Here is a 55,536-nt window from a genome sequence, read left to right on the forward strand (position 1 = left end):
GCATCAAATGCCGCTCGGTGATGTCGCGGGCGATGGTCAGCATGCATTCTTCATCGCCAATGGGCAGTGGCCGGCTGGACATTTCGCAGAGGCGGATACGGCCGTCGTTGCGGCGGATATGGCAGCTGAAGTCGCGGACAAAGCCGTCACGCTTGAGCAGGTCAAGCATCTGCCGGCGCTCGTTGAGATTGACCCAGATCCCCAGGTCCAGGGTCGAGCGATCGAGCGACATGGCGCTATTGAAGCCGGTGATGCGGCTGAAACCCTCGTTGACCTCGATCAGCAGGCCATCACTGACCCGTGATAGCAGCAGGCCGTCTGGCGAAGCGTGGAACGCTTTGGCGAACTTCTCTTCCGAGGTTTGCAGCTGTTTCTGGGTTTCCTTGAGTTGGGTGATGTCGCGGACCACCACGACCAGTGCCGGGGTGGTGTCGAGCTCGAAAGGTTCGGCGGAGATCAGTCCGGTGAACACCTGGCCATTGCTGCGCCGAAAGGGCATCTCGAGGTTGCGGATGGGGCCGGCCTGTAACCGTTGCAGCAGCCCGGGACCGACGCCGGGGATGCCCCAGATGTTCAGGTCGGTGGCAGTCTGGCCGATCACCTGCGCGGCGCTCAGGCCGATTTGCTCCTCGAATGCCTCGTTGACCTCCAGCAGGCAGCCATCGGACAGGCGCGCAATCACCAGAATGTCCGGGCACTGTTGAAAGACCGAGGCGAATTTCTGTTCGGAAAGGCGCAAGGCCTCCTCGGTGTGCTTGGCTTCGCTGATGTCGATCATCAGTCCGCGCATCACCGGCTCGTGACCGTGCTCGATCAGGCTGACAATGTCGCGCACCCAGAGGCAGCGGCCATCGGCTGTGATGACCCGGTAATCGAGGCTATGGTCGCGTCCGGCAAGGACTTCAAGTTCGCAGTATGTCTGGGCGCGGGTGAGGTCGGCAGGGTGAATGATGTTGCGCCAGAATCCCGGAATCAGCCAGTGCGATAGGGGATAGCCGAGCAGGTCTTCAGCATGAGGCGAGACGTAGCTGTAGGTGAAGTCATTGATGTTGGCTTCCCAGGCAATCGCCGACAAGCTTTCGACCAGACCGCGGTAGTGGTATTCGCTGCTGCGCAGTTCCTGCTCGAGCGCGACCCGGCGCGAAATTTCCGAGCTCAGGCGCCGGTTGATGCGGATGACCACGGCGAGCACACCAACCAGCAATAGTATTCCGGGCAGGCCGTAGACCAACAAATCTGACCAGAACGTGCGGTGATCCAGCACGTTGCCGACCCAATGCTCCTGGATGGCGCTGATTTCGCCCGGGCTCATGTCGGCCAGCACCTTGTCGAGGATGCTCACCAGCAGCTTGTTGTCCTTGGGCACGGCCATTGCCAGTTGGTAGCGATAGGGCGTTTCGCCACTGACGTAGAGGCCTTCAAGCTTGAGTTGGCGCAGGCTCCAGACGCTGGACGCCAGGTCGCCCACTACCGCATCGACCTCATCGGTGGCCAGTGACTGCAAGGCAGAACTGACGTTGGGCATCGGTACCAGGTTGAGGTCGGGGTGCTGGGTGCGTAGCAGTTCGTGGGGGGCGTAGTTCTCCACCACGGCAATCTTCAGGCCGTAAAGATCCTCGATGGTGCGCGGCTGGGCGCCTCCGACGTGGGCCAGGATCACGATCGGGAAATCCAGGTAGGGCCGTGTGAACGACAGGTAGTTCTGGCGCTCAGGAGTCGACATGATGCCGGGCAACAGGTCGAGTTTGCCGTGTTTGACCTGGTCCAGTACTTCGGTCCAGCTGACCGGTTCGACCGGTGTGACCCTGACAGCCAGACGGTCGCGCACGATGTTGATGTAGTCGGCTGCCAACCCCTGGTAGCGGCCCTGTTCGTCGCGAAACTCAAAGGGTGGCCACGACGCATCGACACCCAGGCGCAGTTCGGGGTGAGCCGCAAGCCAGCCACGTTCCTCATCAGTCAGAGTCAGCGCGTCAGCCGTTGCGGTCCAGGTCATCAGCGACAGTAATAGCGCGGCCGGGAGTCTGGGCATAACGGTCTCGTTATGGCTCGGGGAGAATGTTTCGAGTGTAGACGGGCTGCGGGGCGGGAGCGATAGCGGGGGGATTTAATCTGCATAAAGCAAAACCCCCGGCAGGGCCGGGGGTTTTGTGATCACTCGTCGAGGAAGGAGCGCAGGTGCTCGCTTCTCGTCGGGTGGCGCAGCTTGCGCAACGCCTTGGCTTCGATCTGACGAATCCGCTCACGGGTAACGTCGAACTGCTTACCAACCTCTTCAAGGGTGTGGTCGGTATTCATGTCGATGCCGAAGCGCATGCGCAGGACCTTGGCTTCACGAGCAGTGAGGCCGGACAGTACTTCGCGAGTCGCTTCTTTCAGGCTCTCAACGGTGGCTACATCGATTGGCGACTGCATGGTCGAGTCTTCGATGAAGTCGCCCAGATGGGAGTCTTCGTCATCACCGATTGGGGTTTCCATGGAGATCGGCTCTTTGGCGATCTTCAATACCTTGCGGATCTTGTCCTCAGGCATTTCCATGCGTTCGCCCAGCTCTTCCGGAGTCGGTTCGCGACCCATTTCCTGCAGCATCTGGCGGGAAATACGGTTGAGCTTGTTGATCGTCTCGATCATGTGCACCGGAATACGGATGGTGCGGGCCTGGTCGGCGATCGAGCGAGTGATCGCCTGACGGATCCACCAGGTGGCATAAGTCGAGAATTTGTAGCCGCGACGGTATTCGAACTTGTCTACCGCTTTCATCAAACCGATGTTGCCTTCCTGGATCAAATCGAGGAATTGCAGACCGCGGTTGGTGTACTTCTTGGCGATGGAGATCACCAGACGCAAGTTCGCTTCAACCATCTCTTTCTTCGCGCGGCGGGCCTTGGCCTCACCGATCGACATGCGACGGTTGATATCCTTGATCTCGGCAATCGTCAGGCCGGTTTCGGCTTCGAGAGCGGTCAGCTTCTGCTGGCAGCGAACGATATCGGGCTGCAGGCGAGCAATGGCTTCGGCGTATTTGCTTTTGCCTTTGGCCAGGGCGTCGGTCCAGCTTTCGTCAATTTCGTTGCCCGGGAACTGGCGCAGGAAATCCGCACGCGGCATGCGCGCATCACGAACGCAGAGCTGCATGATTGCGCGCTCTTGCTGGCGCAAGCGATCCAGGGCGCTGCGAACGCGCTCGACCAGGCCTTCGAATTGCTTCGGAACCAGCTTGATCGGCATGAACAGCTCAGCCAGCACCAACAATTCAGCCAGGGCTGCCTTGTTATGACGGCCGTGCTTCTTCAGGGCCTTGCGAGTGATTTCCATCTGCTCGGCCACGGCGCCAAAACGCTGCGCGGCGATGACCGGATCGGGACCGCTTTCGGCCTCTTCTTCGTCGTCACTGGCTTCAGCGTCATCGTCCTCGGAGTCGTCGTCAGCCTTGGCAGCTTTCGAGTCGACAGGCGGTGGCACTTCGGCGGCAGGTGGCGCGATGCCGTCGTCCGGGTCGATATAACCGCTCAGGACGTCGGACAGGCGACCGCCTTCGCTGGTGACGCGAGTGTATTCGGCGAGAATGTGGTCAACCGTGCCAGGGAAGTGCGCAATTGCGCTCATCACTTCACGGATGCCTTCTTCGATACGCTTGGCGATTTCGATTTCGCCTTCACGTGTCAGAAGCTCTACGGTGCCCATTTCACGCATGTACATGCGCACGGGGTCGGTAGTGCGACCAATGTCGGTCTCGACGGCTGCCAACGCTGCAGCCGCTTCTTCAGCGGCCGCCTCGTCGGTGTCGGCGTCGGCCAGCATAAGGGCATCCTTATCTGGCGCAACCTCGAATACGTTGATCCCCATGTCGTTGATCATGCGGATGATGTCTTCCACCTGCTCTGGATCTGAAATATCCTCAGGCAGGTGGTCGTTGACCTCTGCGTAAGTCAGGTAGCCCTGCTCACGACCCAGAAGGATCAACTCTTTGATACGAGACTGCTGTTGCGCTTTTCCGGACATAACACCCTATCCACTGAAGGTCTTGGCGGGCAAAAAACAAGCCGAGGATTATACCTGAGCTATGACCTCACGCGCCAGTTGAGGTCGGGTTTGATGCGGAAACATTGCGACTTAGAAGGTCGCGCAGTTGATTTTTCTCTTCACTGCTCAGCTCGCTTTGACGGGCTTTCCTGAGCAACTGTTCCAGATTTCGCTCGCGTTGGCGGGCTGACAAGCTAGTAATGGTGTCGAAAAACTGTCGTTCAAGGTTATCCCCCTCGATCAGCCATTCCTTTTCAGCCAGTGCCTTGAGCAAGCGACCTTGTTCGGTCCCGTGCCAGCGAGCAATCAGCTGAAATGAGTTTAGCTTGGGATTCTTCTGTACGGCCTCAAGCAGTGCGACCAGCAACTGAGTATTGGAGTGGTCCTCGGCAGCGAAGTGCCCGGCGTCCTCGACTTTTTCCGCCAGTTGCGGGTGATGCAGTAGCGTGCGCAAAGCTGCCAGTGTTGGAGGTTCGACGGCGGCCGGGACGCGCGGGGCACGTGGTTGATCGCGATCGCCGCCACGCTTGCCTTTTTTGTCCCAGGGTTTGTTGTCCCATTTCTTGCCACCAGCCCCCGATTTTTTCGGCGTCCATTCCTGTTGGGGGGCGTAGCTTTCCTGCGGTTGATGGTAGTCCGAATAGTCCGGCATGGCGTCGTAATCGATGCCTGGGTCATAGGCCGGTGGTGCTTCTTGCGGGGCGCTTTGCACCAGCTGGCTGACGGTTTCGCTGTTGAGGCCGGTGATTTCCATCAGGCGTTGGCGCATCAGTGTGCGCAGATTGGCGCCCGGTACCTTGTCGATCAGCGGCGCAGCGAGGGTCGCCATGTGGGCCTTGCCTTCGAGGGAGCGCGGGTCGGACTCTTCGATCAGTTGCTGGAAGAAATAGTCGGCCAGCGGCTGAGCGTGCTGGTTGATTCTTGCTTTGAACGCATCGGTGCCTTCTGAGCGAACCAGGGTGTCCGGGTCTTCGCCTTCAGGCAGGAACAGAAAACGTGCGCGTCGACCGTCCTGCAGGCTTGAGAGGGTCGACTCCAGGGCGCGCCATGCCGCGTTGCGGCCGGCCTGGTCGCCGTCAAAGCAGAACAGTACGTTGGGTACCACTCGAAACAGGCGCTTGAGGTGCTCTTCGCTGGTCGCGGTGCCCAGCGTTGCCACGGCATTGCGCAGGCCTTGCTGGGCCAGGGCGATGACGTCCATGTAGCCTTCGACCACGATGATTTCGTCGAGGTTGCGGTTGTTCTTGCGCGCCTCATACAAGCCATAGAGTTCCTGGCCTTTATGAAATACCGGGGTTTCCGGTGAGTTCAGGTACTTCGGCTTGTCGTCGCCAAGCACTCGGCCGCCGAAGGCGATGATGCGGCCCCGGCTGTCGCGGATCGGGAACATCACGCGGTCGCGGAAGCGGTCGTAGCGCTTGCCGGTTTCGGCGTTCTCGATCAACAGGCCTGCGTCGATCATGGCTTTCTGCTGGAGCGTGTCGCTGCTCAGGTGTTTGAACAGGTTGTCCCAGCCGGGTGGGGCGAAGCCGAGTCCGAAGTCCCGGGCAATTTCGCCGGTCAGGCCGCGGCCTTTCAAATATTCGACGGCGGCTTTGCGTGCCGGGTGGCTTTTCAGTGCCTGGCGGTAAAAGTCGGCAGCGGCGGCCAGCAGCGGATACAGCGGCGAGTCAGTGGGTTGCCGGGGCTTGTGCGGGCGGCCGCTTTCCTCGCGGGGAATTTCCATGCCTGCGGCCTTGGCGAGTTCCTCGACGGCCTGGGGGAAATCCAGGTTGTCGTGGTCCATGATGAAGCCGAGGGCATTGCCGCCTGCGCCGCAGCCAAAGCAGTAATAGAACTGTTTGTCCGGGCTGACGCTGAAAGACGGGGTTTTTTCCTTATGGAAAGGGCAGCAGGCGGTGTAGTTCTTGCCGGCTTTTTTCATTTGCAGGCGCGAGCTGACCACGTCGACGATGTCGGTGCGGTTCAGAAGGTCGTCAATGAAGCTCTGGGGAATCAGCCCGGCCATGGCGTTCTCGTCATCACTGCTGGTAAGTGTAGGGCCCAGGCGAAGGGCGCGTTGATGCGGCCATGATTACGAGGCGCGACAAGGAGGCGACTCGACCGGTATCGACTGCGTATTCGCTGTTGGGGAGTGTATCTGCCGAAAATTCACTGACGTTAGCAGCAATCAGTATCCGACTGTTCGAAAGTGTTGCCCTGAGTCCGGTTGCGCCAAAAGTCAGGCTCGGATAGCTCAAAAGCGGGCACGCAAGCAGGTGCCTTGGGCTGATCGTCTGTTAGAGGAATCAGTAAGGTGTGCTCGTCAGTAGCCTTGGAAGGCTCGTCAGAAGAGACGTGCACGGCTGGCAAAAGAGCCAGGTCTGACGTGTGAAGCAGGTTTGTCTCGGTCGCGTGTGCGGCTTCGACAGTGAAGCATCAAGCGATATCCGCAAATGCCATAAGCCCGGCTGAGGGCCGGGCTTGGCAGAAGCTTGCTACGATCGTCTGTGGATTAGTACAGACGAACGGCGCGGCGCTGTTCGCGCTGAACTTTCTTGGCGTGACGCTTAACAGCAGCTGCTGCTTTGCGCTTACGCTCAGAAGTTGGCTTCTCGTAAAATTCGCGGCTACGAACTTCAGCCAGTACACCGGCTTTTTCGCAGGAGCGCTTGAAACGACGCAGAGCTACGTCGAAGGGTTCGTTCTCTTTTACTTTGACGGCTGGCATCCAGAGCTACCTTCATTCATTACCGGGGTCAACATCCTCGCGGCAAAAGAGCACTTGAAGACGTCGGTTTTTAAGGGTTGCGGATGTTAACCCCTCAACGCTCGGAATGCAAAGCCTCTGATCGAAAACCGCTGGTCGGGGCATCCCTTGAAGACTATTATGCGCGCCTTCGAATTTAGCCTAAACAAGGCGCAAACCCATGCTAGTACTGGGATTAGAAACCTCTTGCGACGAAACCGGCGTCGCATTGTACGACAGTGAAAAAGGCCTGCTGGCTGACGCACTGTTCAGTCAGATCGACTTGCATCGCGCCTATGGTGGCGTGGTGCCGGAGCTGGCCTCGCGAGATCACGTCAAGCGCATGCTGCCCTTGATTCGTCAGGTGTTGGCCGAAGCGGACTGTGTGCCGACCGAGATCGACGCCATCGCCTATACCGCGGGTCCTGGCCTGGTCGGGGCATTGCTGGTAGGCGCTTCCTGCGCCCAGGCGCTGGCATTCGCCTGGGGCATTCCGGCCTTGGGCGTGCACCACATGGAAGGTCATTTGCTGGCGCCGATGCTGGAGTCGCAGCCACCGGAATTTCCGTTCGTCGCTTTGTTGGTCTCGGGCGGTCATACGCAGCTTGTTCAGGTCGATGGTATCGGCCAATACGCGTTGTTGGGGGAAACCCTCGACGATGCGGCGGGTGAGGCATTCGACAAAACAGCGAAGATGATGGGGCTCAATTACCCTGGCGGTCCGGAAATCGCCCGTCTGGCTGCGCAAGGTGTGGCAGGACGTTTTGTCTTCCCGCGTCCGATGTGTGATCGACCTGGTCTGGCATTCAGTTTCAGTGGCTTGAAAACCTTTGCCCTGAATACCTGGCAGCAATGCGTCAGCGCTGGGGACGACAGCGAGCAAACCCGTAGCGACATCGCGCTGGCCTTCCAGGATGCGGTGGTGGAGACTTTGACCGTCAAGTGCAAGCGTGCGCTGAAACAAGCCGGTATGAAGCGGCTGGTGATCGCCGGTGGCGTGAGTGCCAACAAGGCGTTGCGGGTTTCCCTGGAGAAAATGCTGAGTAGCATGAAGGGCGACGTTTACTACGCTAGGCCGGAGTTCTGCACCGATAACGGCGCGATGATCGCTTTTGCCGGTTGCCAACGCTTGCAAGCCGGGCAGCACGAGAGCCTGGCGATCAGCGTTCAGGCGCGCTGGCCGATGGAGCAGTTGTCACCCCTGTGACGTTTACTTGCGGTGGTTAGAAATGCCGTTCGCGCCCGGCAAACAGGTCACGTAGATTGCCGCGGTGGCGCCAGACGATCAGTGCGGTCAGTACGCTCATTGGTAACAGCGCAGCCGGCTCCTGCCAAGCCAGCAGTGGCAGAGTCAGGGGGGTGGCAATCAGTGCTGCCAGGGAGCTGGTGCGGGTGAGGTAGAAGGTCAGCAGCCAGCCGCCGATGGCCAGAAGTGCTGCCGGTGGGTACAGGCCCAGCAGCATGCCGGCCGCGGTCGCGACGCCTTTTCCGCCGCGAAAGCGGAAGTACAGCGGGAAGAGGTGGCCAATTACGGCACAGACGCCGATCCAGCCTTGTTGCTGGATCGGGAGACCCGCCAATGCGGCAAGCAGCACGGGCAGTAAACCTTTGAACAGATCACCGAGCAATGTCAGGACGGCGAGTTTTTTTCCGGCCAGGCGTAACATGTTGGTGGCACCGGCATTGCCTGAACCACTCATTCGCGGATCGGGATTACCGGTCAGGCGGCTGAGCAAGATGGCGAAGGACAGCGAGCCGAGCAGGTAGGCGAAAATCGCCAGTGACCAAAACATGCTAACTATTCCGGGCGAGGACGCCCTGATTCTAACGGCGCATTGCGCCCTTGTCGTGCTGCGGAGAAAAGTGCTTGGACAGAGTGTTTATCGAGGGCCTGGAAGTCGACACGGTAATCGGTGCCTACGACTGGGAGCGTGGCATCCGTCAGTGTCTGCGTCTGGATCTGAGCTTCGCCTGGGACAATCGTCCTGCGGCAGCGGGGGATGATCTAACCCTGGCGCTCGATTACGCCAGTGTGTCGACGCGCATTCAGGATTTTGCCGAGCAAGCGCAGTTCCAGTTGGTGGAAACCTTTGCCGAGCGTCTCGCCCAGGTATTGATGAGTGAGTTCAAGATCACTTGGCTGCGTCTCAAATTGACCAAGCCAGGGGCCGTCCCGGCTGCCACCGGTGTAGGCGTGGAGATCGAGCGCGGATGTCGCTAACTCAGGTATTTCTCGGGCTCGGCAGTAATGTCGAGCGCGAAACTCATTTGCAGGCTGGACTGGAAGCACTCAGTGGCTTTTTGCGGGAGATGCGTTGTTCGCCAGTCTTCGAAAGCCAGCCAGTGGGAATCAAGAGCGGGCCGTTCTACAATTTTGTGGTCTCGGCGGTTACCGATCTGCCGCTGATAGAACTGGACCGCCGTCTGAAGTTCATCGAGGCGGACAACGGGCGTTATGCGCCAGACCGTAAAGGCTTGCCGCTGGACATCGACGTGCTGTTGTACGGCGATCTGGTGGGTAACTTCGATGGTCTGGTGCTGCCACGCGCAGAGATCCTGAAAAATGCCTTTGTACTGTGGCCTTTGTCGCTGGTTGCCCCGGACAGAGTGCATCCGGGTGTCGAGAAGCCTTTTTCGACCCTGTGGGAAGAGGCGCAGATCGACCAGGTGCTGGCGCCGGTTGCCTTCGCTTGGCGCGGTGAGCCGCTGACGCCTTCAAGCATGCTTTGATTATCGCGGGCGGCTCCAGCCTGCCCGCGATAGGCTTCAACCCAGGCTTGCCTGCTTGTAAGCCTTCAGCGCCTTGAGGCGTTCGCGCTTGATTGCCTCGCCCAGGTCCGGTCCCTTGAATCCTTGCGCCAGCAATGGCTGAACCGCGACGCTGCGAGCGGCCGCTGCCGCGCCCCGCAGGTAGTCCGCCTGTGGGTAACTCCTCTGCTCCAGGCCTTTGCGGCCTCGCGCATCCATTTCACAGGCAACGATGAACTCTTCAAAGCGTTGCGGCCGGCGATAGACGTCAAAGCTTTGCAACAGCTCCAGCAAAGTCGAGGGTTTCAGCTCCAGGGCGCGGTGCCCATGGGTGTGGTATTCGCCAACCAATAGTGCCAATTCCTGACAGTCACGAGGGGTCTTGAAGCGCTCGCTGACGGCTTTGATCAGTTTCAGGCCTTTGTGCTCGTGGGCAATGTGCCGTGGCCATTCGCTTTGCGGAGTGAGGCCTTTGCCCAGGTCATGGAGCAGGCAGGCCCAGCGAACCGTCAGCGGTTGTTGGTGCAAGGCGGCTTGCTGCAGCACGCTGAGGGTATGCACACCCGTGTCGATTTCCGGGTGATGGGCGTGAGGTTGCGGCACGCCGAACAGGGCATCGACTTCCGGCATCAGCACGTTCAGCGCGCCGCAATCATGCAGCACCTGAATAAATACCTGAGGTTGATCTTCCATCAGCGCGCGGGAAATTTCCTTCCAGCTGCGTTCGGCCGTCAGGGCTTGCAGCTCGCCGGATTCGCTCAGTTGGCGCATCAGCGCAAGAGTGTCCGGAGCGACGCTGAAGCCGAGTTCGGCATAACGAGCCGCGAAGCGGGCAACGCGCAAGACTCGCAGTGGATCTTCGGCAAATGCCGGAGAAACATGGCGTAGCAGGCGAGCTTCGAGATCGCGCTGACCATGGTAAGGGTCGGTCAGTTGTCCATGATCGTCCTCGGCCATGGCATTGATCGTCAGGTCGCGGCGGATGAGGTCTTCTTCGAGGGTGACTTCCGGGCTGGCGTGAAAGGTAAAGCCGCCATAGCCACGACCTGTTTTACGTTCGGTGCGAGCCAGGGCGTACTCTTCTCCGGTTTTCGGGTGCAGGAACACCGGGAAGTCGGACCCCACGGGGCGATAACCCTTGGCGAGCATTTCGTCAGTACTGGCACCGACCACGACCCAGTCGATGTCGGTGACTGGCCGGCCGAGCAGGCGGTCACGGACCGCGCCGCCGACTTTATAAATCCGCATAAAAAACCTCCGTTAGCTCGACAGAATAACCCTTGCGTCGAGCTAACGGAGGTTTCGACAATTTCAAAGATGGATGACGGCCAGGTCGAGCCGGCCATAATCATTCTCGCCGTGCTCGGTCCTCGGTGGAACGTGATGGGTTTTCATGATCTGGTCACCCTGCAGAGTTTCCAGGTGTATGTCAAAACCCCATAGACGGTGCAGGTGCTTGAGGACTTCCTCGGTGGATTCTCCCAGCGGTTTGCGGTCGTGTTGTTGATGGCGCAGGGTCAGCGACCGATCGCCCCGGCGGTCGATGCTGTAGATCTGCACGTTGGGTTCGCGGTTGCCCAGGTTGTATTGCGCCGCCAGGGTTTCGCGAATGGTCCGGTAGCCTTCCTCGTCGTGGATTGCCGGCACCAGCAGGTCGTCCTTCTGATCGTCATCAAGGATGCTGAACAGCTTCAGGTCGCGTATCACCTTGGGTGACAGGTACTGCAGGATGAAGCTTTCATCCTTGAAGCTGCTCATGGCGAACTTGATGGCTGACAGCCAATCGGTCCCGGCTATTTCCGGGAACCAGCGGTAATCCTCTTCGGTGGGTTCTTCACACATGCGCCGAATGTCGCGGTACATGGCAAATCCGAGGGTGTAGGGGTTGATGCCGCTGTAGTACGGACTGTCGAACCCTGGCTGGAAGACCACGCTGGTGTGGGAGGTGAGGAATTCCATCATGAAACCGTCGGTCACCAGGCCCTCGTCGTACAGGTCGTTCATCAGGGTGTAGTGCCAGAACGTGGCCCAGCCTTCGTTCATGACCTGGGTTTGGCGTTGTGGATAGAAGTACTGGGCAATCTTGCGCACGATGCGCACGATTTCGCGCTGCCAGGGCTCCAGCAGGGGGGCGTGTTTTTCGATGAAGTAGAGGATGTTTTCCTGCGGTTCGGCGGGAAAGCGTGCGTTGTCTTTTTCGTTGTACTTGTCCGCTCCCTTGGGAATGGTGCGCCACAGATCGTTGATCTGCTTTTGCAGGTGCTCTTCGCGATCCTTCTGCCGACGCCGCTCTTCTTCGGCGGAAATCGGATAAGGGCGCTTGTAGCGGTCGACGCCGTAGTTCATCAGGGCATGGCAGGAGTCCAGCAGGTCCTCCACGGCGTCAATGCCGTGGCGCTCCTCACACTGCATGATGTACTGCTTGGCAAACACCAGGTAGTCGATGATCGAACTGGCGTCGGTCCAAGTGCGGAACAGGTAATTGCCCTTGAAGAAGCTGTTATGGCCGTAGCAGGCATGGGCAACGACCAGTGCCTGCATGCAAATGGTGTTCTCCTCCATCAGGTAGGCGATGCAGGGGTCGGAGTTAATGACGATTTCGTAGGCCAGGCCCATTTGGCCGCGGCTGTAGGATTTCTCGGTGCTGAGGAAGTGTTTGCCGTAGGACCAGTGGTGGTAGCCCAATGGCATGCCGACGGACGCGTAGGCATCCATCATTTGTTCGGCGGTGATCACCTCGATCTGGTTGGGATAGGTGTCCAGCGCATAGCGGGCCGCGATACGGCTGATTTCGCGGTCGTAGGCCTGGATGAGCTCGAATGTCCATTCGGAGCCCGTGGAAATGGGTTGGCGCTTCTGCTCTTTGGCGGTCATGTCACTAACCTGCGCTGGAAGAGTTCACGGAAGACCGGATAGATATCCCCGGCCGAAACCAGCTGCTGCTGGGCAAACGTGTCGGAAAAGGCTTCGGCGATTCGCTCGTATTCGTACCACAACGCCTGATGTTCGCGCGGGGTAATCTCCACGTAAGTGTAGTACTGGACGAACGGCATGATTTGGTTGATCAGGATGTCGCGGCAAATCGGTGAGTCATCGTTCCAGTTGTCACCGTCCGAGGCCTGAGCCGCGTAGATGTTCCAGTCGTTGCTCGGGTAGCGTTCGGCCATGATCTCCTGCATCAGCTTCAGGGCGCTGGAGACGATGGTGCCGCCGGTTTCCCGTGAGTAGAAAAACTCCTCCTCGTCCACTTCGCGGGCGCTGGTGTGGTGGCGAATGAAGACCACGTCGATCTTGTCGTAATTCCGTTTCAGGAACAGGTACAGCAGGATGAAGAAGCGTTTGGCGATGTCCTTGGTCGCCTGGGTCATGGAGCCGGAAACGTCCATCAGGCAGAACATTACTGCCTTGGAGCTGGGGTTGGGCTGCTTGACCAGCAGGTTGTACTTGAGGTCAAAGGTGTCGAGAAACGGGACGCGGTGAATGCGCGCGCTCAGGCGTTCTATTTCTGCTTCGATTTCCTGGATATCGCCGAAGTTGTCCGGTTCTTCCTGCTTGAGTCGCGCCAGTTCCTCTTTGGCATCGCGCAGTTTTGCGCGGCTACTGCCCGACAGGGCGATACGCCGTGCATGGGCCGAACGCAGGGTGCGGATGATGTTGATCCGCGACGGGTTGCCCTCGTTACTGATCCCGGCGCGTACGGTTTTGAAGGTGTCGGTACCGGTCAGGTTGCGTTTGACCAGGTTCGGCAGTTCGAGGTCCTCGAACATGAATTCGAGAAATTCCTCCTGGGTAATCTGGAAGACGAATTCATCCATGCCTTCGCCGGAGTTGCCGGCCTTGCCAGGACCCTTGCCGCCCCCTCCACCCTGTGGCCGGGCGATGTGTTCGCCACTGGTGAATTCCTTGTTACCAGGGTGAACCACCGTCTGTTTGCCACCGCGGCCGTGATGAAGCACTGGCTCGTCAATGTCGCGGCCGGGAATGCTGATCTGTTCGCCATGCTCCATGTCGGTGATGGAGCGCCGGCTCACCGCCTCTTCGACGGCCTTTTTGATGTGGTCACGGTAGCGTCGCAGGAAACGCTGACGGTTTACCGTGCTCTTGTTCTTGCCATTGAGACGTCGGTCGATCACATAGCTCATAGGCCCCTCCGGGGAGCTTCAAGTCGTAAGCGCCAAGCTGCAAGTGGAGGCGCCGTGTCACCGGCTTTCCCTTGCAGCTTGTGGCTAGAAGCTTGCAGCCGCGTCACTGCGACTTCCGGACCCTCAGATACCATTCAGACAACAGCCGCACCTGTTTGTCGGTGTAGCCACGCTCGACCATCCGGGTAACGAAATCGTTGTGTTTTTGTTGGTCCTCCTTGCTCGCCTTGGCGTTGAAACTGATGACTGGCAGCAGGTCCTCGGTGTTCGAGAACATTTTCTTCTCGATGACCACTCGCAGTTTCTCGTAGCTGAGCCAGGTCGGATTCTTGCCGTTGTTGTTGGCGCGGGCGCGCAGGACGAAGTTGACGATTTCGTTGCGGAAATCCTTCGGATTGCTGATGCCCGCCGGTTTTTCGATTTTTTCCAGTTCTTCGTTGAGCGCTACGCGGTTGAGAATTTCGCCGGTTTCCGGGTCGCGGTATTCCTGGTCCTGAATCCAGAAGTCGGCGTATAGCACGTAGCGGTCGAAGATGTTCTGTCCGTACTCGCTGTAGGATTCCAGGTACGCGGTCTGGATTTCCTTGCCGATGAACTCGATGTAACGCGGCGCGAGGTACTCCTTGAGGAAGCGCAGGTAGCGTTCGCGGGTTTCTGCCTGGAACTGCTCCTGTTCGATCTGTTGTTCAAGCACGTACAGCAAGTGCACCGGGTTGGCGGCGATTTCGTGTGGGTCGAAGTTGAAGACTTTCGACAGGATCTTGAAGGCAAAGCGGGTCGACAGACCGTTCATGCCCTCGTCGACACCTGCACTGTCGCGGTACTCCTGAATCGACTTGGCCTTCGGATCGGTGTCCTTGAGGTTTTCGCCGTCATAGACGCGCATTTTTGAATAGATGTTCGAGTTCTCCGGCTCCTTGAGGCGCGACAGCACGGTGAACTGGGCGAGCATTTTCAGGGTGTCGGGCGCGCAATGGGCTTTGGCCAGGGAGCTGTTGAACAGCAGCTTGTCGTAGATCTTCACTTCATCGCTGACGCGCAGGCAGTAAGGCACCTTGACGATATAGATCCGGTCGATAAAGGCTTCGTTGTTCTTGTTGTTGCGGAAGGTGTGCCACTCCGATTCGTTGGAGTGGGCCAGCAGGATCCCGGTGAACGGAATCGCCCCAAGACCTTCAGTGCTGTTGTAGTTACCTTCCTGGGTAGCGGTCAGCAGTGGGTGCAGGACTTTGATGGGCGCCTTGAACATTTCGACGAATTCCATCAGGCCCTGGTTGGCCCGGCACAGGGCGCCCGAGTAGCTGTAGGCGTCGGCATCGTTTTGCGGGAATTCTTCGAGCTTGCGGATATCGACCTTGCCCACCAGCGCCGAGATGTCCTGGTTGTTTTCGTCACCAGGTTCGGTCTTGGCTACGGCGATCTGATTGAGGATCGACGGGTACAGCTTGACCACTCGGAACTGGCTGATATCACCGCCAAATTCGGCCAGGCGTTTGGTGGCCCAAGGCGACATGATGGTATTCAGGTAGCGCCGTGGGATGCCGAAGTCTTCTTCCAGAATCGCGCCGTCTTCGGTGGCGTTGAACAGCCCCAGAGGCGACTCGAATACCGGAGACCCCTTGATGGCGTAGAAGGGCACCTTCTCGATCAGCTGTTTGAGCTTCTCGGCCAGGGACGACTTGCCGCCGCCCACCGGGCCCAGCAGGTAAAGAATTTGCTTCTTCTCCTCCAGGCCTTGGGCGGCATGGCGGAAATAGGAGACGATCTGATCGATGCATTCCTCCATCCCGTGGAAGTCTTCAAAGGCCGGGTAGCGGCGGATCACCTTGTTGGAGAAGATGCGCGACAGCCTCGAATTGGTCGAAGTGTCGAGCAATTCCGGCTCGCCGATTGCCAGCAGCAGACGTTCGGCGGCAGATACGTAAGCGCTGCGGTCCTTTTTGCAGAGTTCCAGGTACTCCTGCAGCGAGAATTCTTCCTGGCGTGTGGACTCGAAGCGTTGTTGGAAGTGGCTAAAGATACTCATGACGTCACCTCGCTCGATACGTGGAGCCGACGTCGGATCAATCAGTCGATGCTGGTAAACAGCTGAAATATCGGCTGTTTTTTATCCCCCCAGAACACCTTCAAAGCTATCAACCCTGAAAGCTACTCCCGATGACCCGCTCGCCGGTGTACCGGCTCTCCCCTGTTTTGGATGGCCTGTGGCTAAGGATAGTTGGTAATCCGGGAGGTAAAGGGGCAATGCGCGATTTGTTATGAGCTACCGTTCGTCAGCCCACGGCAGGCGTGGGCCGGAGCGCTGAAAAAAATTATTCGGCGGTGCCTTGCGCTGTCTCCGAAGGGTAAGTCGTACGCCACAGTTCGAAGCCGCCGTCCATGCTATAGACGTCAGAAAAACCCTGGCTGACCAGGTAGGCTGCTGCGCCCTGGCTGGAGTTGCCGTGATAGCAGACGACCACTGTGGGTGCATCAAGGTCGGCGGCCGTGATGAAGGCGTGCAGGGAGTGGTTGTCCAGGTGTTTCGAGCCGCTGATGTGCAGCGCGGCGAAGGTCGCGGGGTCGCGCACGTCTACCACTACCGCACCTTGTGCGCGCAAGGCCTGGGCTTGTTCGGGGGGGATACGTTTGAATTCGCTCATGGCGGGTTCCTGGATACAGACTGAATGTGCAGCCTAGCGCTTGGCGCTGGCCGACTGGGGTTCGGGGGCAGGTGAGGCGACGGGTAGCGCGAGGTGGCCGTGCTCATCGCATTTGCAGCTGAGGCGTTCGCCAGTGTCAATGTTCATCAGGGTCATGTCACCACCCCAAACGCATCCGGTATCGAGGGCAATAATGCCGGGCTCGTCGCACTGGCCTTCGAGGGCTGCCCAGTGACCAAAAATGATCTTCAGGCCGCGGGTCTTGCGCTCTTTGTACTTGAACCAGGGGGCGTAACCGGGTGGGGCGGTGTCGGCGCCTTCCTTGCCCTTGAGATCAAGCTTGCCTTCGCTGGTGCAAAAGCGCATGCGAGTGAAATAGTTGGTGATCACTCGCAGGCGAGTTACGCCCTTGAGGTCGCTGTTCCATTTTGCCGGCTCATTTCCGTACATGCCGTCGAGATAGGGCGTGAAGAGGTTGTCATCGCGCAAGGCTGCTTCGACTTCGGCGGCGCACTTCAGGGCCTTGCGCAAGGACCACTGCGGCGGGATGCCAGCATGCACCAGAGCAATGTCGCGAATTTCATCGTAGTGCATCAGCTTCTGCTGGCGCAGCCAGTCGAGCAATTCCTTGCGGTCGGGCGCTTCAAGGATTTCGCGCAAGGTGTCATTTTTCTTCAGGCGTTCGATGTTATGACCAGCGGCCAACAAGTGCAGGTCGTGATTGCCCAGCACGCACACCAGCGACTGGCGGATGCTGTAGAGAAAACGCAGGGTTTCCAAAGATTGCGGGCCACGATTGACCAGATCACCGACCAGCCACAAGCGGTCCGTTTGCGGGTCGAAGGCCACCTGTTTGAGCAGGCATTGAAGCGGCTCCAGGCAGCCCTGCAGGTCGCCAACTGCATACGTCGCCATCAGTGCAGGGCTCCAGGCACCGCGAGGCGGAAGGGCGCGATGATGGCATCGAAGTGTTTACCGTCTTCGGCGCGCATCTGATAGCTGCCCTGCATATTGCCTACACGGGTGGTCATCACGGTGCCGCTACTATAGGTGTGGCTCTGGCCGGCTGCGATCAGCGGTTGCTGACCGACCACGCCGGCGCCACGCACTTCTTCGACATGCCCGTCACCGTCGGTGATGATCCAGTGCCGCGAGAGCAGTTTGGCCGGCAGCGAGCCGTTGTTCTGGACGGTAATGGTGTAGGCGAAGGCGAAACGGTTCTGCTCGGGTTGCGACTGTTCTGCCAGAAAGCGGGTGACGACGCTGACGTCGACCTGATAACGAGGATCGGACATGCAAGAAGGCCTTAAAAGCAAAGCGGGACGCGGGGCGTGACTGAATATGCAGCAGTCTAGGCCAAGTATCGGGTAGTAAACCAGACTGAGGGGCTGGTGTCCTACCCGATCACGCTTGCAGCCGGTCAGATAGCGGCAGGCTGCTCGGCGACTTGCTCGCTGAGCTTATCGGCCAGGCGCACGAAAGCCGCCAGGTCGAGTTGTTCCGGACGCAGGCCGCCATCGACGCCGGCGGCTTCGATTTCAGCGTTGCTCAACAGGGCCTTGAGGGTGTTGCGCAGGGTCTTGCGCCGCTGGTTGAAGGCTTCGCGAACGACGCGCTCGAGCAGGCGGTGATCCTTGGCGGGGTGTGGCAGGACGGCATGGGGCACCAGGCGCACGATGGCCGAGTCGACTTTCGGCGGCGGATTGAAGGCGCCAGGGCCAACGTTGAACAGGTGTTCCACGCGGCAATGGTACTGAACCATGATCGACAAACGGCCCCAATCACCGCCGCCAGGACCGGCCGCCAGGCGCTCGACCACTTCCTTCTGCAGCATGAAGTGCATGTCGCGGATGATCCCGGCGTTGTTCAGCAGGTGGAAAATCAGCGGCGTGGAGATGTTGTAGGGCAGGTTACCAACTACGCGCAGACTGTTCGGCGCGGCATTCAGGGTGTTGAAGTCAAACTTCAGCGCATCGCCCTGGTGCAGGTTGAAATTGCTCTTGCCCGCGAACTGATCGTTGAGGATCGGGATCAGATCCTTGTCCAGCTCCACGACGTCCAGCTGCGCGCCGCTGTTGAGCAGACCCTTGGTCAGTGCGCCCTGGCCCGGGCCGATTTCCAGCAGGCGGTCGTCGGCCTTGGCGTGGATGGAGCGCAGGATGCGGTCAATGACTCCGGCGTCATGCAGGAAGTTCTGGCCGAAGCGCTTGCGCGCGCGGTGTTGGTAATGCTCGGTCATAAACGGGTCTCGGCCATCTGATAGGCGGTTTCCAGGGCGACTTGCAGGCTGCCGGTGTCGATCCGCCCGCTGCCCGCCAGGTCCAGGGCGGTGCCATGGTCGACGGAGGTGCGAATGATCGGCAAGCCAAGGGTCACGTTGACTGCCGCGCCGAAGCCTTTGTACTTCAGCACGGGCAGGCCCTGGTCGTGGTACATCGCCAGCACTGCGTCGCAGTGTTCCAGATATTTGGGGGTGAACAGAGTGTCGGCGGGCAGGGGGCCACGCAGGTCCATGCCCTCGGTACGCAGACGCTCAAGGGTGGGTTCGATGATATCGATTTCTTCATGGCCCAGGTGTCCGCCTTCACCGGCATGCGGGTTGAGTCCGCAGACGAGAATGCGTGGCTGGGCAATGCCGAACTTTTGTTGCAGGTCGCTGTGCAGGATCCGCGTCACGCGCTCCAGGCGATCAGGGGTGATTGCATCGGCAATCTCGCGCAGCGGCAGGTGGGTGGTCACCAGGGCGACCCGCAGGCCGCGCGTGGCAAGCATCATCACCACTTGGGCAGTGTGGGTCAGGTCGGCGAGGAATTCGGTGTGTCCGGAGAAGGCAATCCCGGATTCGTTGATCACACCCTTGTGCACCGGCGCGGTGATCATCCCGGCGAAGTCGCCGTTCATGCAGCCCTGGCCGGCACGGGTCAGGGTTTCCAGGACAAAGGCGGCGTTGGCCGGGTCCAGTTGCCCGGCAGTAACCGGCGCATTGAGCGGCGTATCCCAGACATACAGGCTGTTGGCCGGTGCCGGGGCATCCGGCCATTGGTCGGGAGTCACGCTGATCACATCAACCGCCACGCCCAGTTGCGCGGCCCGCTCAAGGAGCAGGTCGCGGCTGGTAATGGCAATCAGGGGGTGTGGCTGTGCTTGCGAGGCGAGCAGCAGGCACAGGTCGGGACCTATGCCGGCTGGTTCACCGGGTGTCAGCGCGAAGCGTGTGGGCTTCACTGCGCTGCCTGGTCGGCGCCAGGGAGTTTGATTTCAACGTAGGCTTCGTCACGGATCTGACGCAGCCAGGTTTGCAGCTCTTCGTCGTACTTGCGGTTACGCAGCACGGTCATTGCCTGTTGTTCGCGAGCCTGGGTGGTGCTGTCGGTGGCGCGACGGCCAAGGACTTCCAGTACGTGCCAGCCGTAAGGGCTCTTGAACGGTTTGGACAGGGTGCCTTGCGGCGTCTTGTCCATGACCGAGCGGAACTCGGGAACCAGCGCATTCGGGTCGATCCAGTTCAGGTCGCCGCCGTTAAGGGCCGAACCCGGGTCTTCCGAGTAGCTTTTTGCCAGTTCAGCAAAGTCTTCGCCCGCTTCAATACGCTCGTAGAGCTTCTCGGCCAGGCGCTTGGTTTCGGCTTCGCTGCGGATTTCGCTTGGCTTGATCAGGATGTGACGGACGTGGACTTCGTCACGTACCTGATTGCCGCCGCCGCGTTTTTCCAGCAGCTTGAGAATGATGAAGCCGCCAGGCGTACGCGCAGGCTGGGTCACATCGCCGACGGCCATGGCGCTCAGCTCGCGGTCGAACGGTGGTGGCAGTTGCGCGGCTTTACGCCAGCCCATGTCACCGCCTTCCAGGGCGTTGTCGCTGGCCGAGATGGCGATTGCGGTTTGGGCGAAGTCAGCGCCTTGCTTGAGCTTCTGGTAGGTTTCCATGGCCTTGCGTGCGGCGCTCTGAATCGCTTCGGAGTTAGCGCTTTCCGGGGTAGGAATCAGGATATTGGCCAGGTGCAGCTCTTCGGAGAGTTGCATCTTGCCCAGGTCCGAGGCGAGGAAGTTCTTCACTTCCTGCTCGGACACCTGGATGCGCTCGGCCACACGGCGTTGACGCACACGGCTGATGATCATTTCACGGCGAACCTGATCGCGGGCGTCTTCATAAGACAGGCCGTCGCGGGACAGGGCGGCGCGGAACTGCTCCACGGTCATGTTGTTGCGCTGGGCAATGGTGCCAATCGCCTGGTTCAGCTCTTCATCGGTAATGCGGATACCTGAACGTTCGCCGATCTGCAGTTGCAGGTTCTCAACGATCAGGCGTTCCAGTACCTGCTGCTCCAGCACGTTGGCCGGTGGCACGGCGGAGCCGCGCTTGGCGATGGTTTGCTGGACTTCGTGAACCCGCTGGTCCAGTTGGCTTTGCATGACGACGTCGTTATCGACGATGGCCACGACCTTGTCGATGGACTGCACCGCGGCGCTGGCCGCGGTACTCAGGAACAGCGCGCCCAGCATCAGCGGGCGCAGACAATCAGAAAGCTTGGTCTTCACGTTCACGATAACCTTGGATGCCTTTGTCGAGGAAGCTCTCTACTTTGGTGCCAACAACGCCACCGAGACCTTTCAGAACGATTTGGAGGAAAATGCCGTGGTCGCCTTTCTCGTTTTGCGGGGCTTCCTGACTGAATTCGTCGTAGGAAACCCAGTAACGGTTGATCAGGCGCAGTTTCCAGCAGCAGTTGTCATATTCGAAACCACCGAAGGCTTCCAGCGTACGGTTGCGGTTGTAGTCGTACTGCCAGCGGCTGATGGCGTTCCATTGCGGCACGACAGGCCAGATGACCGAGAAGTCGTGCTGTTGGATCTTGTAGTAGTCCTTCACGTAGCCAGGCTGCCCCGGGGTGCCGTAGTCGCCGCCGAATTGCCACTTACCGGTGTTCTGGTTGTAGATCACCTGGTCGTTGCGATAGCGATAGCCGGCGTTGATAACCTTGTTCGGGTTGTCTTCAGGCTGGTAGTGGAACATCGCACTGCCCGAGCGAGGGCTGTGGCTGTCCGGGTCCCAGTTGTAGTCGGCGGTAGTGCGCCAATCGCGGTTCCAGCGGTATTCGTATTCCAGGGCATAAGGCGAGACGTTTGCTTGCGCGTCTTTGCGGTCTTTTGCATCGATACCCGGCAATTGGACTTCGCGATCCTTGAAGTACATGGCCTGGCCGACGCTGATGCGTTGACGCTCGAAGCCGTTGTCTTCGATCCAGCGGTTGGTCACGCCCAGCGACAGCTTGTTCTCGTCACCGACACGGTCGGAGCCCGAGAAGCGGTTGTCGCGAAACAGCGAGGCGTAGTTGAAGGTGTATTCGCTGGTGTCGAATACTGGAATGTCTTCCTGGTTCTTCTCCGGGACGTAGAGGTAGAACAGGCGGGGTTCCAGGGTCTGGCGATAGTTCTTGCCGAACCATTGGGTATTGCGGTCGAAGTACAGGCCGCTGTCGATGCTGGCGATTGGCACGCCACGGTTCTGGTTGCTGTCGAATTGGCCGTTGACGTTGTCAATCCCATTGGCGGCGGCATCCGCATTCTGAGCCGCAATCTGGGTTTTGCCGATACTGTCCAGGTCCAGTTGGTACTGAGTGTATTGGTATTTGAGCTGCGGCTTGACGAAGCCGTATGTCCAATCAAGCGGCAAGCTGACCGTAGGCGCCAGGTTCAGGCGATCACCGGTGGCGCGCGCCAGGCCCTGGATGTTGTTGTCCAGGCGTGGAGATGCAACGCCATCTTCATCCACGAAATCGCCGTTCTGCAGATCCCGATCAAAGCGCACCAGTTCTGTCTGGTAGGCGAAGTTCAGCCCGCCTGGCGTTTGTGGCAGGAAACCGTTGAAGGTGATCTGCGGCAAGCGGTTGTACGGTGTGAGGTTGGATACCGACGCCAATTCAAAGGCCTGGGCATTGATGCGTGCCGTGTAGGTGTCGCCACGGTAGCTGACGGCACCTTGCTGGTTCACGAAATCGGAAACGCTTTTCACACCCAACTGATCGGTCTGCAGATCCTGGAAGTAGTAAGGATCGCTGATCTTGGTGTAATCGACTTCGGTCATGACCCGCGAATCCAGGCCACCCTTGTGCTGCCAGTTGTACATGTAGCGGGTTTTTTCGTAGTCGGACTGCAGCTTGCGGTCGTCGTCTTCGTCGTTCAGGTAGGCGGCACCGAGCTGACCTTCACTGGACTCGGTCAGGTAGCGGAATTCGCCTTCCATCAACATGCCGCGCTTGCTCATGTAGCGCGGGTACAACGTGGCGTCATAGTTCGGCGCCAGGTTGAAGTAGTACGGAGTGACCAGCAGCATCCCGGTATCGCTGCCGCTGCCGATGGTCGGCGGCAGGAAGCCGGACTGGCGACGGTCGTCGATCGGGAAATAGATGTACGGGGTGTACAGGACCGGAATGTCCTTGACCCGCAGTGTCACGTTGGTCGCGGTGCCGAAACCGGTCGCCGGGTTCAGGGTGATGTTGTTGCCCTTGAGCTGCCAGGCGTTGCTGTTCGGCTCGCACGTGGTGTACGTACCATCCTTGAGGCGGATGATCGCGTTCTCGGCACGCTTGGCGTACAGCGCGTTACCGCGGACACGGGATTTGTGCATCACGTATTCGGCGTTGTCGACCTTGGCTTCACCGGTGTCGAGCTGTACATCGGCGTGATCGCCGACGATCAGCGCACCGTTGTCGCGTACTCGCACGTTGCCATTCAGTTCGCCACGGTTCTCGGCCTGGTACAGATTGGCCTCGTCGGCCTCGACCTGCATGCTGCCCTGACGCATGACTACGTCACCGGCGAGGCTGGCGATCTGCTGGTCTTGCTGATAACGAGAGGCCTTGGCACCGATAAAGGTTGGCGCATCGCTTTTGTTCGTCTTGTCATTCATGCCAGGACGAATCGGTTCGACGTAGGCACCCGAGCAATACGGACCGGTTTCGGCCAGTTGCGCAGCGGTGAGCTGTTCACGCGGGACCCAGTCGAGGTGACTGTAGTCGGCACTGCGTGACTTCAGGCCGCGGCCCTTGGCCTCGGTGACCAGTACCGGCTTGTCGGCGGTATCGCTGTCGACAGTGGTCTCGGTCGCCGATCCGTTCTCCGAGCTGACTGCGCTGGCATCGTGTACCGGGCGAGGAGGCAGTTGGGCGGCGTTGGCTTTCGGTGCGCAATTCCAGGCACCCGAAGCAGAGACTGAGCAGTCATACTGTTCCGCGGCGACCACGAAGGAAGTGGCGAGTGGTTGCAGGGCCAGCAGACTGCCGGTGACCAACAACGGAAATTTTTTACGAAACGCGGGGGATTTCAATGCCATCTTATTAGTCCGGGCTTCCTGCGTGCCATCTGCCCGCGGTGTGGGCCGCACGCCTCTCGATGGTCTGAAAAAGATGCTGGATAATAAAGCATGACCCGCTTGACGGCTAGCGCCGTCGGAGACCCTTGCAATGCCTGACCAAGATGTACGCTTGCAACACCTGAAAGTTTGGCTCGATGAGCAGTTGGCAACGGTTTTTGCCCATGAAGGTTGGGGAGCCGTCCCCCCGGGAACCTTGACTGCCGCCAGCAGCGACGCGAGTTTCCGCCGTTACTTCCGCTGGGAAGGCGAGGGCAGGACCTTTGTTGTAATGGACGCACCACCGCCCCAGGAAAACTGCAAACCCTTCGTCGATATCGCCTTTTTACTGGGTAAATCCGGTATCAACGTGCCGAAAATCTACGCCGAGGACCTCGAGCGCGGCTTTCTTTTGCTCAATGACCTGGGCAACCAGACCTATCTGGACGTGATCAACGGCGAAAATGCCGATGACTTGTTCAAGGACGCCTTGCAAGCACTGCTGGCTTTTCAGCAGTTGCCGATGGTTGCGCCACTGCCCAGCTATGACGTGGCGCTGTTGCGCCGTGAACTTGAGCTGTTCCCCGAGTGGTACGTGAAGCGCGAACTGGGCGTGGAGTTCGATTCGCACCAGCAAACGCTGTGGCAGCAAGCCAGTGATCTGCTGATCGACAGCGCACTCGCGCAGCCAAAAGTGCTGGTGCACCGTGACTACATGCCGCGCAATCTGATGATCAGCCAGCCTAACCCCGGCGTACTGGATTTCCAAGATGCCGTGTATGGGCCGGTGACCTATGACGTGACCTGCCTGTTCAAGGATGCCTTCCTCAGTTGGCCAGAAGCCCGGGTGCGTGGTTGGCTGGAGGATTACTGGCAGCAGGCCGGCGCACTGAATATTCCCGTGCAGGCGGATTTCGAAGACTTTTTGCGTGCCAGCGACCTGATGGGGGTGCAGCGGCATTTGAAAGTGATCGGGATCTTCGGCCGCATCTGCCATCGCGATGGCAAGCCGCGCTACCTGACTGACGTACCGCGTTTCTTTGCTTATATAGAAGCGGTACTGGCGCGGCGACCGGAGTTGGCGCCATTGGCCGAGTTGCTGGCGAGCCTGCGTCCATCCGCCGGAGTTGCGCAATGAAAGCGATGATTCTGGCGGCGGGTAAGGGCGAGCGTATGCGGCCCTTGACCCTGACTACCCCCAAGCCGCTGGTGCGCGTGGGCGGCGTGCCGTTGATCGAGTACCACCTCAAGGCGCTGGCAATGGCTGGCTTCACTGAAGTGGTGATCAATCATGCATGGTTGGGTCAACAGATCGAAGATCACCTGGGCGATGGTTCGCGTTTTGGCCTGACGATTCAGTACTCGCCGGAAGGCGAGCCGCTGGAGACCGGCGGCGGGATTTTCCGTGCCTTGCCATTGCTGGGCGACCAGGCGTTTGTGGTGGTCAACGGCGATATCTGGGCCGATTACGATTTCACTCGCCTGCGCCAGCCGCTCGCCGGCTTGGCGCATCTGGTATTGGTCGATAACCCGGACCATCACCCGAGTGGTGACTTCACTCTGGCTGACGGGCAAGTGCGGGATGCCCTGCCTGAAGCGGCAACTCTGACCTACAGCGGTATTGCCGTGTTGCATCCGCAGCTCTTTGCCGGCTGCACCGACGGCGCGTTCAAACTGGCGCCGCTGTTGCGCGAGGCCATGGCACAGGGTCGGGTCAGCGGCGAGCGATTGCACGGGCAGTGGGTGGATGTCGGCACCCACGAGCGCCTGGCGCAGGTCGAACATTTGCTGCAAGCGGGTCGCTGAGATGTTGTGGCCAGGGACTCTGATTGGAGCCGGAGCCGGTTTTGCCATCGCCAGCATTCCGGGGGCCATGCTCGGCGCTCTCTTGGGTCAGGCGCTGGATCGCCGATTACAACTGCAAAGCCTTGGGCATCTGCGTGAGCGTTTGGGGGGACGCCCGATGCTGCGCAACGACGAACTGTTGTTTGTGCTGCTCGGGCGTTTGGCCAAGAGTGACGGTCGGGTGGTGGATGGTCATATCTATCAGGCGCGCCAGGAAATGCGCGCGTTGGAGATGAATGACTTTGCACAGAAACGGGCGATTGCTGCGTTCAATCGCGGCAAGACCGGAAATGATCGCTTGCGCGGTTATTTGCGCCGTTTAGGTGTGCAACCCCATGCGGCTGAAGGGGTGTTGCGAGCTTGCTGGCGAATGGTCTGGGCAGACGGACGTGGCGGCAGCGCGGAGCGTGAGTTGCTGGCCCAGTGGGGCAAATGGTTGGGCTGGACGCCCGAGCAGGTGCAGGCACTGGCCAGTGATTACGAGCCGCGTAAACGACCTTTGCCCAACAGTGGAGAAGCGTACCAGGAGGCGATGCGCTTGCTGGGTGTCTCGGTGACCAGTGAGCCTAGCCAGATCAAACGCGCCTACCGCCGTCTATTGAGTCGCCATCATCCGGACAAAATTGCCGGCAGTGGCGCTTCGCCGTCGCAGGTGCGTGAGGCCACGGAAAAAACCCGCGAGCTGCATAACGCCTACACACTGATTCGCCAGCGCCGGGATTTTCGCTAGGCCTGCGCGGATCTTTACTCCGACTTTTGCGGACTGAGCCAGCCACGTACCCGACGTACCAACTGTTCCTGTTCGGCAGCGTTGTTGCCGGGCAGGGCGTTGAGTGACACCTGGCGAAAGTTCGCTTCCTTGACGCGCTTGCTGGCCTGCTGGCGTTCCTGGGCGGCACGCTGCAGCAGCGGTTTGTCGTTGTAGTAGAGGTCCAGGGTGGCCAGCTTCAACCCGGCTGTCAGCTCGGCCAGCCCGCTAGCCTGTGTGGGCGGTACCTGGGCCGCAACCATTACCAGCCTGGCCACTTGCGCCGGCTGTTTTTCACTCAGGTAACGTGCGGCCCAATAGGCCCCGGTGCCATGTCCGAGAAGGACGATACTGCGAGCATTCTGTTGTTCGGCAAAGGCCACGGCGGCGTCAATGCGCGCATAGATGCGCTGCGCGTCGGCATTGATCAGCTCATCAGCGGTTTGCGCTGCGGGGTGATCAGTCCCCTCGTCCTCACCGCCGGCCACTTGCTCGATGGGCGCAGCGGTACTGGCATCCTTGTCAGGCGTTGCGCTGGTCACCGGTGCTGGAGTGCTGTCGAGAATGCGTGGCACCGGGGCATTGCTTTGCAGGTCGGGCAGAGTGAGACTCAGGCTGCCCCAGTCGGCATCGGGCAATTTCTGGCGCAAGGGCGCAATTGCTTGTGGCCAGTCAGCTGTTTCACCGCTGCCAGGCAGGATAATCACCACGCCCTGGGCTTCACTGGTGTTGGCCGGCTTCCACAGGGCGAGGAAGGTTTCGCTGCCGACCTGCAACTGTTGCTGCTCTTGGGCTGGGACCGTACGTTGCAGGGCTGCGGCTTCCTCCTGGCTACGCTCCGACAAAGCCTGGCGTTGCTCGGGTTGTGTCTCGACGGAAGCGGGGGCCGGTTCGGCGGCTTGCACAGAAAGGGCGCAAGGCAATATCAGCGACAGGCACAATGCGGGCAGTGCCGTGCGGTAGACAGGGGGCATCGGATATTCCAGGCCAGAAGTAATCCCGGCAGCCTAATGGGTTGGTCAGTATTTGTCAGTGTGTGAGAGTTCGGATGAAGCGTCTTCGCTGCCTGTTGGTTATCGGCTGTTTTTGCCTTCCCTTGATGGCGTGGGCGGTCTCCACGCCACCTGCGCGCGTTGCGCAGTTGAGCAGCGAACAACGGGAATGGCTGGCGCAGCACAGCGAGTTGCGGGTGGGGGTGGTGCTGCAGGCCCCTTACGCCCAGTACGACCGGCGCTTGCAGCGCTTGTCCGGGGCCAATGTCGAATTGATGCAATGGCTGGCCAGCGCGCTGAAGATTGAGCTGAGCTGGCGCAACTTCCCGGATGTGGCGCAACTGGAACAAGCGGTGCGAGAGGGCGAGGTCGATCTGGCTCCCGGCCTGACCCAGACGCCCGCCGGCCTGCGTTTGTGGCAATTCACCGACCCTTATATGCGCGTGCCGCAATTGGTGGTCAGCCAGCAGAAAGGCGCGGGTGCGGTTGACCTGGAGAAGCTTGACCCGCAAACCCGTGTCGCGGTGCGCATGCCCAGTGCAATCGCCGACTATTTGCGCAGCAATTACACCCATCTCAATCTGCAAGGTGTGCCGCTGGAACGTCAGGCTTTGCAACTGCTGCTGAGTCAGCAGGCGCGCTACGCGGTGATCGACGAGGCGCAACTGAGTCGCTTGTCCGCTGAAGCGGAATTTGCCGGGCTGGCGGTGGTTGGCGATATCGGTCTGCCGCAGTTGCTGCGGGTCGCCACTCGTCGTGACTGGCCGCAACTGGCCGGTATCGTCGAGAGTGCCCTGCACGCCATCCCAGCCAAAGATCTGGAGCAGTTGCACGCGCGCTGGTTGCAACCCAAATACCCGCGCTTGTCCGAGTCTGCGGTGTTCTGGAAAAACCTTTGCCTGCTGCTGGCGGTGCTGATGCTCAGTGCCATGGCCATTGTGATCTGGCAGCGCCGCCAGCAACATGTGCTGGAACAGCGACTGCTCGCCGCCCGCGAAGACATTGCCCTGCGCGCCGCCAGCGAGGAGGCGTTGCGCCTGACGCAGTTCTCCATCGATCAAAGCACGGTGGGGATTCTCTGGGTCAATTGGGACAGCCATGTGCGCTACGCCAACCGCGCCGCCGAGGACATGCTTGGCTACGTACCGGGCGGGGTGATCGACCGGCCCTTGATTGATTTCGAGCCCAATCTGCACATGGACCGTTGGCTGAACCTGTGGAAGCGCGCACGGGCCAGCGAAGAGGGGCCGCAGAGCTTTGAGACCAATTGCGTGCGCGCCGACGGCAGCATCCTGCCGGCCGATGTGAGCCTGAGCTTCCTGCGCTTTCGCGACAGTGAGTATCTGGTGGTCTACCTCAATGACGTCACCGAGCGCCGTCGCGCCCTGGCCGCCTTGCGTGAAAGCGAGGCACGCTTGCAGGGGATTGCCGCCAACGTACCAGGCTTGGTCTTCCGTCTTGAGCGGGCGCCAGTGACAGGACAGATCGATTTTGCCTACATCAGTGAAGGCAGCGAGAGCCTGGTGGGTTACTCGCCGACCATCCTCAGCCATCGCGATATGGGGCTGCGCAGCCTGGTGCATCCGGACGACAAGGCCAGCTATCACCAGACTCAGGACCATGCGCTGGACACCGACAGCGACTGGTCGTGGCAAGGCCGAATCCTGACGCGCCAGGGACAACAACGCTGGGCGGAAATCAAGGCGATTACCCGTCAGCTCGACGATGGCGCCTACGTCTGGGACGGAATTGTCTGGGACATCAGCGAGAGCAAGCGAATCGAGCTGGAACTGGCCAGCTCTCGCGAGCAATTACGTGAATTGTCGGCGCACCTGGAGAGCGTGCGAGAAGAAGAAAAGGCACGTATTGCCAGGGAGGTTCATGATGAATTGGGTCAGATGCTGACGGTGCTCAAGCTTGAAACGTCGATGTGCGAACTGGCTTACGCCGAGCTCGATCCGGGCCTGAGTGAACGGCTCAACAGCATGAAGCGCCTGATCGCCCAGCTGTTCCAGTTGGTGCGCGATGTGGCTAGCGCGTTGCGTCCCCCGATTCTGGATGCCGGTATAGCCTCCGCCATTGAGTGGCAGGCGCGGCGTTTCGAGGCGCGGACCCAGATCCCGTGCCTGGTCCAGGTGCCGGACAACCTGCCGGTACTCAGTGACGCCAAGGCCATTGGCTTGTTCCGGATCCTTCAGGAAGCCCTGACCAATGTCATGCGCCATGCCCAGGCGCATACTGTGGAACTGACGCTGGCGCTTGAGGGCGATGTGTTATGCCTGACGGTCAGCGATGATGGCGTCGGTTTTGTCGCATCAATGAGTAGGCCGACGTCTTTCGGGTTGGTCGGCATGCGTGAACGAGTGTTGATCATGGGCGGTATGCTGGTGCTCGAGAGCATGCCGGGAGAGGGCACCTCGCTCAAGGTGCGGGTGCCGTTGCGCGAAGTCTGCAACTGAGTTTTGGGGGAGAAGTCTGTGATCCGTGTACTGGTAGCTGAAGACCACACCATTGTCCGCGAAGGCATCAAGCAGTTGATTGGCATGGCCAAGGACCTGCAGGTAGTGGGAGAGGCGAGCAATGGCGAGCAACTGCTGGAGACCCTGCGCCATGTGCCCTGTGAAGTGGTGTTGCTGGACATCTCGATGCCGGGGGTCAATGGCCTGGAGGCGATTCCGCGGATTCGCGCCCTGAACAACCCGCCGGCAATCCTGGTGTTGTCGATGCACGACGAAGCGCAGATGGCGGCGCGGGCGTTGAAGGTTGGCGCTGCCGGCTATGCCACCAAGGACAGCGACCCCTCATTGCTCCTGACGGCGATTCGCCGAGTGGCGGGCGGTGGGCGCTACATCGACCCGGACCTGGCCGACCGCATGGTCTTCGAGGTCGGGCTGACCGATTCGCGGCCCTTGCATTCGCTGCTCTCGGAGCGTGAATTCTCGGTGTTCGAGCGCCTGGCCCAGGGCGCCAACGTCAACGATATTGCCCAACAACTGGCCTTGAGCAGCAAGACCATCAGTACCCACAAGGCGCGGCTGATGCAGAAGCTCAACATCACCTCGCTGGCGGAACTCGTGAAGTACGCGATGGAGCACAAGCTGCTCTGATCCACCGACATATCCATTTACGACAGGTCAGCCCGACGCCGTCGCCGGATCTTCCGGCAGGTGTCTGGCCAACTGCCGTAAAGCATGCCAAAACGCGCCATCCTTGTAGGGCAATCCCTACCCCCGGCCTTCCATCCGGCTGAGGCGATTCTCTCCTGCGCCCCGATTTGCGTGACTGCGCGTAGCCACTAGGCTTAATCCACGGCAGTCATCAACAATAAAGGTGTGGGTATGAGCGCGGTCGATTCAAGTGCGGGGACCAATGATGTGCTGGTCAGCTTTCGTGGCGTGCAGAAGAGCTACGACGGCGAGAACCTGATCGTCAAAGACCTCAACCTGGACATTCGCAAAGGCGAATTTCTCACCTTGCTCGGGCCGTCCGGCTCCGGCAAGACCACCAGTCTGATGATGCTCGCCGGTTTTGAAACACCGACCGCCGGCGAGATCCTCCTGGCCGGTCGCTCGATCAACAACGTGCCGCCGCACAAGCGAGACATCGGCATGGTCTTTCAGAACTACGCCTTGTTCCCGCACATGACGGTGGCGGAGAACCTGGCGTTCCCGCTGACTGTGCGCGGCCTGAACAAAAGCGACGTCAGCGATCGGGTCAAGCGTGTGCTGAGCATGGTCCAGCTGGACAGCTTCGCCCAGCGGTATCCGGCGCAACTCTCCGGTGGCCAACAGCAGCGTGTGGCGCTGGCCCGTGCCCTGGTGTTCGAGCCGCAGCTGGTGCTGATGGACGAACCCCTGGGTGCACTCGATAAACAACTGCGTGAGCACATGCAGATGGAGATCAAGCACCTGCACGAGCGCCTCGGCGTGACCGTGGTCTACGTGACCCACGACCAGGGCGAGGCCCTGACCATGTCCGACCGGGTGGCAGTATTCCACCAAGGCGAGATCCAGCAGATTGCCCCGCCGCGCACGCTGTACGAAGAACCGAAAAATACCTTCGTCGCCAACTTCATTGGCGAAAACAATCGCCTCAACGGCCGGCTGCACAGCCAGACCGGCGACCGCTGCGTGGTCGAACTGGGGCGCGGGGAAAAGGTTGAAGCGCTGGCGGTGAACGTCGGCAAGACCGGCGAGCCGGTGACCTTGTCGATTCGTCCGGAGCGCGTAAGTCTCAACGGCTCCAGCGAGTCCTGTGCCAACCGTTTCTCCGGGCGGGTGGCGGAATTCATCTATCTGGGCGACCACGTTCGCGTTCGCCTCGAAGTCTGCGGCAAGACCGACTTCTTCGTGAAACAGCCAATTGCCGAGCTTGATCCGGCATTGGCCGTCGGAGACGTGGTTCCGCTTGGCTGGCAGGTCGAACACGTTCGCGCGCTCGACCCACTTCTAGAGGCGAACTGATCGCCCCTTGCTTCACCAACCCCGCACGTGGAGAGAACAATAAATGTTGAAATCCCTGAAATTCACCGCTTTGGCACTGGGCATGATGGGCGCCGCACACGCAATGGCTGCCACTGATCTGACCGTGGTGTCGTTTGGCGGCGCGAACAAGGCGGCCCAGGTCAAGGCCTTCTATGCACCGTGGGAAGCTGCGGGTAACGGCAAGATCGTCGCCGGCGAGTACAACGGTGAAATGGCCAAGATCAAGGCCATGGTCGACACCAAGAGCGTGTCCTGGGATCTGGTGGAGGTTGAATCGCCGGAGCTGTCCCGTGGTTGCGATGAAGACATGTTCGAACAACTGGACCCGGCGCTGTTCGGCAAGACCGAAGATTACGTCAAGGGCGCCATCCAGCCGTGCGGCGTCGGCTTCTTCGTATGGTCGACCGTGCTCGCCTACAACGCTGACAAGCTGAAAACCGCACCCACCAGCTGGGCCGATTTCTGGGACACCAAAAACTTCCCGGGCAAGCGTGGTCTGCGCAAAGGCGCCAAGTACACCCTGGAATTCGCCCTGATGGCCGACGGCGTCGCGCCGAAAGACGTCTATAAAGTGCTGGCCGGCAAAGATGGCCAGGACCGCGCCTTCAAGAAGCTCGATGAACTCAAGCCAAGCATCCAGTGGTGGGAAGCCGGTGCGCAGCCGCCGCAATACCTCGCCTCCGGTGACGTGGTCATGAGCTCGGCCTACAACGGTCGCATCGCTGCGGTACAGAAAGAATCCAACCTGAAAGTCGTGTGGAACGGCGGCATCTACGACTTCGACGCATGGGCCATCCCGAAAGGTCTGGACGCCAAGCGTGCTGAAGCGGCGAAGAAATTCATCGCCTACTCGGTACAACCGCAGCAGCAGAAAACCTATTCGGAAAACATCGCCTACGGCCCGGCCAATACCCAAGCCGTCCCGCTGTTGGCGTCGGAGATTCTGAAAGACATGCCGACCACCCCGGAAAATATCGCCAACCAGGTGCAGATCGACGTCAGCTTCTGGGCTGACAACGGCGAGCAACTGGAGCAGCGCTTCAACTCGTGGGCTGCCAAGTAAGACCGCACCGCGGCCTTACGCTGTAGGAGCGAGCCTGCTCGCGATAGCGGTATGTCAGTCAGCATCAATGCTGAACTGTCAGGCTTCATCGCGAGCATTCTCGCTCCCACCTATAAAAGTTCGGGGCGGTTCGCCGCCCCTGCAACGATCAAAGATTTTCGGAGTTCGCCATGGCCATCGCCGTTCCCTTGAACGAGGGCACCAATCGCACCCTGAAGCAGCGCCTGGCGCGTGCCGAGCGGGTCAACCGCTGGAAGGCCCAGGCCCTGATCGCGCCGCTGGTGCTGTTTCTGTTGCTGGTGTTTCTGGTGCCCATCGTGGCGCTGCTCTACAAAAGCGTCGGTAACCCGGAAGTGGTCGGCGGCATGCCGCGTACGGTGGCGGCCATCGCTGCCTGGGATGGCCGTGGCCTGCCGGCTGATCCGGTGTACAAGGCTGCCAGCGAAGATCTGGCCGAAGCCCGCAAGAATCAAACCTTGGGCGATCTGTCCAAGCGCCTGAACATGGAGTTGGCCGGCTATCGCAGCCTGCTGACCAAAACCGCCCGCGCATTGCCATTCAAGACTGAGCCGACTTCTTATAAGGACGCGATGGAAGCGCTGGATGAGCGCTGGGGTGACCCTGCGTACTGGCAAGCGGTGCGTCGCAACACCAGCAGCATCACCCCTTATTACCTGCTGGCGGCCGTTGACCATCGTATCGACGATCTCGGTGAAGTCGCCCCGGCAACCCCCGATCAGGCGATCTACCTGGATATCTTTGCCCGTACCTTCTGGATGGGCCTAGTGATTACGGCCATTTGCCTGCTGCTGGCCTATCCATTGGCCTACCTGCTGGCCAATCTGCCGGCGCGCCAAAGCAACCTGTTGATGATTTTGGTGTTGCTGCCGTTCTGGACGTCGATCCTGGTGCGTGTGGCCGCCTGGATCGTGTTGCTGCAATCGGGTGGCTTGATCAACAGCGCGATGATGGCCATGGGCATCATCGATAAGCCGCTGGAGTTGGTGTTCAACCGCACCGGGGTCTACATCTCGATGGTGCACATCCTGCTGCCGTTCATGATTCTGCCGATCTACAGCGTGATGAAAGGCATCTCGCCGACTTACATGCGAGCCGCGATTTCCCTAGGTTGCCATCCATTCGCCAGCTTTTGGCGGGTGTACTTCCCGCAAACCTATGCCGGTGTCGGCGCCGGTTGCCTGTTGGTGTTCATCCTGGCCATTGGTTACTACATCACTCCGGCGCTGCTCGGCAGCCCGAACGATCAGATGGTCAGCTACTTCGTCGCCTTCTACACCAACACCAGTATCAACTGGGGTATGGCCACGGCGCTGGGCGGACTGCTGTTGCTGGCAACCGTCGTGCTCTATCTGATTTACAGCTGGCTGGTGGGCGCGAGCCGCCTGCGCCTGAGCTAAAGGGAGAATCGAAATGCTGAGTCCGTATATGTCGCCCGTCGAGCGGGTGTGGTTCTACAGCTTGCGCATTCTCTGCGGGCTGATCCTGTTGTTCCTGATCCTGCCGGTGTTGGTGATCGTGCCGTTGTCGTTCAACTCGGGGAGCTTTCTGGTCTATCCGCTGCAGGGTTTCTCGCTGCACTGGTATCAGGACTTCTTCGCCTCGGCGGAATGGATGCGCGCCCTCAAAAACAGCATCATCGTGGCGCCGGCAGCTACCGTGCTGGCCATGGTCTTCGGCACGCTGGCGGCGATTGGTTTGACCCGCGGCGACTTCCCCGGCAAGCCGCTGGTGATGGCACTGGTGATTTCGCCCATGGTGGTGCCGGTGGTGATCATCGGTGTGGCCAGCTACCTGTTCTTTGCGCCGCTGGGCCTGGGCAACAGCTTCTTCTCACTGATTGTGGTGCACGCGGTGCTGGGTGTGCCGTTCGTGATCATCACCGTGTCGGCAACCTTGCAGGGCTTCAACCACAACCTGGTGCGTGCAGCGGCCAGCCTCGGCGCCTCGCCGTTGACCGCCTTCCGCCGGGTGACCCTGCCGTTGATCGCCCCCGGAGTCATTTCCGGCGCGCTGTTCGCCTTCGCCACTTCGTTCGATGAAGTGGTGGTGACGCTGTTCCTTGCCGGCCCCGAGCAGGCGACCTTGCCACGGCAGATGTTCAGCGGCATCCGCGAAAACCTCAGCCCGACCATCGCCGCCGCCGCGACCCTGCTGATTGCCTTCTCGGTGATCCTGCTGCTGACCCTGGAATGGTTGCGTGGTCGTAGCGAGAAACTGCGTACGGCACAGGTGTAATCTTCGCCGCCTCTGTAGGAGCGAGCCTGCTCGCGATGACGAACTGACAGTCACTGTAAAGGTCGACTGAACGAACGCCATCGCGAGCAGGCTCGCTCCTACAGGGCGTTAAGCAGCATCGATAGAGCACCATTGATTTCGAGAAAATCTATCGCGTGACGCACTGATCATCGTTGTCACGGTGCGCGGGTCAAAGCTGGCGGTATACAATGCGCGCCATCGTGATCCTGCTCAAAAAAGGTGCGTCATGCAGCCCTTCGCTATTGCTCCGTCGATTCTCTCCGCCGACTTCGCCCGTTTGGGGGAGGAAGTAGACAACGTCCTGGCCGCGGGTGCCGACATCGTGCACTTCGATGTCATGGACAATCACTACGTGCCTAACCTGACGATCGGCCCGATGGTGTGCTCGGCATTGCGCAAGTACGGCGTGACCGCACCGATCGACGCACACCTGATGGTGTCCCCGGTTGATCGCATTGTCGGCGACTTCATTGAAGCGGGCGCGACCTACATCACCTTCCACCCGGATGCCACCATTCACGTTGATCGCTCCCTGCAGATGATCCGTGAAGGCGGCTGCAAGGCTGGCCTGGTGTTCAACCCGGCGACGCCGCTGGACGTGCTCAAGTATGTGATGGACAAGGTCGACATGATCTTGCTGATGAGCGTGAACCCGGGTTTCGGCGGTCAGAAGTTCATTCCCGCGACCCTCGACAAACTGCGTGAAGCGCGTGCCCTGATCGATGCCTCGGGGCGTGACATTCGCCTGGAAATCGACGGCGGGGTCAACGTCAACAACATCCGTGAAATCGCCGCCGCCGGCGCTGACACCTTTGTCGCCGGCTCGGCGATCTTCAACGCTCCGAACTATCAGGAAGTGATTGAAAAAATGCGTGCCGAACTGGCGCTGGCTCGCCCATGAGTGGCTTTGAGCAGCTGTTCCCGGGGCAACTGCCGCGTCTGGTGATGTTCGATCTGGATGGCACGCTGATCGACTCGGTTCCGGATCTGGCAGTGGCTGTGGATAACATGCTGCTCAAGCTGGGCCGGCAACGTGCCGGTCTGGATGCGGTGCGCGAGTGGGTCGGCAACGGTGCGCCGGTGCTGGTTCGGCGTGCGTTGGCGGGCGCCATCGACCACAGCGGCGTGGATGATGCCGAGGCCGAGCACGCGCTGGAAATCTTCATGGAGGCTTACGCCGATGGCCACGAATTGACTGTGGTCTACCCGGGCGTGCGCGACACCCTCAAGTGGTTGCACAAGCAGGGCGTCGAAATGGCGCTGATCACCAACAAGCCGGAGCGTTTCGTCGCGCCGCTGCTGGATCAGATGAAGATCGGTCGCTACTTCAAATGGATCATTGGCGGCGATACCCTGCCGCAGAAAAAGCCGGATCCGGCGGCGTTGTTCTTTGTGATGAAAATGGCCAACGTGCCGGCTTCCCAGTCGCTGTTCGTCGGCGATTCGCGCAGCGATGTGCTGGCGGCGAAGGCGGCCGGGGTCAAGTGCGTGGCCCTGAGCTACGGCTACAACCACGGGCGGCCGATCGCCGAGGAGTCGCCAGCGCTGGTCATCGACGATCTGCGCAAGCTAATTCCCGGTTGCCTGGATTCAGCCGCTGGGATAACGTTGCCCGACGCTGTTCAACCCCCTTCTGGAAACGCCATCGTGGTGGTCACTCGCAAACTCTGGATGAAAGTCATCAAGGCCCTGGCCCGCTGGCGTTGGCGCGCCTGACTTGATCCTGCCGGTTGTCCGGCGCGTTTGCATACCTGACCGTTAGCTCCTCATGCCACGAGGCACCTCATGATCCGCGAAGAATTCCTGCGTTTGGCCGCTGCCGGCTACAACCGCATCCCGCTGGCCTGCGAAACCCTTGCCGACTTCGACACGCCGCTGTCGATCTACCTGAAACTGGCTGACCAGCCCAACTCCTATCTGCTGGAGTCGGTGCAGGGCGGCGAAAAGTGGGGCCGCTATTCGATCATTGGCCTGCCATGCCGCACCGTGCTGCGGGTGCATGACCATCACGTCAGCGTGACGGTGGATGGCGTCGAGGTCGAAAGCCACGATGTCGAAGACCCGCTGAGCTTTGTCGAAGACTTCAAAGCGCGCTACAACGTGCCGACCATCGCCGGCCTGCCGCGTTTCAACGGCGGTCTGGTGGGCTACTTCGGCTACGACTGCGTACGCTACGTAGAGAAACGCCTGGGCAAATGTCCGAACCCTGATCCATTGGGCGTGCCGGACATTCTGTTGATGGTCTCGGACGCCGTGGTGGTGTTCGACAACCTGGCCGGCAAGATGCACGCCATCGTCTTGGCCGATCCGGCGCAGGACAACGCGTTTGAACAAGGCCAGGCGCGTCTCGAGCAACTGCTCGAACAACTGCGCCAGCCGATCACACCGCGCCGTGGCCTGGATTTCAGCAAGCAGCAGGCCGCCGATCCGGTATTCCGTTCCAGCTTCACCCAGGCCGACTACGAGCGCGCCGTCGACACCATCAAGGAGTACATCCTGGCGGGCGACTGCATGCAGGTCGTGCCGTCGCAACGGATGTCCATCGACTTCAAGGCGGCACCGATCGATCTGTACCGCGCGTTGCGTTGCTTCAACCCGACGCCGTATATGTACTTCTTCAATTTTGGCGACTTCCATGTGGTGGGCAGTTCGCCAGAGGTGCTGGTGCGGGTCGAAGACAACCTGATCACGGTGCGCCCGATTGCCGGGACGCGTCCACGGGGCGCCAACGAAGAGGCGGACCGGGCGCTGGAAGAAGACCTGTTGTCGGATGACAAGGAAATTGCTGAGCACTTGATGCTGATTGATCTGGGGCGCAACGATACCGGTCGGGTCTCGGAAATCGGCTCGGTGAAACTCACCGAAAAAATGGTTATCGAGCGCTACTCCAACGTCATGCACATTGTTTCCAACGTCACCGGTCAGTTGAAAGCCGGGCTGACGGCGATGGACGCGCTGCGGGCAATTCTGCCGGCGGGCACCTTGTCCGGCGCACCGAAGATCCGCGCGATGGAAATCATTGACGAGCTGGAGCCGGTCAAGCGCGGTGTCTATGGCGGGGCAGTGGGTTACTTCGCCTGGAACGGCAACATGGACACAGCAATTGCGATCCGCACTGCGGTGATCAAGGACGGCGAGCTGCATGTGCAGGCCGGTGGCGGCATTGTGGCCGACTCGGTGCCGGTGTTGGAGTGGGAAGAGACTCTGAACAAGCGACGCGCGATGTTTCGTGCAGTCGCCCTGGCCGAGCAAACGCCGCAGGATTGAATCTGTAGCTGTGGTTCAGCGCCAAAAAAACGCTGTCCCTGTGAGGGGGCAGCGTTTTTTTCGCTCGCGGATTTAGAAGTCCAGCACCACGCCAACGTTCACCCCTTGTTGAGTGAAGTCATCATCCTTGCGGATGTTGTACCCGGCGCGCAACGCCAGGTCGGCGGTCAACTTGTGGCTGACGCCCAGGTTCAGGCGGTTGATATGGGATTGTGGGGTGTAGCCCTCGAGGGTGTAGCGGTTGTCGGGCAGGGTATTGAGGTTCATCGTCACCTCTTGAGTGTCGTCCTCGTACTCGCGCTCATGGGCGTACTCGCCATACACCTGAGTTTGCGCGGTGATCTGGTATTTGCCCTGGAGGCCGATGCCCAAGCGGCGCGAGTTGCGGGTCTGGTCGTCGTAGGTCAGCGCGGTCGCGTCATTGCCATCCTCTGAGTAGCCGTCGACCTTGACCTTGGCGAAGTCGGCGCTGACGAACGGCGACAGGTGCCATGGGCTGCTGGCCTGTTGCGCGATGTCATAACCGATCCGGCCACTGGCCGCCAACACGGTGCCGCTGGTATCGCCTTTCTCGCCGCGCTCATTGACGCCCAGGTCGAACTTGCGCTTGAGGCTGTCGTAATCCAAGTGCCCAGCTGTCAGGGCGCCATCGGCCCACCAGCGATTTTGCTGGTACTGGGCGAAGGCGGTGCCCATGTAGGTATTGAGCTTGTAGTCCGAATCGTTGCTGCCGGCTTCCAGCGTCTGGTGATACAAGCCCGCCGCGACACCTACACGCCAGGCGTCATTGACGCGGTAGCTGGTGCCGATATTCAGGTTATAGCCGCTGCCATCGCCGCTGACGGCGCTGTTCTGGCCATCAAAGTCCAGGTGCTGCCCGCCGCCGGCGACAATCGCCCGCCATTGGCCGACGCCTTGCCAGTTTTCCCAGTCGGCCTGCCATTGATTGCGCAGTTCATCCTGATGCGCGCGCAGGGTGCCATGGGCCATTTCCGGGAGGAGCGAGGCTTCCCACGGTGCCGACAGCAACGAGTAAGCGTAATCGGCAATCAGTCGTTGGCCGGCCTCGGTAGGGTGCACCGAGTCGTTGTAGATCAGCTTGGTCGGATCGGGCGTGGCGCTGTTGATGCCGTAGCGGGCGTTTTCCGTACAGCCGCTGCCACTAAAGCAGGTGGCAGTGAGGTTCTGGTCGGTGGCCAGGCCGAACTGCGCTGGATTGGCGAAGGCCTCGTTGAGCAACACCGGGATGTTCAGCGGAATGACTTCGGCGTTGACGGTCTGCAGTTGCCGCACCAGTTCGCTGTTGAACTGGGTGCTGAGTTGGGAGACGAAGCCTTGCAACGGGCTGCCGTTGATTGCTGGCGTCAAGCCAATATCGGGCAACAGCCAGACCATGATGTATTTGGCACCGGCCTGTTGCAGGGTCTGCACGCTATCGACCAGCCGGCCGGCAGCGGCGTCAGCCTGGGCGAGGTTGAGAATGCGTCCTTGGAGAAAGTCGTTACCGCCGCCGGAGAGGTAATACAGTGCGTTCGGGTCGGCCCGCAGGCCGTTGCTTGGCAGATAGCCGGCGCGCGTACGTTCGCCGGTGGCCGATGTGGTGGTGATCGACTCGAGGATCTGGTCGGTCCGATAGCCGCCGACCGCCCAGTTGTTGCCGTCCGCCAAGCCTTCGTTGGCGCGTACGGCTGAGGTCGAGGCAGCCGTCTGGTCTTCGGAAAACCCCAGCTTCCCCCCCAGCAACTGTGTCGAGTTGGAAGAACGGACTTCCCCGGCACCGTCGCGGTAGGTGGGGCCAACGCGGTTGGTGAAGCGTTGGGTGGCACCTGCGGGACCGCCCGGGTCAGTAAACTGGCCGGCGTCGTTGAGGCTGTCTCCAAAGACCACGAAGTTCGAATAAGGTGTCGGAGCAGCGATCGCCTGGGCGCAGGCCAGCGCGAGAAGGCTGGCTGCCAGCGGTACAAACAGCGTCTGTCTGATCATAATCAAGTCCGTTTATTTATTGTTGTAGTGAACAAAACGACAGTACCAAAAACTTTTGCGCCTCTGCTATGGCTAAAGGCCGCATCTCCCGCTATTGCTACGCCATATTGCACCCTCTGCTCAGCTAAGTTACTGTGCCTGAACGTATGAATGAGACCTTCCCCGTGTTGATCGTCAGCAAACTCTTGGATCAAGTCGTCAAGGCACACGCCCGTTGGCGTTGGCGCGCCTGAATATTCTCTGCCGGCCCGGCCGGACCTGTACCTGTTTGCCTTCTTTGCCCGTAAGCCCCGCCGTTGTTGTTGGCTGTTCCAGCCACTAAACGAGCGCTGCAATCCTGCGGGCCAATCATTCGAAGGCTGTTTTGAAAGTCAGTGAATTCAAGAGGTTTGCCCCCATGTTGCTGATGATTGATAACTACGACTCCTTTACTTACAACGTTGTGCAATACCTCGGCGAGCTAGGCTCCGAGGTCAAGGTCGTGCGCAACGATGAACTGACCATCGCCCAGATCGAAGCCCTCAAGCCCGAGCGCATTGTGGTGTCCCCTGGCCCATGCACGCCGACCGAAGCCGGTGTGTCGATCGAGGCCATCAAGTATTTCGCTGGCAAGCTGCCGATCCTCGGCGTTTGCCTGGGACATCAGTCGATCGGCCAAGCCTTTGGTGGCGATGTCGTGCGAGCCCGGCAAGTGATGCACGGTAAGACTAGTCCGGTATTTCATGAGGACAAGGGCGTGTTCCAGGGACTGAACAATCCTTTGACCGTCACCCGCTATCACTCGCTGATCGTCAAGCGCGAAACCCTGCCCGATTGCCTGGAACTGACCGCCTGGACTCAGCTCGAAGATGGCTCGGTCGATGAAATCATGGGCCTGCGCCACAAAACGCTGAACATTGAAGGGGTGCAGTTCCACCCCGAGTCGATCCTCACCGAGCAGGGCCACGAACTGTTCGCCAATTTCCTCAAACAAACCGGCGGCACGCGCTAAGGACTTTCCATGGATATCAAGACTGCCCTGAGCCGTATCGTCGGCCATCTGGACCTGAGCACTGAGGAAATGCGCGATGTGATGCGCGAAATCATGACTGGCAAATGCACGGACGCGCAGATTGGCGCATTCATGATGGCCATGCGCATGAAGAGCGAGAGCATCGATGAAATTGTCGGCGCCGTATCGGTCATGCGTGAGCTGGCGGACAAGGTCGAGTTGAACACCCTTAACGGTGTGGTCGATGTGGTCGGTACCGGCGGCGATGGCGCGAACATCTTCAACGTCTCGACCGCCTCGTCATTTGTCGTCGCCGCAGCCGGTTGCACGGTGGCCAAGCATGGTAACCGCGCAGTCTCCGGCAAGAGTGGCAGCGCCGACTTGCTGGAAGCGGCCGGGATTTACCTGAACCTGACGCCAGTACAAGTTGCACGCTGCATCGACAACGTTGGTATTGGTTTCATGTTTGCTCAATCCCACCACAGCGCGATGAAATACGCGGCGGGCCCACGCCGTGACCTGGGCTTGCGTACCCTGTTCAACATGCTCGGCCCGCTTACGAATCCGGCCGGTGTGAAACATCAGGTTGTCGGCGTGTTCAGTCAGGCCTTGTGCCGACCATTGGCCGAAGTCCTGCAACGCTTGGGTAGCAAACACGTATTGGTGGTGCACTCCAAGGACGGTCTGGATGAATTCAGCCTGGCTGCGCCGACCTTTGTCGCGGAGTTGAAGGATGACCAGATCACCGAGTATTGGGTCGAGCCGGAAGACCTGGGCATGAAGAGCCAGAGCTTGCACGGCCTGGCGGTTGAAAGCCCGGCAGCGTCACTTGAACTGATCCGCGATGCGCTGGGGCGCCGCAAAACCGAAAACGGCCAGAAAGCTGCAGAAATGATCGTGCTGAATGCGGGTGCCGCGCTCTACGCCGCGGATCATGCAAGCAGCCTCAAAGAAGGCGTCGCCCTGGCGCATGACGCGCTGCACACTGGCCTGGCACGTGAAAAACTTGAAGAGTTGGGCGCGTTTACCGCGGTATTCAAAGTGGAGAATGAGGCATGAGTGTACCGACGGTGCTGGAAAAGATTCTTGCCCGCAAATTTGAAGAGGTGGCCGAGCGCAGTGCTCGCGTGACCCTGGCCGAGCTTGAAGCCATGGCCAAGGTGGCAGACGCGCCTCGTGGTTTTGCCCAGGCTTTGCTTGAGCAGGCCAAGCGCAAGCAGCCGGCAGTGATCGCCGAAATCAAGAAAGCCTCGCCGAGCAAGGGCGTGATTCGCGAGAACTTCGTACCTGCCGACATCGCCCGTAGCTATGAGAAGGGCGGCGCGACCTGCCTGTCGGTGCTGACTGATGTCGACTACTTCCAGGGCGCTGATATTTATCTGCAACAGGCTCGCGCAGCCTGTGCGTTGCCGGTGATCCGCAAGGACTTCATGGTCGATCCGTACCAGATCGTCGAAGCCCGCGCGCTGGGCGCCGATTGTGTGCTGCTGATCGTGTCCGCACTGGATGACGTGAAAATGGCTGAGCTCGCGGCCGTTGCCAAGAGCGTTGGCCTGGATGTGCTGGTTGAAGTTCACGACGGAGATGAGCTTGAGCGGGCGCTGAAAACCCTCGACACGCCTCTGGTCGGGGTCAACAACCGCAACCTGCATACCTTTGACGTCAGCCTGGAAACCACACTCGATCTGTTGCCGCGCATCCCTCGTGATCGTCTGGTGGTCACTGAAAGTGGCATCCTCAACCGTGCCGATGTCGAGCTGATGGAAATCAGCGAGGTTTACTCGTTCCTGGTTGGCGAAGCGTTCATGCGTGCCGAACAGCCGGGGGCAGAACTGCAGCGCCTGTTCTTCCCGGAACGCGGCGTACCGGTCAGTGGTTCCACACTCGACTGATGTACATTCAATGAAGAAGCCGGCGATGCCGGCTTTTTTGTATCCACACCAAGGATCTGCACTGCCATGACTCAATCCATTGCCCTGACCGTTGAAGCGGGACTGCAAGCTGAACAGGATTTGTTGGCTACGGTGTGTGCCGGCGACCAGGAATTTGGCCTGTTGTTCTGGCAGCCCAGTGATCGCGCCCTGGTCATGCCGCGGCGCTTGAGCCGTCTGCCGGGATTCGAGGAGGCCTGTCTGGCTTCGGCGGAAAATGGTTGGCCGGTATTGTTGCGCGAAACCGGCGGTGAGCCTGTACCGCAATCGGCAGCGACCGTTAACATTGCGTTGGTCTACGCACCGCCCCGTAGCGAAGGGGATCACGGGCGTATCGAAACAGGTTATCGACGTCTGTGCGATCCGATCTGCACGCTGCTCACAGAGCTGGGCGGCAATGCTTCCTTGGGTGAAGTCGAGGGAGCGTTTTGTGATGGGCGTTTCAACGTCAACCTGGATGGTCGCAAGATGGTCGGCACCGCTCAACGCTGGCGCCAAAGCAAGGGTGGTCAGCGACCGGTCGGCCTGGTGCACGGTGCGCTGCTGCTGGATGACGAACGTGAGTCGATGGTGCAGGCGGTGAATCGCTTTAACGAAGCCTGCGGCCTCGATCAACGAGTACGTGCGCAAAGCCATATCGCCCTGCATGAACGATTTGCCGCCCCGCTGGCTATTGAGCGGCTGGATGCCTTGTATCGTGAGATGCTGGCTAAGGTCATGGCTGTCTAGCGGGTGCCGAACACCACCATGGTCTTGCCTTTGACGTTTACCAGGTTGCGTTCTTCCAGATCCTTGAGAACACGACCGACCATCTCCCGCGAGCAGCCGACGATCCGCCCGATCTCCTGACGGGTGACTTTTATTTGCATGCCGTCGGGGTGGGTCATGGCGTCAGGTTGTTTGCACAACTCCAGCAGACAGCGCGCTACCCGGCCAGTAACGTCGAAGAACGCCAGGTCGCCGACCTTGCGGGTGGTGTTGCGCAGGCGCTGGGCAATCTGGCCGCTGAGCACGTAGAGAATGTCCGGATCCTGTTGGGACAGTTCGCGAAATTTGCCGTAACTGATTTCGGCCACTTCGCATTCGACCTTGGCCCGAACCCAGGCGCTGCGTTTCTGCTCCTGACCGGCTTGTTCGAACAGGCCCAGTTCACCAAAGAAATCCCCGGCGTTGAGATAGGCAATGATCATTTCTCGCCCGTCATCGTCTTCGATCAGGATGGTGACCGACCCTTTGATAATGAAAAACAGCGTGTCGGAACGATCCCCGGCGCAAATGATATTGCTCTTGGCCTGATACCGGCGGCGCTGGCAATGCGTCAGCAGTTTGTCGAGATTCTTTATTTTTGGGGTTGGGGCAATAGCAACCATGGTTGTATCCCGAAAAGACTGCACGGTGAGGTGTCTATTTTTTGTTGACGATGGATTGGCGTCATTGATTTGGCGCCAGCTTACCAGACGCACTCTGTTGTCATTGCAGATTTTACCCATGACGCAGGCTACTGGCTCAAGTCGACGGGGCACGCTTTCAATCGCTGACGCTGTGCTAAGCTGGCGACCCTTTTTTTACAGTGGAGACTCGGCGATGAAGGCACGCATCCAATGGGCTGGCGAAGCCATGTTCCTCGGTGAATCCGGCAGTGGTCACGTCGTGGTCATGGACGGTCCGCCAGAGGCCGGTGGTCGCAACCTGGGTGTTCGGCCGATGGAAATGCTCCTGCTCGGCGTAGGCGGTTGCAGTAATTTCGACGTGGTCAGTATTCTGAAGAAGTCGCGCCAGGCTGTTGAAAGCTGCGAAGCCTTCCTCGAAGCCGAGCGTGCGACTGAAGATCCCAAGGTCTTTACCAAGATCCACATGCATTTCGTGGTCAAGGGGCGGGCCCTCAAGGAAGCCCAAGTCAAACGAGCCATCGAGTTATCGGCAGAGAAGTACTGCTCTGCATCGATCATGCTGGGTGCTGCGGGCGTCGCCATTACTCACGATTACGAAATCATCGAGTTGGGCTGAGTCGACAGGGCAAAAAAGAAAGGGCGCTGATTCAGCGCCCTTTTCAGTTTCCATCTCAAATACGGTAGGTGCTCTTGGTCATGACCTTGGCCAGCAGGCTCATACCAAATTTAACCGGCGTCGGAAAGCGGAAGCCACCGGCATCCAGCGCACTTTCAGCGTGCTGTTCTTCGTCGATGCGCATTTGCTCGAGAATCGCCCGGGACTTTTCGTCTTCCGCGGGCAGTTGCACCAGATGTTCGTTCAAGTGTTTGCACACCTGATCCTCGGTTGCGGCAACGAAGCCCAGGCTGACCTTGTCGCTGATCAATCCGGCCACCGCGCCGATGCCGAACGACATGCCGTAGAACAACGGATTGAGAATGCTGGTGTGACTGCCCAGTTGCTTGATGCGCTGTTCGCACCAGACCAGGTGATCAATCTCTTCTTCCGCCGCATGTTCCATTGCTGCTCGCACTTGCGGCAGCTTGGCAGTCAGCGCCTGGCCCTGGTACAGCGCCTGGGCGCAGACTTCACCGGTATGGTTGATCCGCATCAGGCCGGCGACGTGACGAGTGTCCTCATCGCTCAGTTTCGTCTCGGGCTGCAGGATGGCCGGCGACGGGCGGTGAGGCTGGCCACTGAACGGCAGCAACGTGCGCATTGCGGTATCAGCCTGTAGCAACAGGCGATCAATGGGCGAATAGTGACGTTGGGTTGTCATGCTGACCTCCGGGAGAATCTCGGCGACCAGTTTACCGCAATCGGCCGGGGAAGGTTTGCGCTGGGTCATTGCACACGTCGGCAGAGTAGGAGGAGGCGAAGGAGCAGATTCCTTTGCCACCCGCATCCGCGTCGGCGTGAATCAGCCCGGCGGCCAATTCATTTGGCGCTGACCCAGAACGTGCATGTGAATGTGGTAGACGGTCTGTCCACCCAACTCGTTGCAGTTCATCACCACCCGAAAGCCCTCTTCGCAACCAAGCTCCAGGGCCAGGCGTTGGGCGGTGAACAGAATATGCCCGGCCAGGGCTTTGTCATCTTCGGTCAGGTCGTTGAGGGTGCGGACCGGCTTTTTCGGAATCACCAGAAAATGCACGGGTGCCTGGGGGGCGATATCGTGGAAGGCCAGAACCTGGTCATCCTCGTAAATGATCTTGGCAGGTATTTCTCTGTTGATGATCTTGGTGAACAGAGTATCCACAGCGATTTCTCCATGTTGATGGGCCGCACTGAGTGTACTGAAGGGGATACCCCTGCGCCTAACCTTTTGCTTTGGCCACACTCAACGCGGGCAATAAGCTTTGTTGAACATGCCGGCGAGGGTGCGTGTCAGCCAGCGCGAGCCAAGGCGCGGCAGGAATGCACGCCAGCGATTGCGCCGTCCAGGGATGATGATGGCGCGATTTTTTTCCAGGGCTCGTACGGTGTACAGCGCGACTTCCTCGGAGCTCATCAACCGATTGCTGGCGTTCAGTTTGCTTTCGTCGAGCTGGGCGGTGCGAAAGAATGCGGTCCGGGTCGGCCCAGGACACAGCACCGAAACCTTGACTGCGCACTTTTTCAGCTCAACCCGCAGGCCTTCCGAGAAGTGCAGCACGTACGCCTTGCTGGCATGGTAAGTGCTCATCCAGGGGCCGGGGTGGAAGGCTGCCACGGAGGCCACATTGAGAATCTGTCCGCCGCCCTGTAGGGCCATGCTGTTGCCAATCGCGTGACACAGTCGGGTGAGAGCGAGGACATTGACCTCAATCAGGTCTTGCTCAGTCATCCAGTCCTGCGCCAGAAAGGGGCCGCAAGTGCCCATTCCCGCGCAATTGACCAGTAGGTCGATCTGCCGCTCGCCTTCTTCCAGTTCGAGGAGAAATCCGGACAGGCGCAATGGCTCGCCCAGGTCGCAGGCTCGAAACAACACCTCGACGCCAAAGCGTTGGGTGAGTTCGATGGCGATGCTTTCCAGCTGATCACGTTGGCGAGCCACCAGTATCAGGCAGCGGCCTCGGCGTGCCAGTGCTTCGGCCATGGCCAGGCCGATGCCGCTTGAAGCACCAGTGATCAGAGCGTAACGGGTCATGCGGTTCTCCATCGCAACGGCTCGGGACCTGTAGACAGAGAGGTCACAGGAATCGAGCGCGTTTATTCTTTCTCATAGTCTACAGGGGGCTGAGCCGGTTGCGCCGCGTCATCTGTTTCAACACTGTCAGTTGTTTCACTGGTTTCGTAACGGCTACCCACAGCACTTTCATATTCTTCGGTGAGCGTGGAGAGGCCTCCAGCCAGCCCGCCGACAAACATCAGCGCGATCACTACCAGCCACAGCGCGCAGAGCACTTTGACCGCGGTGCTGTTGGCGGGTGGGGGCGCGCCGTAGCGATTGCTCGCGGCATTCCCGGGAATCACTGCCAGGGCGATAGGAAACAGGCTGCCGAGCACCGGCACCAGATTCAGGAACCACAGCCAGCCCGACCAGCCCAGGTCGTGCAAACGCTGCACACTGATGGTGATATTCAAGTAGAAGTAAGCCAGCACCCCGGCGACACAAACAATTGCGCCCAGCACCATTTGATCGCCAGCCAGCAGAGTCAATCCCAGGATGCCGGCGACGCCACCTACGACCAGAAGTGCGGCAAGTGACCAGGCCAGGTAGCGCAAGCGACCGATTCGTCCCTGAACGCTGAGTACTTTGAGCTCGGAGTATTCGCTGCTCACTTCACCCACAAGCGATCGGGGAGGGGCGTAGGGTGATGGGTTCTCAGTGCTTGTCGGTGGTGTCGGTGTGGTGCAGGTGGCGACAACTTCACTCAAGTCGAGCTCGATCGAGGGCTCGGCTTCGATCCGCGCTTCAATGCCGGTTTTCATCAGAGCATTGAGATAGGTTTGCGCATCTGCGTGGGTAAGATCGCGTTTCAGGGCGACGGGTTTACCGCTGAAGAGTCGTTCAATGGCTGCAACATCGCTTTTGAACAGCTGCGCCAAGTTGAGTTTGGCGGTGGTGATGTCGACTCCGTTTTGCAGGGCTCCATCGAAGACGATCTTGAAGCGGGCGTCGCTCATAGTTGTACATCCTTGTCGCGAATAGGTGGGCAGTAAGCCCAATCCGGACCAGCTCGCTCGCCTGGCCCGAGGGGGGATCAGCGTGGCCAGCGTTTTGGCAACTGAGCGGCAATTTGCTGTGCATTGCGGTATTCGGCGTCCAGCCGGGCGATCAGCTCATCCACGCTCGGCAAGTCGTTGATCTCGCCGACGCCTTGTCCGGCCGACCATACGGTTTTCCAGGCTTTGGCTTCATCGCTCACTGGCTTGAGCTTGGCGCCAAAGTTGATCTCACCTTTGCCTTGCAGCGCTTCGATATCGAAGCCGGCATTGAGCAGGCTTTGGCGCATGAAACTGGCGGGTACCCCGGAGACCGCCGGAGTATGCACAATGTCGGCGGCTCGCGATGTCAGCAGCATTTCTTTGTAAGCGTCAGGCGCGTGACTTTCGGTGGTGCCGATAAAGCGCGTACCAAAGTAGGCCAGGTCGGCGCCCAGCAATTGTGCGGCGAGAATTTCATGGCCGTGATTCAGACAGCCGGCAAGCAACAGGGTTTTGTCGAAGAACTGGCGGATCTCGGCAATCAACGAGAAGGGGCTCCAGGTGCCAGCATGTCCACCGGCGCCCGCCGCGACGGCGATCAGTCCATCGACACCGGCTTCGGCGGCTTTTTCGGCATGGCGACGCGTCGTCACGTCGTGGAACACCAGGCCGCCATAGCCATGAACGGCGTCCACCAGTTCTTTGACAGCCCCCAGGCTGGTAATCACGATAGGCACCTTGTGCTCGACGCAGATTGCCAGGTCCGCCTCCAGCCGTGGATTACTTTGATGCACGATCAGGTTCACCGCATAGGGTGCCGGGTTTTCCAGTAGCGCCAGCCCTTCCTCGATTTCTTCCAGCCAGGCTTTGAAGCCGCTGCTCTCGCGCTGATTCAGCGCCGGAAAACTACCGACCACGCCATTGCGGCAACAGGCGAGCACCAATTGTGGATTGGAAATCAGGAACATCGGCGCCGCCACTACGGGCAGGCGCAGGCGTTGTTCGAGCAAAGCGGGCAGCGACATTGGAAATACCCCCGAGTCAGTTCAGTCAGTAAGATTAGAACGGCCGTACGACAACCAAAATTACGATAGCCAGCAACATCAGAACCGGGACTTCATTGAACCAGCGGTAAAAGACATGGCTGCGGGTGTTTTCGCCACGGGCAAAGCGCTTCACTTGCGCGCCGCACATGTGGTGATAACCGATCAGCAGTACCACCAATGCCAGCTTGGCGTGCATCCAGCCACCCTGAGTGAAGTACGCGCTCGGATTGAGACTGATCAGCCAGCCACCAAAGATCAGCGTTGCGATCATCGAAGGACCCATGATGCCGCGATACAACTTGCGCTCCATCAGGCTGAAGCGCTCTTTGCTGGTGTTGTCCTCGCTTTGAGCGTGATAAACGAACAGACGCGGTAAGTAAAACAGGCCGGCAAACCAGCAGACGATGCTGACGATATGAAAGGCTTTGAGCCACAGATAGAGCATTTTTGGTTATTCCCAGGTTCACGGTAGCCCGAATAGTAGAGGCTTGAGCCTCCGTACGTCACCTTGCTGGTTGTCGCAGGGCTGGGTGGGCCCTATTATCGACGGCTTTCCAGTGGGTTCGTTGAGGGCAGGTTTATGGTCAAGGTCGGTATCGTCGGCGGCACGGGTTACACCGGTGTCGAATTGCTGCGTTTGTTGGCTCAGCATCCGCAAGCGGAAGTGGTGGTGATCACTTCCCGATCCGAGGCCGGTATGGCCGTTGCCGATATGTACCCCAACCTGCGTGGCCACTACGACGGTCTGGCGTTCAGCGTTCCGGACATCAAGACGCTCGGTGCCTGTGACGTCGTATTCTTTGCCACCCCCCATGGCGTTGCCCATGCCCTGGCGGGCGAGTTGCTCGCGGCCGGGACCAAGGTCATCGACCTGTCGGCAGACTTCCGTTTGCAGGACGCGGATGAGTGGGCCAAGTGGTACAACCAGCCTCACGGTGCCCCGCAGTTGTTGGAGGAAGCGGTTTATGGCTTGCCGGAAGTCAATCGCGAACAGATCAAGCAAGCACGCCTGATTGCTGTGCCGGGCTGCTATCCGACTGCTACCCAGCTGGGCTTCTTGCCGCTGCTCGAAGCCGGGCTGGCTGACACCTCGCGCCTGATCGCTGACTGCAAGTCCGGCGTCAGCGGGGCTGGCCGTGGCGCCGCCGTAGGTTCGCTGTATTCCGAAACGTCAGAAAGCATGAAGGCCTATGCAGTCAAAGGTCATCGCCACTTGCCGGAGATCCGCCAGGGGCTGCGTCGCGCTGCCGGTAAAGAAGTTGGCCTGACGTTTGTTCCGCACCTGACTCCGATGATTCGTGGCATTCACTCGACGCTGTACGCGACAGTCGTTGATCGCTCTGTTGATTTGCAGGCGTTGTTCGAGAAACGCTATGCCAATGAGCCGTTTGTCGACGTCATGCCGGCTGGCAGCCATCCGGAGACTCGGAGTGTTCGCGGCGCCAACGTCTGCCGTATTGCGGTTCACCGTCCTCAGGACGGCGATCTGGTGGTGGTTTTGTCGGTGATCGACAACCTGGTCAAGGGGGCGTCGGGTCAGGCCGTACAGAACCTGAATATCATGTTTGGCCTGGATGAGCGCTTGGGTCTGTCCCATGCGGGTATGTTGCCTTAAACCACGTGGCTCACAGCAAAAAGGCCCTTGAACGGGCCTTTTTGCTGTCTGTCAGCATGATTATGTTGATTGCTATACCATAACAATAGTTGACCGCTTTTCTGGGAGAAGCGGATAATGCGCGTCATCACGCAGTATGGCGGCATAACGCCGGGAGATAGTCAGCATGAGCGTCGAATCCTTCACCCCCACGGCTTTGCAATTCACTCACGGTGCCGCGCACAAGGTGAAGAGCCTGGTCGATGAAGAGGGTAATGATCGCTTGAAGCTGCGCGTATTCGTTACGGGCGGCGGTTGTTCAGGATTTCAGTACGGCTTCACTTTCGATGAGGAAGTGGCCGATGACGACACCATCGTCGAGCGCGAGGGTGTCAGCCTGGTTGTCGATCCGATGAGCTACCAGTATCTGGCTGGTGCCGAGGTGGACTATCAGGAAGGTCTGGAAGGTTCGCGATTCGTGATCAAGAACCCTAATGCGACCACTACTTGCGGTTGTGGCTCTTCGTTCTCGATCTGATCGTCGCGCGCACTCGTAGTTGTACTCAACGCCGCATGGCTTCAGAGCCTTGCGGCGTTTTGCTGTCTGGCGTCAGGCGGGATAGATGGCGCCCAGTACCCGCAAGCCGCGAGCGCCGGTGACACTGGGGCGATTGGCCGGGATGCCTTCAAGGCAACAGTGTGCCAGCCAGGCAAAGGCCATGGCTTCGACCCAATCTGGGTCAACCCCATAAGTGGCGGTACTGGTTACGGTTGTGTCGGGTAGCAGGGTAGAGAGACGGGCCATCAACGCTGCGTTGTGCGCGCCCCCACCGCAGACCAACAGTTCCTCGGTCTTGCGCTGGGCGGCTTGCAGTGAGTCGACGATGGTCAGGGCGGTCAGTTCAAGCAGCGTGGCTTGCACGTTTTGTTCGGCGAAGGCCGGCAAATGTGCGAGGTGCTGGGTGAGCCATTGCAGATTGAAGACTTCACGGCCAGTGCTTTTCGGGCCTGAGGCCTTGAAGAACGGGTCACTGAGCAAGCTCTTCAGCAAGACCGGTTCGAGCTTGCCGCTGGCCGCCCATTGGCCGCCGCGGTCGAAGGTTTCGCCACGTTGTTGATGAACCCATGCATCCAGCAGAACGTTGCCCGGGCCGCAATCAAATCCCGCGACCGGTTTGCCTGTCTCGATCAGGCTGAGGTTGCTGAAGCCACCGACGTTCAACACCGCACGATTACCAGTGCGCTCGCCAAACAAGGCTTCGTGAAAGGCCGGAACCAGTGGCGCACCCTGTCCACCCGCAGCAACGTCGCGGCTGCGGAAGTCGCTGACAACTGTAATGCCAGTGAGCTCCGTGAGCAGGGCGGGATTGCCGATCTGAACCGTGAAGCCGCGTGCAGGTTCGTGGCGAATGGTCTGGCCGTGACTACCGATCGCTCGGATGTCAGCGGGTTTGAGTTGCTGTGCTGTAAGCAAGGTATTGATGCCTTGCGCCGCTAGGGTCACCCAGTTTTGCTGGGCAATCGCGGAGCGGGCGATCTCGTCCGGTCCGCTTGCGCACAGACCCAGCAACTCCGACCGTAAGGCGTCAGGCATGGGAATGTAGTGTGTTGCCACCAGCCTGATTGCCGTCGTGTATTCGATCAGAGCGATGTCCAGCCCATCCAGACTGGTTCCGGACATCAGTCCTAGATACAGTGCCATGGCTTAGCGCTTGCTCGAAGCCAGCATCGTGGCCTTCTCTTGATCCATGCGCGCCATCAGCGGCTGGCTCTGCTGCAGGAAGCGTGCTCGCTCGCCCTTGGCAATCGGATCGGCCATCGGCAGCTTCTGGCCCAGCGGATCGACGTGTACGCCATTGACCTGGAACTCATAGTGCAAGTGCGGGCCGGTCGACAGACCAGTGGTGCCGATGTAGCCAATCACCTGGCCCTGCTTGACGCTGCCACCGGTTTTCACGCCCTTGGCGAAGCCTTGCATATGCCCGTACAGCGTGCGGTAGGCGTTGCCGTGCTGGATGATAACGGTATTGCCATAGCCGCCACGCCGGCCGGCCAGCAGTACTTTGCCGTCGCCAGCCGCCTTGATCGGTGTGCCACGTGGCGCAGCGTAGTCAACACCTTTGTGGGCGCGAATCTTGTTCAGAATTGGATGCTTGCGCCCCATTGAGAAGCGCGAGCTGATACGGGCGAAGTCCACCGGCGTGCGGATGAACGCCTTGCGCATGCTGTTGCCATCTGCGGTGTAGTAGCTGCTGTTGCCTTGCTTGTTGGTGTACCGCACGGCGGTGTAGGTTTTGCCGCGGTTGGTAAAGCGCGCCGAGAGGATCGGGCCGTTGCCAACCGCCTTGCCATTGACCACTTTCTGCTCGTAGATCACGTCGAACTCATCGCCCTGGCGAATATCCTGGGCGAAGTCGACGTCGTAACCAAACACGCTGGCCATGTCCATCGTGAGGCTGTGGGAAAGGCCGGCACGCGCCGCGGACTGCGAGAGCGAGCTGTTGATAACCCCATGTACATAGGCCGTGCGTACGGTTGGCTTGGCGGTTGTGCGGGTGAAAGCATAACCCTTGGCGTTCTTGCTCAGGCTGATGCTGTCCAAGTCGCTGATCTTGCTGTGCAGGGTGTTCAACTGGCCGTCTGGGCCAAGTTCAAACTCGAGCTTCTGGCCGCGTTTGAGTTGGGTGAACTGCTTGGCTTGCTTGTCGCTGGCGAGAATTTCGCTGACTGCCGAGGAGGGCAGGCCGACTTTCTCGAACAGGGTCGACAGCGTGTCGCCCTTTGCAACGATGACTTCCCTATGGCTCGCGGCCTTTTTCTCTTCAGCGACTGGAGCAGGCGCTGCTTGCGCAGTTTGCTGGACGTCGTCGGCACTGTTTTCGATTTGCGCGAAGGGAGACTCTACCGGCTCATTTGTGGCTTGAACGGCGTCGGCAGCGTCTTGGTCTTGTGTCAGTTGTTCGGCAGGACTTTCCAGCTCCAGGCTCAGCGTGGTCTTTTTGGCTTCGACGTCACTGGATGGAAACACCAGAAGCGCGAGGCTGAGCAGGGCGGCGATGCCACTTGCGGCCAGCAGGTGGGTCTTCGGATAAAGCGGTGGCGCTTTAGACGGTTCAGTGGTCATAGGTAATTTGACTTTGGAAAAGATGAAATGGAAAAGATGAATGACATGATGAAGATGAAATAACTGTATAAAATATAACCAAATCATCTCTTAAGCAAGCCGCGAGTGCTCTGTTCGCGGAATGCCGTCCGTGCGCCGGGCAAAACTTGTATTTGGTGCGCGATCTTGTATGGTTGGTCCCCTTTGAATCTGAGCCTTGCGGGTCTGTTATGAAGTCGGTTGAAGAGCAGCTAGCGCTGATTAAACGTGGTGCGGAAGAACTGTTGGTCGAGTCCGAGCTTGTCGAAAAGCTCAAGCGTGGCCAGCCGCTGCGTATCAAGGCTGGCTTCGATCCGACGGCACCCGATCTGCACCTTGGGCACACGGTGCTTATTAACAAGCTGCGTCAGTTCCAGGAGTTGGGCCATCAGGTGATTTTCCTGATTGGCGATTTCACCGGGATGATCGGTGATCCGAGCGGCAAGAGTGCCACTCGCCCGCCGTTGACCCGCGAGCAGGTGTTGGAAAACGCCGAGACCTACAAGACTCAAGTGTTCAAGATCCTCGATCCGGCCAAGACCGAGGTCGCATTCAATTCCACCTGGATGGACCAGATGGGGCCGGCGGATTTCATTCGTCTGACTTCCCAGTACACCGTGGCTCGCATGCTTGAGCGCGACGACTTCGACAAGCGCTACTCGACCAATCAGCCAATCGCCATTCATGAGTTCCTCTATCCGCTGGTCCAGGGCTACGACTCGGTAGCCTTGCGTGCAGATGTAGAGTTGGGCGGCACAGATCAGAAGTTCAATCTGCTGATGGGGCGTGAGCTGCAGCGCAGTTACGGCCAGGAGGCTCAGTGCATCCTTACCATGCCGCTGCTCGAGGGTCTGGATGGCGTGAAGAAGATGTCCAAGTCCCTGGGCAACTACGTTGGCATCCAAGAGGCACCGGGTGTCATGTACGGCAAGCTGGTATCGATTCCGGATGCGCTGATGTGGCGTTACTTCGAATTGCTCAGCTTCCGCTCCATGAAAGAGATCAACGCGTTGCGTGCGGATGTCGAGGCCGGGGCCAATCCGCGTGACGTCAAGATCAAGCTGGCGGAAGAGATTGTGGCGCGTTTCCATGGTGAAGAGGCTGCGGCCAATGCTCACCGTGCTGCCGGCAATCGCATGAAGGATGGTGAGCTGCCGGATGACCTGCCGGAGATCGAGCTGACTGCTACAGAGGATATGCCGATTGCTGCCGTCCTGAATCAGGCTGGATTGGTGAAGAACTCGGCAGTCGCTCGCGACTTGTTGGGGTCGGGTGGTGTGCGTGTTGATGGTGAGGTGGTTGATCGCACCTTTATATACGTACTTGGTGCGACCCATGTTTGCCAGGCGGGCAAGAAGGCATTTGCACGTATTACGCTCAAATCCGCGTAAAGCTTAAATTGGGGGTTGACGGCGAATTCTAAGTGTCTATAATTCGCCCCACTTCCGGCGCAGTCGAAACGGAAAACTCCTTGGTAAA

Annotated in this window: 50 protein-coding genes (1 of these 50 running past the window's edge); 23 read left to right on the forward strand and 27 right to left on the reverse strand. The window is 59.5% G+C overall.

The features are described 5' to 3' along the window. From NR126_RS22860 to rpsU, 4 genes are all read right to left on the reverse strand, one after another. Nucleotides 1-2,032 carry the 5' portion of an EAL domain-containing protein gene (locus NR126_RS22860; protein ID WP_027617156.1) on the reverse strand. The gene continues 1,712 nt to the left of window position 1, outside the view, so 2,032 of the gene's 3,744 nt are visible here — the first part of the coding sequence; its start codon is at nt 2,030-2,032; its stop codon lies off the left edge, out of view. Nucleotides 2,033-2,154: 122 nt separating this feature from the next. Continuing rightward, entirely contained in the window at nt 2,155-4,002 is a 1,848-nt protein-coding gene (rpoD, locus tag NR126_RS22865; protein ID WP_027617157.1) for an RNA polymerase sigma factor RpoD, read from the reverse strand. Nucleotides 4,003-4,069: 67 nt separating this feature from the next. Continuing rightward, nucleotides 4,070-6,031, reverse strand: a complete 1,962-nt coding sequence (dnaG, locus tag NR126_RS22870; protein ID WP_027617158.1) for a DNA primase — start codon at nt 6,029-6,031, stop codon at nt 4,070-4,072. Between the two features lie 486 nt (nt 6,032-6,517). Next, nucleotides 6,518-6,733 (reverse strand): 30S ribosomal protein S21, encoded by a 216-nt coding sequence (gene rpsU, locus NR126_RS22875; protein WP_002551877.1) that lies wholly within the window; start codon nt 6,731-6,733, stop codon nt 6,518-6,520. A 199-nt stretch (nt 6,734-6,932) separates the two neighbouring features. Here rpsU and tsaD point away from each other — a divergent pair, with 199 nt between their 5' ends. Further along, entirely contained in the window at nt 6,933-7,958 is a 1,026-nt protein-coding gene (gene tsaD, locus NR126_RS22880; protein WP_256831624.1) for a tRNA (adenosine(37)-N6)-threonylcarbamoyltransferase complex transferase subunit TsaD, read from the forward strand. A gap of 16 nt (nt 7,959-7,974) precedes the next feature. On the opposite strand, the gene plsY is transcribed toward tsaD, so the two are convergent. Continuing rightward, nucleotides 7,975-8,544, reverse strand: a complete 570-nt coding sequence (gene plsY, locus NR126_RS22885; protein ID WP_027617161.1) for a glycerol-3-phosphate 1-O-acyltransferase PlsY — start codon at nt 8,542-8,544, stop codon at nt 7,975-7,977. A gap of 74 nt (nt 8,545-8,618) precedes the next feature. Between plsY and folB the strand changes: the two genes are divergently transcribed. Continuing rightward, the gene (folB, locus tag NR126_RS22890; protein WP_027617162.1) at nt 8,619-8,972 is read left to right on the forward strand and encodes a dihydroneopterin aldolase; all 354 of its coding nucleotides are present in this window, start codon (nt 8,619-8,621) and stop codon (nt 8,970-8,972) included. After that, nucleotides 8,963-9,481, forward strand: coding sequence for a 2-amino-4-hydroxy-6-hydroxymethyldihydropteridine diphosphokinase (folK, locus tag NR126_RS22895; protein ID WP_027617163.1), 519 nt, complete (start codon nt 8,963-8,965; stop codon nt 9,479-9,481). Before folB ends, folK begins: the two co-directional genes overlap by 10 nt. Nucleotides 9,482-9,517: 36 nt before the next feature. Here folK and NR126_RS22900 read toward each other — a convergent pair whose 3' ends face one another. The 11 genes from NR126_RS22900 to NR126_RS22950 all read right to left on the reverse strand — a co-directional run bounded on the left by NR126_RS22900 (nt 9,518) and on the right by NR126_RS22950 (nt 23,615). Continuing rightward, on the reverse strand, nt 9,518-10,747 hold the full coding sequence (locus NR126_RS22900; protein WP_256831626.1) for a multifunctional CCA addition/repair protein: 1,230 nt from the start codon (nt 10,745-10,747) through the stop codon (nt 9,518-9,520). Between the two features lie 63 nt (nt 10,748-10,810). Continuing rightward, on the reverse strand, nt 10,811-12,373 hold the full coding sequence (locus NR126_RS22905; RefSeq protein ID WP_027617165.1) for a SpoVR family protein: 1,563 nt from the start codon (nt 12,371-12,373) through the stop codon (nt 10,811-10,813). Further along, nucleotides 12,370-13,641 carry a YeaH/YhbH family protein gene (locus NR126_RS22910; protein ID WP_027617166.1) on the reverse strand — a complete coding sequence of 424 codons (1,272 nt, stop codon included), beginning with the start codon at nt 13,639-13,641 and terminating at the stop codon, nt 12,370-12,372. Before NR126_RS22910 ends, NR126_RS22905 begins: the two co-directional genes overlap by 4 nt. A 103-nt stretch (nt 13,642-13,744) precedes the next feature. After that, on the reverse strand, nt 13,745-15,667 hold the full coding sequence (locus NR126_RS22915) for a PrkA family serine protein kinase (protein WP_027617167.1): 1,923 nt from the start codon (nt 15,665-15,667) through the stop codon (nt 13,745-13,747). A gap of 286 nt (nt 15,668-15,953) precedes the next feature. Next, nucleotides 15,954-16,283: a thiosulfate sulfurtransferase GlpE gene (glpE, locus tag NR126_RS22920; protein ID WP_027617168.1), complete on the reverse strand. Its 330-nt coding sequence runs from the start codon at nt 16,281-16,283 to the stop codon at nt 15,954-15,956. 33 nt (nt 16,284-16,316) lie between these two features. Beyond that, the gene (locus NR126_RS22925; protein WP_256831629.1) at nt 16,317-17,198 is read right to left on the reverse strand and encodes a symmetrical bis(5'-nucleosyl)-tetraphosphatase; all 882 of its coding nucleotides are present in this window, start codon (nt 17,196-17,198) and stop codon (nt 16,317-16,319) included. Beyond that, entirely contained in the window at nt 17,198-17,578 is a 381-nt protein-coding gene (gene apaG, locus NR126_RS22930; RefSeq protein ID WP_027617170.1) for a Co2+/Mg2+ efflux protein ApaG, read from the reverse strand. The genes NR126_RS22925 and apaG overlap by 1 nt, the downstream gene beginning before the upstream one ends. A 125-nt stretch (nt 17,579-17,703) precedes the next feature. Continuing rightward, entirely contained in the window at nt 17,704-18,522 is an 819-nt protein-coding gene (rsmA, locus tag NR126_RS22935; protein ID WP_027617171.1) for a 16S rRNA (adenine(1518)-N(6)/adenine(1519)-N(6))-dimethyltransferase RsmA, read from the reverse strand. Next, complete coding sequence (pdxA, locus tag NR126_RS22940; protein ID WP_105755165.1) at nt 18,519-19,508, reverse strand: 4-hydroxythreonine-4-phosphate dehydrogenase PdxA; 990 nt, start codon at nt 19,506-19,508, stop codon at nt 18,519-18,521. The genes rsmA and pdxA overlap by 4 nt, the downstream gene beginning before the upstream one ends. Continuing rightward, a complete protein-coding gene (locus NR126_RS22945; protein ID WP_033865991.1) occupies nt 19,505-20,821 on the reverse strand; it encodes a peptidylprolyl isomerase in 1,317 nt (438 codons plus the stop codon). Before NR126_RS22945 ends, pdxA begins: the two co-directional genes overlap by 4 nt. Next, the gene (locus NR126_RS22950) at nt 20,802-23,615 is read right to left on the reverse strand and encodes an LPS-assembly protein LptD (RefSeq protein ID WP_256831630.1); all 2,814 of its coding nucleotides are present in this window, start codon (nt 23,613-23,615) and stop codon (nt 20,802-20,804) included. The genes NR126_RS22945 and NR126_RS22950 overlap by 20 nt, the downstream gene beginning before the upstream one ends. Nucleotides 23,616-23,745: 130 nt before the next feature. Here NR126_RS22950 and NR126_RS22955 point away from each other — a divergent pair, with 130 nt between their 5' ends. Genes NR126_RS22955 through NR126_RS22965 form a run of 3 tightly spaced genes read left to right on the forward strand, consistent with a single transcriptional unit; the run spans nt 23,746 to nt 26,208 of the window. Next, entirely contained in the window at nt 23,746-24,771 is a 1,026-nt protein-coding gene (locus NR126_RS22955; RefSeq protein WP_027617175.1) for an aminoglycoside phosphotransferase family protein, read from the forward strand. After that, nucleotides 24,768-25,439: an N-acetylmuramate alpha-1-phosphate uridylyltransferase MurU gene (gene murU, locus NR126_RS22960; RefSeq protein ID WP_256831631.1), complete on the forward strand. Its 672-nt coding sequence runs from the start codon at nt 24,768-24,770 to the stop codon at nt 25,437-25,439. Before NR126_RS22955 ends, murU begins: the two co-directional genes overlap by 4 nt. 1 nt (nt 25,440) lies before the next feature. After that, nucleotides 25,441-26,208 carry a DnaJ domain-containing protein gene (locus NR126_RS22965; protein WP_027617177.1) on the forward strand — a complete coding sequence of 256 codons (768 nt, stop codon included), beginning with the start codon at nt 25,441-25,443 and terminating at the stop codon, nt 26,206-26,208. 14 nt (nt 26,209-26,222) lie between these two features. Here the strand turns inward: NR126_RS22965 and NR126_RS22970 are convergent, their stop codons facing one another. Continuing rightward, nucleotides 26,223-27,200: an alpha/beta hydrolase family protein gene (locus NR126_RS22970; protein WP_256831632.1), complete on the reverse strand. Its 978-nt coding sequence runs from the start codon at nt 27,198-27,200 to the stop codon at nt 26,223-26,225. A 74-nt stretch (nt 27,201-27,274) separates the two neighbouring features. Here NR126_RS22970 and NR126_RS22975 point away from each other — a divergent pair, with 74 nt between their 5' ends. The 9 genes from NR126_RS22975 to trpE all read left to right on the forward strand — a co-directional run bounded on the left by NR126_RS22975 (nt 27,275) and on the right by trpE (nt 38,309). Beyond that, nucleotides 27,275-29,677: a PAS domain S-box protein gene (locus NR126_RS22975; RefSeq protein WP_256831633.1), complete on the forward strand. Its 2,403-nt coding sequence runs from the start codon at nt 27,275-27,277 to the stop codon at nt 29,675-29,677. 18 nt (nt 29,678-29,695) lie between these two features. Beyond that, nucleotides 29,696-30,325 carry a response regulator transcription factor gene (locus NR126_RS22980; protein ID WP_027617180.1) on the forward strand — a complete coding sequence of 210 codons (630 nt, stop codon included), beginning with the start codon at nt 29,696-29,698 and terminating at the stop codon, nt 30,323-30,325. A gap of 231 nt (nt 30,326-30,556) precedes the next feature. After that, complete coding sequence (locus NR126_RS22985) at nt 30,557-31,681, forward strand: ABC transporter ATP-binding protein (protein ID WP_027617181.1); 1,125 nt, start codon at nt 30,557-30,559, stop codon at nt 31,679-31,681. Nucleotides 31,682-31,724: 43 nt separating this feature from the next. After that, a complete protein-coding gene (locus NR126_RS22990; protein WP_256831634.1) occupies nt 31,725-32,765 on the forward strand; it encodes an ABC transporter substrate-binding protein in 1,041 nt (346 codons plus the stop codon). A 170-nt stretch (nt 32,766-32,935) separates the two neighbouring features. After that, nucleotides 32,936-34,183 (forward strand): ABC transporter permease, encoded by a 1,248-nt coding sequence (locus NR126_RS22995; RefSeq protein WP_256831635.1) that lies wholly within the window; start codon nt 32,936-32,938, stop codon nt 34,181-34,183. A gap of 13 nt (nt 34,184-34,196) precedes the next feature. Next, the gene (locus NR126_RS23000) at nt 34,197-35,021 is read left to right on the forward strand and encodes an ABC transporter permease (RefSeq protein WP_027617184.1); all 825 of its coding nucleotides are present in this window, start codon (nt 34,197-34,199) and stop codon (nt 35,019-35,021) included. A gap of 247 nt (nt 35,022-35,268) precedes the next feature. Continuing rightward, nucleotides 35,269-35,943 carry a ribulose-phosphate 3-epimerase gene (gene rpe / locus NR126_RS23005; protein WP_027617185.1) on the forward strand — a complete coding sequence of 225 codons (675 nt, stop codon included), beginning with the start codon at nt 35,269-35,271 and terminating at the stop codon, nt 35,941-35,943. Continuing rightward, nucleotides 35,940-36,758, forward strand: a complete 819-nt coding sequence (locus tag NR126_RS23010; RefSeq protein ID WP_027617186.1) for a phosphoglycolate phosphatase — start codon at nt 35,940-35,942, stop codon at nt 36,756-36,758. The genes rpe and NR126_RS23010 overlap by 4 nt, the downstream gene beginning before the upstream one ends. 69 nt (nt 36,759-36,827) lie before the next feature. After that, a complete protein-coding gene (gene trpE, locus NR126_RS23015; protein WP_105755158.1) occupies nt 36,828-38,309 on the forward strand; it encodes an anthranilate synthase component I in 1,482 nt (493 codons plus the stop codon). Between the two features lie 72 nt (nt 38,310-38,381). Here the strand turns inward: trpE and estP are convergent, their stop codons facing one another. Beyond that, nucleotides 38,382-40,292, reverse strand: a complete 1,911-nt coding sequence (gene estP, locus NR126_RS23020; protein WP_105755157.1) for an esterase EstP — start codon at nt 40,290-40,292, stop codon at nt 38,382-38,384. Nucleotides 40,293-40,689: 397 nt separating this feature from the next. On the opposite strand from estP, the gene NR126_RS23025 reads away from it, so the two are divergent. The 4 genes from NR126_RS23025 (at nt 40,690) to NR126_RS23040 (ending at nt 43,943) form a co-directional block, all read left to right on the forward strand. Further along, complete coding sequence (locus NR126_RS23025) at nt 40,690-41,283, forward strand: aminodeoxychorismate/anthranilate synthase component II (protein ID WP_027617189.1); 594 nt, start codon at nt 40,690-40,692, stop codon at nt 41,281-41,283. A gap of 9 nt (nt 41,284-41,292) precedes the next feature. Continuing rightward, nucleotides 41,293-42,342: an anthranilate phosphoribosyltransferase gene (gene trpD / locus NR126_RS23030; protein ID WP_027617190.1), complete on the forward strand. Its 1,050-nt coding sequence runs from the start codon at nt 41,293-41,295 to the stop codon at nt 42,340-42,342. Further along, nucleotides 42,339-43,175, forward strand: coding sequence for an indole-3-glycerol phosphate synthase TrpC (gene trpC, locus NR126_RS23035; protein ID WP_256831636.1), 837 nt, complete (start codon nt 42,339-42,341; stop codon nt 43,173-43,175). Before trpD ends, trpC begins: the two co-directional genes overlap by 4 nt. 66 nt (nt 43,176-43,241) lie before the next feature. Next, complete coding sequence (locus NR126_RS23040; RefSeq protein WP_256831637.1) at nt 43,242-43,943, forward strand: lipoate--protein ligase family protein; 702 nt, start codon at nt 43,242-43,244, stop codon at nt 43,941-43,943. Here the strand turns inward: NR126_RS23040 and crp are convergent. Further along, a complete protein-coding gene (crp, locus tag NR126_RS23045) occupies nt 43,940-44,584 on the reverse strand; it encodes a cAMP-activated global transcriptional regulator CRP (protein ID WP_256831638.1) in 645 nt (214 codons plus the stop codon). The genes NR126_RS23040 and crp overlap by 4 nt on opposite strands. Before the next feature lie 214 nt (nt 44,585-44,798). Here crp and NR126_RS23050 point away from each other — a divergent pair, with 214 nt between their 5' ends. After that, a complete protein-coding gene (locus NR126_RS23050; RefSeq protein ID WP_005792019.1) occupies nt 44,799-45,221 on the forward strand; it encodes an OsmC family protein in 423 nt (140 codons plus the stop codon). Between the two features lie 55 nt (nt 45,222-45,276). Here the strand turns inward: NR126_RS23050 and coq7 are convergent, their stop codons facing one another. The 6 genes from coq7 to hemJ all read right to left on the reverse strand — a co-directional run bounded on the left by coq7 (nt 45,277) and on the right by hemJ (nt 49,766). Next, nucleotides 45,277-45,924 carry a 2-polyprenyl-3-methyl-6-methoxy-1,4-benzoquinone monooxygenase gene (gene coq7 / locus NR126_RS23055; protein WP_256831639.1) on the reverse strand — a complete coding sequence of 216 codons (648 nt, stop codon included), beginning with the start codon at nt 45,922-45,924 and terminating at the stop codon, nt 45,277-45,279. Between the two features lie 141 nt (nt 45,925-46,065). After that, entirely contained in the window at nt 46,066-46,404 is a 339-nt protein-coding gene (locus NR126_RS23060; RefSeq protein ID WP_017128660.1) for a histidine triad nucleotide-binding protein, read from the reverse strand. A gap of 81 nt (nt 46,405-46,485) precedes the next feature. After that, entirely contained in the window at nt 46,486-47,274 is a 789-nt protein-coding gene (locus NR126_RS23065) for an SDR family oxidoreductase (RefSeq protein WP_256831640.1), read from the reverse strand. Nucleotides 47,275-47,336: 62 nt separating this feature from the next. Next, nucleotides 47,337-48,254 carry a DUF805 domain-containing protein gene (locus NR126_RS23070; protein ID WP_105755155.1) on the reverse strand — a complete coding sequence of 306 codons (918 nt, stop codon included), beginning with the start codon at nt 48,252-48,254 and terminating at the stop codon, nt 47,337-47,339. Nucleotides 48,255-48,331: 77 nt separating this feature from the next. Continuing rightward, nucleotides 48,332-49,300, reverse strand: a complete 969-nt coding sequence (locus tag NR126_RS23075) for a nitronate monooxygenase family protein (protein WP_105755154.1) — start codon at nt 49,298-49,300, stop codon at nt 48,332-48,334. Nucleotides 49,301-49,334: 34 nt separating this feature from the next. Next, complete coding sequence (gene hemJ / locus NR126_RS23080) at nt 49,335-49,766, reverse strand: protoporphyrinogen oxidase HemJ (RefSeq protein WP_027617198.1); 432 nt, start codon at nt 49,764-49,766, stop codon at nt 49,335-49,337. A gap of 135 nt (nt 49,767-49,901) precedes the next feature. Between hemJ and argC the strand changes: the two genes are divergently transcribed. Next, complete coding sequence (argC, locus tag NR126_RS23085) at nt 49,902-50,936, forward strand: N-acetyl-gamma-glutamyl-phosphate reductase (RefSeq protein WP_027617199.1); 1,035 nt, start codon at nt 49,902-49,904, stop codon at nt 50,934-50,936. Nucleotides 50,937-51,102: 166 nt separating this feature from the next. Continuing rightward, entirely contained in the window at nt 51,103-51,453 is a 351-nt protein-coding gene (gene erpA / locus NR126_RS23090) for an iron-sulfur cluster insertion protein ErpA (protein ID WP_027617200.1), read from the forward strand. Between the two features lie 72 nt (nt 51,454-51,525). Here erpA and NR126_RS23095 read toward each other — a convergent pair whose 3' ends face one another. Both NR126_RS23095 and NR126_RS23100 read right to left on the reverse strand, forming a co-directional pair. Then, nucleotides 51,526-52,617 (reverse strand): anhydro-N-acetylmuramic acid kinase, encoded by a 1,092-nt coding sequence (locus NR126_RS23095; RefSeq protein ID WP_256831645.1) that lies wholly within the window; start codon nt 52,615-52,617, stop codon nt 51,526-51,528. Between the two features lie 3 nt (nt 52,618-52,620). Then, nucleotides 52,621-54,039: a peptidoglycan DD-metalloendopeptidase family protein gene (locus NR126_RS23100; protein WP_256831646.1), complete on the reverse strand. Its 1,419-nt coding sequence runs from the start codon at nt 54,037-54,039 to the stop codon at nt 52,621-52,623. Between the two features lie 209 nt (nt 54,040-54,248). Here NR126_RS23100 and tyrS point away from each other — a divergent pair, with 209 nt between their 5' ends. After that, on the forward strand, nt 54,249-55,448 hold the full coding sequence (gene tyrS / locus NR126_RS23105) for a tyrosine--tRNA ligase (RefSeq protein WP_256831647.1): 1,200 nt from the start codon (nt 54,249-54,251) through the stop codon (nt 55,446-55,448). The last annotated feature ends 88 nt before the right edge of the window (nt 55,449-55,536 follow it).

Origin of the sequence: Pseudomonas sp. Pse1, assembly GCF_024519635.1 — a bacterium.
In the GTDB taxonomy this organism is placed as follows: Bacteria; Pseudomonadota; Gammaproteobacteria; order Pseudomonadales; family Pseudomonadaceae; genus Aquipseudomonas.

What these genes read in the sequence shown, in the direction of transcription:
- rpoD (WP_027617157.1), bottom strand. Translation starts at nt 4,002, where the DNA reads ATGTCCGGAAAAGCGCAACAGCAGTCTCGTATCAAAGAGTTGATCCTT.
- dnaG (WP_027617158.1), bottom strand. Translation starts at nt 6,031, where the DNA reads ATGGCCGGGCTGATTCCCCAGAGCTTCATTGACGACCTTCTGAACCGC.
- rpsU (WP_002551877.1), bottom strand. Translation starts at nt 6,733, where the DNA reads ATGCCAGCCGTCAAAGTAAAAGAGAACGAACCCTTCGACGTAGCTCTG.
- tsaD (WP_256831624.1), top strand. Translation starts at nt 6,933, where the DNA reads ATGCTAGTACTGGGATTAGAAACCTCTTGCGACGAAACCGGCGTCGCA.
- plsY (WP_027617161.1), bottom strand. Translation starts at nt 8,544, where the DNA reads ATGTTTTGGTCACTGGCGATTTTCGCCTACCTGCTCGGCTCGCTGTCC.
- folK (WP_027617163.1), top strand. Translation starts at nt 8,963, where the DNA reads ATGTCGCTAACTCAGGTATTTCTCGGGCTCGGCAGTAATGTCGAGCGC.
- NR126_RS22900 (WP_256831626.1), bottom strand. Translation starts at nt 10,747, where the DNA reads ATGCGGATTTATAAAGTCGGCGGCGCGGTCCGTGACCGCCTGCTCGGC.
- NR126_RS22905 (WP_027617165.1), bottom strand. Translation starts at nt 12,373, where the DNA reads ATGACCGCCAAAGAGCAGAAGCGCCAACCCATTTCCACGGGCTCCGAA.
- NR126_RS22910 (WP_027617166.1), bottom strand. Translation starts at nt 13,641, where the DNA reads ATGAGCTATGTGATCGACCGACGTCTCAATGGCAAGAACAAGAGCACG.
- NR126_RS22915 (WP_027617167.1), bottom strand. Translation starts at nt 15,667, where the DNA reads ATGAGTATCTTTAGCCACTTCCAACAACGCTTCGAGTCCACACGCCAG.
- glpE (WP_027617168.1), bottom strand. Translation starts at nt 16,283, where the DNA reads ATGAGCGAATTCAAACGTATCCCCCCCGAACAAGCCCAGGCCTTGCGC.
- NR126_RS22925 (WP_256831629.1), bottom strand. Translation starts at nt 17,198, where the DNA reads ATGGCGACGTATGCAGTTGGCGACCTGCAGGGCTGCCTGGAGCCGCTT.
- apaG (WP_027617170.1), bottom strand. Translation starts at nt 17,578, where the DNA reads ATGTCCGATCCTCGTTATCAGGTCGACGTCAGCGTCGTCACCCGCTTT.
- rsmA (WP_027617171.1), bottom strand. Translation starts at nt 18,522, where the DNA reads ATGACCGAGCATTACCAACACCGCGCGCGCAAGCGCTTCGGCCAGAAC.
- NR126_RS22950 (WP_256831630.1), bottom strand. Translation starts at nt 23,615, where the DNA reads ATGGCATTGAAATCCCCCGCGTTTCGTAAAAAATTTCCGTTGTTGGTC.
- NR126_RS22955 (WP_027617175.1), top strand. Translation starts at nt 23,746, where the DNA reads ATGCCTGACCAAGATGTACGCTTGCAACACCTGAAAGTTTGGCTCGAT.
- murU (WP_256831631.1), top strand. Translation starts at nt 24,768, where the DNA reads ATGAAAGCGATGATTCTGGCGGCGGGTAAGGGCGAGCGTATGCGGCCC.
- NR126_RS22965 (WP_027617177.1), top strand. Translation starts at nt 25,441, where the DNA reads ATGTTGTGGCCAGGGACTCTGATTGGAGCCGGAGCCGGTTTTGCCATC.
- NR126_RS22970 (WP_256831632.1), bottom strand. Translation starts at nt 27,200, where the DNA reads ATGCCCCCTGTCTACCGCACGGCACTGCCCGCATTGTGCCTGTCGCTG.
- NR126_RS22975 (WP_256831633.1), top strand. Translation starts at nt 27,275, where the DNA reads ATGAAGCGTCTTCGCTGCCTGTTGGTTATCGGCTGTTTTTGCCTTCCC.
- NR126_RS22985 (WP_027617181.1), top strand. Translation starts at nt 30,557, where the DNA reads ATGAGCGCGGTCGATTCAAGTGCGGGGACCAATGATGTGCTGGTCAGC.
- NR126_RS22990 (WP_256831634.1), top strand. Translation starts at nt 31,725, where the DNA reads ATGTTGAAATCCCTGAAATTCACCGCTTTGGCACTGGGCATGATGGGC.
- NR126_RS22995 (WP_256831635.1), top strand. Translation starts at nt 32,936, where the DNA reads ATGGCCATCGCCGTTCCCTTGAACGAGGGCACCAATCGCACCCTGAAG.
- NR126_RS23000 (WP_027617184.1), top strand. Translation starts at nt 34,197, where the DNA reads ATGCTGAGTCCGTATATGTCGCCCGTCGAGCGGGTGTGGTTCTACAGC.
- rpe (WP_027617185.1), top strand. Translation starts at nt 35,269, where the DNA reads ATGCAGCCCTTCGCTATTGCTCCGTCGATTCTCTCCGCCGACTTCGCC.
- NR126_RS23010 (WP_027617186.1), top strand. Translation starts at nt 35,940, where the DNA reads ATGAGTGGCTTTGAGCAGCTGTTCCCGGGGCAACTGCCGCGTCTGGTG.
- trpE (WP_105755158.1), top strand. Translation starts at nt 36,828, where the DNA reads ATGATCCGCGAAGAATTCCTGCGTTTGGCCGCTGCCGGCTACAACCGC.
- estP (WP_105755157.1), bottom strand. Translation starts at nt 40,292, where the DNA reads ATGATCAGACAGACGCTGTTTGTACCGCTGGCAGCCAGCCTTCTCGCG.
- NR126_RS23025 (WP_027617189.1), top strand. Translation starts at nt 40,690, where the DNA reads ATGTTGCTGATGATTGATAACTACGACTCCTTTACTTACAACGTTGTG.
- trpD (WP_027617190.1), top strand. Translation starts at nt 41,293, where the DNA reads ATGGATATCAAGACTGCCCTGAGCCGTATCGTCGGCCATCTGGACCTG.
- trpC (WP_256831636.1), top strand. Translation starts at nt 42,339, where the DNA reads ATGAGTGTACCGACGGTGCTGGAAAAGATTCTTGCCCGCAAATTTGAA.
- NR126_RS23040 (WP_256831637.1), top strand. Translation starts at nt 43,242, where the DNA reads ATGACTCAATCCATTGCCCTGACCGTTGAAGCGGGACTGCAAGCTGAA.
- crp (WP_256831638.1), bottom strand. Translation starts at nt 44,584, where the DNA reads ATGGTTGCTATTGCCCCAACCCCAAAAATAAAGAATCTCGACAAACTG.
- NR126_RS23050 (WP_005792019.1), top strand. Translation starts at nt 44,799, where the DNA reads ATGAAGGCACGCATCCAATGGGCTGGCGAAGCCATGTTCCTCGGTGAA.
- coq7 (WP_256831639.1), bottom strand. Translation starts at nt 45,924, where the DNA reads ATGACAACCCAACGTCACTATTCGCCCATTGATCGCCTGTTGCTACAG.
- NR126_RS23065 (WP_256831640.1), bottom strand. Translation starts at nt 47,274, where the DNA reads ATGACCCGTTACGCTCTGATCACTGGTGCTTCAAGCGGCATCGGCCTG.
- NR126_RS23070 (WP_105755155.1), bottom strand. Translation starts at nt 48,254, where the DNA reads ATGAGCGACGCCCGCTTCAAGATCGTCTTCGATGGAGCCCTGCAAAAC.
- NR126_RS23075 (WP_105755154.1), bottom strand. Translation starts at nt 49,300, where the DNA reads ATGTCGCTGCCCGCTTTGCTCGAACAACGCCTGCGCCTGCCCGTAGTG.
- hemJ (WP_027617198.1), bottom strand. Translation starts at nt 49,766, where the DNA reads ATGCTCTATCTGTGGCTCAAAGCCTTTCATATCGTCAGCATCGTCTGC.
- argC (WP_027617199.1), top strand. Translation starts at nt 49,902, where the DNA reads ATGGTCAAGGTCGGTATCGTCGGCGGCACGGGTTACACCGGTGTCGAA.
- erpA (WP_027617200.1), top strand. Translation starts at nt 51,103, where the DNA reads ATGAGCGTCGAATCCTTCACCCCCACGGCTTTGCAATTCACTCACGGT.
- NR126_RS23095 (WP_256831645.1), bottom strand. Translation starts at nt 52,617, where the DNA reads ATGGCACTGTATCTAGGACTGATGTCCGGAACCAGTCTGGATGGGCTG.
- NR126_RS23100 (WP_256831646.1), bottom strand. Translation starts at nt 54,039, where the DNA reads ATGACCACTGAACCGTCTAAAGCGCCACCGCTTTATCCGAAGACCCAC.
- tyrS (WP_256831647.1), top strand. Translation starts at nt 54,249, where the DNA reads ATGAAGTCGGTTGAAGAGCAGCTAGCGCTGATTAAACGTGGTGCGGAA.